Raw genomic sequence first — 48159 nt, 5'->3', positions numbered from 1 at the left:
CAAGTGACGAACTTTGCGTTGATATCGACCTTTGCTCAGAAGCCTTGAGCATTGGCAATAGGGACAGCGCTTAGGCTCAAGAGCAGGCTTCAGCTCGACATGAATATACAGGCCGTTATGGTAGGAATCCTGAAGGGGGTCGTAACCCTTCAGGCCTATCTTTAGGTGATTAAACATCGGGGACATAATGGCTTTATCGCCTCATGTCCCCAATCTTTGATGAAGAGCCGGTTGGGTGCCAAGGTTTAGGGGACTTGTGATCTTCTATTTTGAATCGGTGCCAGGGGTGAGGGGGACAACTGAGGCGGTGGGGGTGTTGTCATAGGCTTGGGTGACGGATTGCTGGCATCTTTCGCGAAGCTCGACGAGGGTGGTCGAGTGTTTCTCGTTGTCTACTAGGTTGATTGTTTCGTGGGGGTCGTTGGCGAGGTCGTAGAGTTCTTCGTAGACGGGTTGTTCTCCGTTGACGGAGGCGGCTCGCCAGTGGTTGTAGAGTTTGCGCTGTTTGGAGGAAACTTGGTAGAGGCGGACGCCTTTGGCTCCTTCGAGGTCCTTCCAGTTGTTGCGATCGTTCTTGAAGTAACGGATGTATTTCCAGCGTTCGGTGCGGACGGATTCGACGCGAGGATTGCCGAAGTAGGTGGACCAGAGATTTTCGGCGAAGGCGTGGGTGCGCCAGGCGGGGTCTTCCTCAGTGAGGAGGGGGAGGATGCTTTCGCCTTGCATGGAGGGCTCGGGATCGAGGTTGGCGAGGTCGAGGAGGGTGGGGGCGAGGTCGATGGATTGGACGAGTTCCGTGCGGCGCTGGCCGCGTTTCTCCTTGGGGAGGCGTGGGTCGTAGACGATGAAGGGGACGGCGAGGCAGACCTCGTAGTTGAGAGCTTTGCCGCCGAGGCCTTGTTCGCCGGCGAAGAGGCCGTGGTCGGATGAGAAGACGATGAGGGTGTTTTCAGTCAGATTGAGTTGCTCGAGTTGTTCGCGGATCTTGCCGACCATGCGGTCGATGCCAGTGATGGTTTGGTAATGCCGGACGCGGCGCTCGCGGGTGGTGGCGGGGGTGTCGGCCCAGTCGTAGCCATTCTGTCGGTAGTCGGTGTGAAGAATGTCGGCGGGGAGTTTGGGGGTCTCGATGTCGGCTTTAGCGAGGTAGTTGGGGGGGAGGGGGAGGGTTTCGATTTGGTCGCGGTAGGCGGTGCGGTAGAGCTCGGGGTCGGTGGGGAGAAGCTTCATGGATTCGGTGCTGGCGCCGTGGGGAACGTTGAGGCAGATGCTGAGGCAAAAGGGCTGGTCCTTGGGGCGGGCGGAGAGGAACTTTTGTGCTCCGCCGAGATAGGAGGGTTGCTCGGGTGTGAGGAACTCGGTGACGCCTTCTTGGATGAGTTCAACCTGGGTGTCGTTTTTGGCGTGTTGGAAAATTTGATGTACTTGTTTGGGGTAGAAGCGAATGTGGCCGTGGCCGGCGTAGAAGTAGTCGAAGGAGGCGTCCATGATGCCGGTCTCGTAACCGCGGGCGCCGATGGGGGCGTGATTTTTGCCGACATAACCGGTGAAGTAGCCATTTTCGCGGAGGATGACGGGGTAGCTTTTTGCCCAAGCGGATTGGGAGATGGCGGTGCCGGAGTTGAAGTTGACGCCGTGCTTGCGCTCGTATTGGCCAAGAAAGTAGCTGATGCGGCTGGGGGTGCAGATGGCGGAGGTGATGGAGGCATTTTCGAAGAGGACTCCTTCTTCGGCCATCTTGTCGATGTTCGGCGTTCGGACGATGTCGTTGCCATAGCAACCGAGGTCGGTCTGGCGGTGGTCGTCGGTGAGGATGAAGATGATGTTGGGGCGCTCGGCTTGGGAGGAGGTGAGGAGTCCGAATGGGGCTGCAATGGTAGCCAGGAAGGCGTAGAGAGAAGAGCGATGATTCATGGAGTATCGGGGGAGATGTGCGAATGGCCTTTTCGGATGCAAATTAAGGGGCGCTAAAGACCTGCTTCTTTTAGCAATGCCGTGATCTCCGTTGTTGAGAGAAGACGGGGCTAAGCCAAAATAGGATGCTTTATTGCAGAAAAATTAAATTTTAGTTCATTACAGCGCAATTTTCTGGGTTCCATGACGTATCGGTTGTGACCTGAGTGGGCTGAGTTTTAGGGGACTGTTGATTGGTTCCCCACGCGCTTGGCCGAATAACGAGAAATCTAGTAATTGTGATGAGAGAGAAGAATCGGAGTTTGATGGCGGTCCTCGCCATGATGGGTGGGGTTGGTCTATCTACGGCCTTGAGCTTGGAAGGCGGAGAGAAGCCCCAGTCCAATGTATTGTGGATTGTAACTGATGATCAGCGCTACGATTCCATTCGAGCTTTCAATCGTATAATCGATGGGCGGGAGATGAGTGAGCTCGGCTACGTTGAGTCACCGGAGGTCGATAAGCTGGTTGAGCAGGGAACCACCTTCATCAACACCTATTGCCATTCGGCAGTTTGCGCGCCCTCGCGCGCTGCGATGCACTTTGGGCGCTATCCATGGCACTCGGGCGTGTATCAGTTCGAGTATCACAACCGTAGTGCCGCGCATTGGCAATCGACCTTGCCAGAGCGGATGGCCGACCTGGGTTATCAAACCTTCCATGTAGGAAAGATGGGCTTTCGGCTGAAGGAAATTCAGGAAGGAGGCAAGTGGTCGAAAGGGTCGATTCCCTACGAGCAAAGTGTTGGCTTCAAGCAATTGCACCTCGACGGATTAACCGCTTGGGGAAAGAGCTGGTTCTATGAAATCGAAGGGAAAAAATTGGCGGAGCCACTCCAGAACGTGGAGTACTTTTACACCCCGGAAGATGGCTTTACCTATCTTTCCCTCAGATACGAAGAAATGTTTCCCGAGAACGCGGGCAAGACCAAGGCTGCGAACGAAAGGTATGATATCTTGCGGCACTATAATAAACGCAAGGGCACTCATCTCGACAAAGGCATGATTCTGGCTGGAGTCAGTCCCCGACCGGCAGGAGAAACTCAGGATGCCTACTACGAGCAAATTCTCGGAGACTTCTTGGCAAGCGAAGGCAAAGAATTCACCGCTGGCTCGCGTACTTTTCAGGGAGTGGATTCCTCCAAACCTATTTTTGCGCATCTCGGGTTCGACTTCCCGCATACCCCTGTCCTACCGCCACCGAGCTACCGCAAGCGCTTCCAGAAAAAGGAGTATAAAATTCCAGAAGTGATCGGCGACGAGCTGGAAACGATGCCTAGGCAAATGCGCAACGCGGTCGAGAATGGGTTTACTGATCACTTTCCGGATTCGGAGAAGTTGGCCATGATTCAGGACTACTATGCCTACTGCGCCTATGGAGATTCCTTGGTGGGAAGTGCGGTGAAGGCCTTCGTCGATTACAGTGAGAAGAAGGAGCAGGAATGGATGGTGGTTTACGTTTGTGGCGACCATGGGTGGAAGTTGAATGACCACGGTTCGGTCTCCAAGACCACCCCGTGGCGCATCGATACGCTAAACCCCGTGGTCGTCGTCTCCTCGGATAAGGAAGCTTTCCCGGCGGGGAAAGTGGTGAAGAGTTTCACCGAGTTCGTCGACCTGGCTCCCACCATGCTGGCGGCTGGGGGAGCGGATCTTGCGACCGAAACCTACTCCTATCTCGACGGGCGGAACTTGGAAGAAGTCGCTTCCGGTGAGTTGCCACCTCGCGAATATGTTGTTGGAGAAAGCCATGCTGCGACTGGTCCCCGCGCCTTTATTCGGACCAAGGACTATTGCTTCTCGATGAAAACCCGGCCCAACATCAAGCGCGGCGAAAAGATGCATTGGGCCGTGAAAGCTGATTACGCTGATTTGGATCCTGGCTTATATCATTTCCCAAGTGACCCGAAGGAGGTCAAGAACCTCGCCTTCGACGAAGAGCACCAAGAGGTGGCTATGAAGATGAAGAAGAAGCTAATCGACATTGTTATCGGCGACGGTCGCATCGAGGTCGATTGGGGGGATAACAAAGCGCTGGGCACCGAAGTCTTCCGTGCTGAAAAATTTGCCGAAGGGGCCAATGATGGAAAGTTGAGCCTTCCCTGAGTTGAGAGGTCTGAGAGGGGGAAATTCATGTCGCGCAACACCAATGGTTTTGGTTTTCTGTTGGTGGGGGCGGGGTGAAGTTGGTGCCCCGAGGTGTGGGCACTGAACCACGGTCAGTTATTGTAGAGCCTAGCCTAGAGCGTGTCTTTTCGACGGAGAAGTCGTCTGAAACAGGAGAAGAGAATCGGCAAAGACCTTTTCGCTGAAGCGATCGCGCGAATGGGGTGGACGTCTCGTCCACCCTTTAATCAAGATGAGTGGACGAGACGGCCACTCCACTCACCCCTTCTCGTTGATGGAGGAGTGCTGGGGCCGAATGGGCTTTTAGGATGCAAATCAAAGACCTCCAGAGACATACTTTTTTGTAATGAGACGACTTTTGATGTGCTTGGCGACTTCTGGTATGGTGGCCTTTGGAGAGAGGCTCAACGTGATTGTGTTTATGGCCGATGATATGGGCTATGGACCTGCCATGGAAGGGGCCATGCTTATATCATCTGCCGGATGATGTCGCGGAGACAGATGATTTGTTAGAAAAAAAGGCGGGAGAGGCGAAGCGTCTGCGCGGCCTGTGGGAGGCGTGGAATGAGCACAATGTCCCGTGCCGTTTGATGCCTTATAAAAAGTATCACAAAGCGAGGGACGGGTTCTTCAAGGAGGCGGTGCCGAAGAAAGCCTTGGATTCAGGGTATGAGCCGCCGCTGGTGCCGTCGATGCCGTGAGTTGAGTTTTGGAACCCCAAGGGAGCCTGTTTTGTGGACTCATGGGACTCTCTCTCAAGACTGGTTGAACTTGGTGTCGTCGATTTTGTAACCGAGGGGGGTAATGAGGTGGAGAGTAGGGGTGGGACCGGCTTCAGAAGGGAGTTGTTGGGTGTGGGCGGGGTCGCCGGGGTGGAGGGTGGGGAGTTTGAGTTCTCCGGCTAGTTCGCCGTTTTCCCAGAGGATTTTGTAGCCGCGCAACGGGTACGATGGGGTCTGGGTGGGTTGGCGGGTTTGGACGGTGAGGGTGCCGTTGTCGACCTTGAGGACTTGGAGGGGGCTGTAGAGTTTACGAATGGTGTAGTAGCAGGGCTTGAGGTTGCGTTTTTCATCAACGACGCCCCAGGTGCGGTAGCCGTGCTCGGGGGTGCCTTTATAGTCGCTGCGATAGTCGTTGAAGGTCCAGAGGGAGACGCCGACGAGGCGGGGTCGGTCGGTGGTGAGCTTGTGCCACATCTCTTCGAAGCCATCCATGAAGTGGCCGTTGGGCTTTTCCTGTTTGTGCCCGAATTCGGAGACAAAGATGGCTTTGTCCGGCCAGCGTTCGGAGACGATTTCGGTGAAGCCGGCCCAGTTGTTATAGAAGTTGATGAGGGCGATGTCGGTTTCGTTGATGGGCTCGTCGGCACCTTGTTTTTGGAAGGCGAGGTGGCTGACGTAGGAGACGAGGCGGTGAGGGTCGAGCTCCTTGCGAATGAAACTCATCATGCTGATGGCGTAGGGGTAGAAGTCATACATTTCATTGCCGACGCTCCAGCCGATGATGGAAGGGTGGTTGTAGTCGCGGTGGATCATCTCGGTGAGCCACTGCTTGGTGAGGGGGTTGTCGCGAATGATTTGTGGGTCGTGTTGCCAGACGGGAATTTCGCAGATGAGGAGGATGCCTTTTTCGTCGCAGAGACGGAGGAGGTCAGGGTGCTGGGGGTAGTGCATGATGCGGGTCATGTTGCAGCCCGCTTGTTTCATGAGGTCGATGTCCTTGCGGAGAAGTTCGATGGGTTCGGTGTTGCCCGAGGGGCCGTGGTCGTCGGAGACGCGGTTGAAGCCGACGAGGCGGACCGATTCGCCATTGAGAAGGAAGGACGTAGGGGTAACTTCGATTTTGCGGATACCGAAGCGGTCGCTGATGGCGTGTTGGAGTTTGCCTCCGAAAAGGAGTTCGGTGTTGAGGGTGTAGAGCTCGGGGAAGTCGAAGTGCCAGAGGCGGACTTCGTCTTTGGAAAGAGTGAATGAGACTTCGCGGTCCTTGGTGCTGTTGGGTGCGACTTTCACCCATGTCTTGAGGCGAGGAACAGAATCGCCGGGGAGAGTGGAGTTCAGAAGGGTGATGGTTTCGGCGTCGGTTTTGTTTTCGATGCGGTATTTGACGAAGACTTCGGCGGTGCCCGCTTCGAGATCGGGTTCGGTGCGGATGTGTTGCCAGACGAGGCGGAGAGGATTGTTGGCGATGAGGTTGACGCTTCGGCTAATGCCACCCCATGGCCACCAAGCACCGCGTTGGTAGGTGTTATCGGCGCGGACGGTGAGGATGTTGGGCTGGTTGAAGATGACTTTCTCGGTGACTTCGAATTCGAAGGGGGTGTAGCCGCCGATGTGGGAGCCGAGGCGCTCGCCGTTCAGGAAGACTTCGGCCTCGTGGTAGACGGCTTCGAAGCGGAGGCGGAGGGGTTTGTTTTGGAGGGATGAGTCGGGGGTAAACTCGCGCTGATACCAGCCGATGCCACGGTGGTCCTTGTGTTCCTCGGTGGAGTCCCAGTTGCCTGGGACGGTGATCGGGGACCAGTCGTCTTCGCTAGGGTTGAAGACTTTGGTGAAACGCCACTCGCCGTCGAGGGACTGGGTCCATTGACCTGTTTGGGAGGCGAAGAGGGAGAGGGTGGTGAGAAGCAGGAGTGCGAGTGTTTTCATGATTCTTGATTTGAGAGAAGAGTGATTTGCGAGGACACCTTGTTAGCGTCGGGTTGCTTTGACGGTCTCCGACCAGTGGCTTTCGCCAGACTCAACACCGCGCTTCATTTTGAAGAAAACCTCGTCTTGGCCTTGCAAGTCGATGGACATCATGCCTCTCACATTGGAGACAAACTCCTGATTCAGGTTATCTTGAGATGCGCCATATTTCACGGTGTAGTCGCCATCGTCAAAGTCACTGGAATAACCAATCACGAGCTTGTCGCCTGTGATGAAGGAGTCCCAGATGATGGGAGGAAGTTCGTTTTTTCCGACCGTTGCCTTGACCGCCGTCGAGGGCTCGCTGTTTCCCTTGTCGTTGAGGGCGAGCAAGCGGAAGGAGTAACTTTTCCCTTCTTCTAAACCTTCCACGTCGATGCGATTCTCGATGGTCTTGTAGGATTCGTGAACTTCGCCATCTGAGCCTTCGTAGGTCACAAAGTATTCGGTCGCATTGGGCACGGCATCGAAGAGAACTCTGACGGAATTTTTGCCAGGAAGGACCTCGGAAATCTCTGGAGTGAGTGCGTTTTGAAATGAGATCGTCTGGTCGAGTCGCGAGTATTGGGTGGGAGCGATGAGGCTCAGCGTGAGGTCCAAGGCGTCGGACTGGTCGCCCTCCCATTTGATGGAGCCATTCCACTCGCCGTCCGTCGGCTGGATGTCCGGAAGGGCAATGGCATCGCTAAAAGTCACCTTTCCTTTCGTGTCCGTAAACTGGTAGCGCAACTTGTAGCCACGCATGGCATGGCTTGGGTAATCCCGCTCGCCACGAATTGGCATGCTGACATCGGCAGTTCCTGTTTCGAGATTGAGATTGCTCACTTCAATTCCTTTAACCGAGGCGTGCTCCTTCTTGATGCGGTCGAACAAGCGTCGCTTCTGGCGCCAAGAATTGATGACGCCCCAGACGCGATTTTCCTCGGCGGTGGTTCCGGCATAGGCGCTGCGGTAGTCATTGAAGGTCCACATCGAAGTTCCGATCACGAACTCGTTTTTGTCGCGGAAGTTGTTCGTCCACTCGGAGAAAATCTCCTTATCGCCGTCGAGCGCAGTCGAAGGAAAGGGGTCGAATCCAAACTCGGAGATAAAGACGGGCTTGTCCGGCCACTTCGTCCGGAGTGTGTTCAAGATCTCCTGCGGTTCACCCTGCCAGCGATACATGTTGTGCATGATGAGATCGACGAAGGTGTTGGGGTCCGTCTCGGGGGTGTATTCCTCCTTTTGCCCGGAGTTGCTCACGCAGGTAACGAGGCGATAGGGGTCGAGCTCTTCCTTGACGTAGGCCATGGCTGCCTTCCCGTATTCGAAATGGTTGTTCAGCTCGTTGCCGACACTCCAGCCGATGATGCAGGGGTGGTTGAGATCGCGCTCGATCATTCCCTTGAGCCAATATTTCGAAAGGAAATAGTTCTTCTCGGTGACCTCAGCGCCATGCTCATCCCGAAGCTTCACGTAGGGTTCGTCGAGGATGAGGATCTCCTCTTCCTCCGGGTTGAGAGTGATTCCTTTCTCTTTCTCCAGCTGAGCAACGGGATAGTAGTTGGCTCGAAACTCGTCGTTGTCCAAGTCCCGCACATTCGCTTCCTCGAAGATCAGAATTCCTTTTCGGTCGCAGACGTCGAAGAGCTTTTTGTCTTGGGTCCCGTGCATGATTCGCATGAAGTTGGCGCCGGCTTCTTTCATGAGGTCGACGTCTTCTTCCAACACATGCAGCGGCTCGGATGAGCCCCAGTAGCGGTGCTCACTCACCCGGTTGTATCCAGCCAGACGCACCGGTTCGCCGTTCAGGAGCAGCTGGGAATCGGTGAGCTCGACTTTTCGAATACCGAAGTGATCGTCTTTGCGGTGCAGGAGTTTTTCGCTTTCGGAAATCGTGGTTTCGATTTGATACAGCTTGGGGTGATCAAAGTGCCAGAGTTTAACCAAGGAAGGATCGAGCACAGTCTCTAACACCACATCCTCCTGCGAGTTCGGTTCGATTTGGATGGAGCCTTTCAAAGCAGCAATTTCCTCGCCGTCCTTAATTCGGGAGTCGACCTTGATGGTCCTTGTTTCGGAAGAATTGTTCTCAATCCGCACCTTGAGCGTCAGTTTTGCGGCTCCAGTTGTGAGGTCGGGCTCGGCGTAAATGTATTGGTAGTCGATGCGGACGTCGTGATTCTTCGTGAGACTGACATCACGAATGATGCCGCCCCAGTTCCAGGTCGCACCTACGACCGCACTGTTATCAACTTGAACCGCGAGCACGTTTTTTCCGTCAAAGTCCAAGGCATCGGTGACATCAAACTCGAAGGGAGTGAAACCGCCTCGTTGCTTGCCGATAAGCTTTCCATTCAGATAAACGGTGGACAGGTGATAGACCCCGCCGAACTTCAAATAATATCTCTCGTCGGGTTGCTTCTTCCAATCATCAGGAAGCTCGATCGTCCTTCGATACCAGGCTTTTCCGGTGTAGTTTGAAAACTCATTGAGCATGCCCCAGTGCCCGGGGACTTCCAAATCGTGCCAGTCTGCATCATCAAAGTCGCGACGATAGACCTGATCCGGCTCCTGCTTGGCCTGGAGATATTTCTCTTCGGAAATCTCGCGGAACATCACCGCGTCTGCGGCCACCGCTCCGCTGACAATCGCGGTGAGCTCGACATAGTTTTCCTCATCCTTGTCGAAGCGGTAAATGCCCAGGCTGTTCCATTCGTTGCAGAAGACGCGTTGGCTCAGGTATTGGGTCGTGATTCCTCCGGCGTGCTTTACGTTGTATTGGGTAGTTAGGTGGGAGGCGAAAGGATAGAAGTTGAAGGCTTCGTAGTAGCCCGACTTTTCGAACTTGGGATAAAACCGGAAGTAGGAATCGTCTTCTTTGTTCCCTCCCTTCAGGCTTGTTAGCGTGAAGGAGTGCTGCTGGTAGTCCTCGCCATAGAATTTCGAATTTCGCTCTCCCTGTTGCAAGCTTCGCCAGGATCCCTTCGCTTCGACATTCGGATTCTTGTTGTCGATGACAAGGTCCGTCTCCGATTCCTGAATCTGCATGTAGTTCGAGCCTTCGCCGTAGATGGCGTAGAACTTCCAGTCGCCATTCAGAGGCAGTTTTTCCTCAGTTTGCTCAGTTCCCCAAGCAGTTGAGACGAGGGAGAGGGTGGCGAGGAGGATGAGGAGGATGAGGAGTGAGCGCATGAAATTTAGTGGCATGAGATTTTGAAGAGGGCGGCGGGGACGGTTGCGGAGGGGTGGTCGATTTCGAGGGTGAGCTTCGAAGTGGTGACGGGGGAGTCGAGAGCGATGCGGTTAATAGTCTGGTGGTTCGCTTCGCAGGAATGGAGGACGGTGCCGTGTTCATCGAGGATGCGGTAGCTGCGAACGCAGTGAGGCATGAGGTTCTCGGGGTGACCCCACTGGGAGGTTTCCATGGCGTGGTCGTAGTCGGTGTCGAAGTAGAGGGTGATTTTTGAAATGGTCTGCGGTGATTCCCAAGCGAGGTCGATTCGCGGTTTTTCGTCGGAAAGGTCGGCAGCCCAGGCGTTGGATGCGATCCAAGGTTTAGTGTAACCGTTTTTCAGGTGCTCCAAACTGTAGGCCGGGAGGGCAGGGTCGAGTCGGAGGGCGAGGTTTTGGCCGGCGGGGCGGCGGTTGGGGACCCAGAATTCGAAGCGGTCGATGCCGATGCCTTCGGGCGGAATTTGTTCGCCGTCGTTGGAGACCGCTTTGTTAAATTTCTTTTGGACGGAGACGAGCCCGGTGGCGAGGACGGCACTGGTTTGGATTTCGATGTCAGGGTCTCCGTAGTAGCAGAGGAAGGCGTATTTCGCTTCGCCGAGAGTTTGGGTGAACTCGGTGGTGATGGTCTGGGTTCCGGCGGTGACGGCGTGTTCGAATTCTTCGAGAGTCAGGTCGGGGGTGTAGTTGTAGGGCTTCTCAGCGGTGCGGAGGGCGACTTTGATGGTGGCGTTCTTTTTTGCACGGATGGTGGCGGTGACTTTGACCTTGGTGTCAGCCTGAAAGGGAAGGAGTTGAGCGACGGGATATTCGAGTGGGAGCCACTGGTCGTTGGCGGGGATTTCCGTGAGGGCGAGGGTGGACGAGGCGGAGAGCTGAGCCGTTAGGACCAAGTCGGAAGAGTCCTCGATGGGAATGCCGGGGATGCTTTGACCGGTGATGTTCAGGGTGTTTTGGAGAGTCTTGAGAGAAGACGGTTCGAGGAGGTCGGCGGGCTTTTTGTTTTCGTGGATGCACTGGGCGGCAGCGGCTCCGACGGCGACTCCTCCGTGTCCGCAGGTGAGGATCACTCTCGTAGAACCGAAGGCCACGTGGGACGAGCTGATGATGCGACCCGCGAGGAAGAGGTTGGAAACGTTGCGGCTGTAGTGACAGCGGTAGGGGAGGCCGTAGACACCCTTGGAGTGCCATTGGTTGCAGCCGGGTTGTTCGGAGTAGACGGCGTCGGCGGGGTGAAGGTCGAGGGACCATCCACCGGCGGAGATGGCGTCGTGGTGTTCGATTTGGTCGATGACGTCTTTCTGGCTGATCATGTAATCGCCTTCGAAGCGACGGCTTTCGCGTTTGCCGGGGATGGTGCCGACCCACTCGAGAGTCATGGTTTCGGCTTCGGGGAATTTGCCGGAGTTTTTGATGTAGTCCCAGACGCCGTAGACCACTTTCCAGAGCTCCCATTTGATTTCCTCGGTTTCGTGGACAGTGTCACGGCGGCCACCGTATTCGAGCCACCAGAATTTGCAGCCGTGGTCGTGGACGTCGATGTTTCGGAAGCGGGGAAGCTGGGTGATGTCCTTGAGAGCGAATTCGGGGGCGGTGTAGGAGACGGGTTTGCCGAGGTCCTTGCTGTAGAAGTAAATTGTGTGGCCGAGGAGCTCACCGTAGGAATCGTCGGGAGCGAAGCCTTCGTCGAACTCGCTGCCATCTTCGGCTCCCATGCGGAAGGCGGCACCGGCCTGGAAAGCGGCGATGCCATCACCGGAAGCGTCGCAGAAGAGGGGAGCTTCGAGGGTGTAGCGGGTGGAATTCTGGCTGCAGAAAGCGTGGACGCGTGAGATGGTGTTCGGGTCGGACTTCTCGACGGTGTGGGCGGCGGTGTTGAGGAGAAGGCGGATGTTGGGTTCGTTTTTAACCTTTTCTAACAGAATGGTGTCAAAGATGAGGACGTTGCCTTCTTTGTTGCGGAAAGTGTTTTCGACGAGGATTTCGTCGACGAGTCCGCCTTCGCGGGAGAAGCGGTTGTTGTTGCCCATGTGGGAAGTGGCTCCGAGGGACCAGAGGCGGACTTCGGAGGAGGCGTTGCCACCGAGGACGGGGCGGTCTTGCACGAGGGTGACTTGAATGCCTTGGCGGGCGGCAGAGATGGCAGCGCAAGTTCCGGCGAGGCCGCCGCCGATGACGACGAAGTCGCAGGAGATGGTTTCGAGTTTGGTTTCGCGAACTTCAGAAGAGGCGTCTTGGTGGATCATTCGGATGAGGTGGGTGTCGTTTTGCGAAGAATAAAAAAGAGAAAGGCGGCAAGTGCGGCGAGGGTGAGTCCGAAGCCAGCGAGCATGCCTTGGTTTTCAGAGTTGAAAGGAATGAGAATGAGGAAGGTTGCGGAGCAGACCGCGAGGCTGATGGCGACGATGCGAGCAGGGAGGGCGCTCGAGCTGGGAGCTTCGTCGGAATCCTCGGCTTGTTTGGAAAGGTCCTGGATTTTCTTCCAGCCGGGAGCTTCTTTTTTCTGAAGCAGAAGAAGGGCGGCGATGACGAGGAGGGGCAGAATAACTCCGGTGAAGGTGCCGTCGGCGATGATGGTTCCTTCTCCCACGCTGGTGAATTTGGTGAGGAGGCCGAGAGGGAAGCAAAGCCCGACGGTGATCCAGATGGCGGACATGCCGAGGTTGCGGAAGAAGAGAGCGAAAAGGGTGGGGGCGAGGAGAGGGGTGACCATGATTTGGGTCACCGAGATGATGAGCTTGGCCGCGCCGCCAAGGTAGGGCGTGGCGATGGCGATACCGGCAATTACGAGACCGAGGATGAGGGTAAAGATGCGGCCCATGCGGACGAGTTGTTTCTCGGTGGGATTGCCGGCGAGGGGTTCGTAGATGTTTTTGGTGAGGACGCCGGAGAAGACGTTGAGCTGCGAGCTGATCATGCTGGCGGTGGCGGAAAAAAGGGCGGCGATCATGAGACCGAGCATGCCGACGGGGAGGACGGCCTTGCAGGACATGATGTAGGCGGTCTCGGACATTTGGGTAATGGCTTCGGGGGAAGCGCCTTCGGGGATGGGTTGCTGGATGCGCCAGAGGAGGGGCGGAAGGAGCCAGAGGAAGGGGCTGAAGAGGTAGAGGAGTCCGAAGAGGACGTTGCTTTTGCGGGCATCCTTGGGAGTTGGGACGGAGAGATTGCGTTGCACGAAGGCCCACTCGGCGCCGATCATGAAGTAGTGAATGGCGACCCAGCCGATGAGGAAGAGGAGGGTGTATTTCTCCGAGGTCACGTTCATGAAGCCTTCCGGAGTCTGGGTGACGAGGGCGTTGATGCCGCCGACTTCCGCAAGGGAGAGCGGGATCACGAAGATGATGGCGAGATTGAGAATGATGAACTGGAGGGTATCGGTCATCAGGACGGCCCAGAGACCGCCAATCATGGTGTAGCCCACGACGACGAGGGCGAAGATGAGGATGGCGAAGTTGAGCTGGGGACTGGAGAGAGCGGCGTTGGCGGCACTGTCTTCTCCTGCGACCACGGCGAGGATGAGGCGGGCGATGGCGTAGAGCGCGCCGCCGGTTCCGACGATGCGGAAGATCATCATGAACCAGGTGTAGAAGTGGAGCGCGGAGCGGCCGAAGCGCTTGTCGACGTATTCGGCGGGGGTCGCGATGCCCATTTCTCGCCACTTGCCGGCCACGGTGTAGCCCGCGAGAAGAGCCGCGATGCCGTAACAAAGGTTGATGATGACTGCGACCGCGCCTTGCTCGTAGGCAATGCCCCCCCAGACCACGAAGGTATTGGCGGAGAACATGGTCATGAAGGCACTGAGCCCGCTCATCCACCACGGGGACTGCCCGCCAGCGGCGAACATGTCGGAGGAGTTTTTGACGAGACGTCCGAGGAAGACGCCAACAAAGACGGTTCCGACAAGGTAAGCGACAAGGACAATCCAATCGATAGTATGCATGTGGTGGCTGTTTAAGTTCCTAGGGAATCGTTGAGTTGGGCTCCTTTGATAGAGAAAAAATGCCGAGGATCAAAGTAATGGTGAAAGAATTTTTAATGAATGCGCAGGCGAATGGAAGGATCTTTCAGAAAAATGTGAATTTGGGAAAATGAACAGTCGATTGATTGTGCTGGTCTTGTTGTCGCTGGTGGATGGAGCTGGATTATGGCCGTGAGGTGGAATTGGGAGCGAGCCAGATTGTGAATGGTTGGAATGTTAGAGAGACGTGGAAGAAGCTCATCGCCTGGTATCGCTTGGAGAACTATCAGAACGGGAAGTGGTTTCAGGTCGCGTCTTTCGACTCCGTTTAAGGATCTGACTTTTCGGAGGAATGGCACCGATGGGGTGATGTGGAGCGAGGACCGCAACGACTTCTACTGCGAAGAAGATCTGATTCGCAGCGTGTAGAACGAGCTCAATCACAGCGGAACAACTTCATTTTCAGCCTCGCGATTCTGAAAGGTGGATTTCGCGTCTTCGATGGATTGCCTTAAATAACCAATTCGTCCACACGGCTCAGGGTTCGAAGGATCGGATCTTCTTGTCGTGATCTGAAGAGGCTGTGAAAGACTCGTCAATGGGAAGCTTGGGTGTGCAACTTATCAATACCCGACGTTTGGTCGCGGGATGTGGTCGGGGGTGGAGGATGCTGACAAAAAAGCGACCCTGTGTTGACAGGGTCGCTTTGGTCTTTGGGGGGATGTGGGGATGGGGGAAAGTGATTATGAGCCGCTGACGTCGAGGTAGCTGCGGAGCATCCATGAGGTTTGCTCGTGCTTCTGGAGGAGGGCGGTGAGGAAATCGGCAGAGCCAACGTCGCCGAGATCCTCCTCAAGCTTCTCGATGTCTTTTCGCAGAGACTGCGCGACGGATTCGTGGTCGGAGAGAAGGGACTCGATTGCTGCGTCTCCATCAATGATAGCGCCTTTCTCTTCTTTCAAAGTGGCGTTCGCCAAAAACTCTTTCATGGATCCGGGGGAAACTCCGCCCAGCATCCGAATTCGTTCGGCGGTCTCGTCAATGGCTACTGCCAGTTCGTTATACATTTCCTCGAAATGCTCATGCAGGGTGTGGAAGCGGCCTCCGATGAGGTTCCAGTGGAAGTTGCGCGTCTTGATGTAGAGCACGTGCTGGTCGGAAAGGATGCCGTTGAGAATCGAGCAAGCCTTTTTCCGCGTGTCGGCCGAGAGACCAATAGAGGGTGAAGTGGATTTCTTTTTTTGGGTTGTTTTCTTTTTAGCCATACAGCTCCGAGCTTTTGCAGGCGACAGGCCAGTTGAGCCAACTCTGGCCTGGTTCCTTATTTGACGGTGATTTTTGGCTTTCGGAGTTGGAGGGAGTCTGGATTTTCCTGCTGGAAATCATGCGGTTTGCACGAAGTGAGAAAGAGGTCTCATGCAAAAAGTTGAGAGCGAGGCAGATGCGGAACATTGGGTCATGATGCTAGGAATTTTCCCTTGCTCTCCGATTGAACGAGCTTACTTCCTTGGCATGACGACCAAGCTCATTTTACTCGGATTGACGGCGGCAAGCTCTGTTTACGCAGGGGAAATCCTGATGGTTCTGACCAATCATGAGGAGTTGGGAGACACGGGGAAAAAGACGGGCTTCTTTCTCTCTGAAGCAGCGCATCCCTATGCGGTTTTCGTTGAAGCGGGGCATGAAGTTGTTCTGGCGAGTCCCAAGGGTGGAGTGGCTCCTGTGGACCCGAAGAGCCTGAAACTCGAGGATGAGGAGAACAAGGTCTTCTGGGAGAAGTTTGGTAACGCGGACAAGGATTCTCCGGCGGTGTCGGACACCGTTCCCTTGGAAAAGATCGAGGTGGGGGAGTTCGACGGAGTATTCTTCGCAGGTGGCCATGGCACGATGTGGGACCTTCCTGATTCCAAGCAAGTGCAGAACGTGATTCGCGAGACCTATGAGTCGGACAAGCCTGTTGGCGCAGTATGCCATGGGCCGGCGGCGCTGGTGAACGTGACCCTAAGCAATGGGAAAAAATTGGTGGATGGAAAGACCGTGGCGGTCTTCACCGATGCAGAAGAAGAAGCGGTCGGTCTCACCGAGGTCGTTCCCTTCCTTTTGCAAAGCACGTTGGAAGAAGCAGGTGCCAAGGCCAAGGTTGGGGAGAATTTTTCTGAAAATGCGGTGCGGGATGGCTTGCTGGTGACGGGACAGAATCCGGCGTCGGCGAAGAAGACCGGCGAGCTTTTCATCGAGGCCTTGCAAAAATAGGCCGACGCGAGAAGGGGCGCTACGAGATTTCTAGTAGTTCCCGGCGCGGCGGGGAGGCGAGTGTGGATTTCTGATTGGATTGACTTTCGGATGAGATTCGACAGGGTTCAGGAGGAATGAACAAAGCTCTCCTATACCCGCTGGCGGCGGGACTGGCTCTCACCTCCTGCGTCGTCGAACCAATGCCGGGAAGAAGCAGTCCGCTTCCGCCGCCAAGTGACAATTCACTTCCGCCTGTTCCGAACATTGCCCCGACCGTCGAGTGGGCTCCGGTCAACCTGGCGGGCGGGGGGCAGCAGATCAATATTGCGGTCAATGGTCGGGATTATTTCCTGAAGCAAGGGGAGAGCTTTGAACCCCAGGCCAAGACCGAGTTTGCCGGACTCGGGGTGCCTGCCGATGCGGTTCTTGCTGCTCTTTACTGGGACGAGAACGCGGAAGAAGAGAGTGGCAGCAAGGCCTACGCCATCGTGGAAGGGCAGAATGTGGTGGTTTACACTGGCTACATCGCGCCTGGCGAAATGAACAATGTGGATTGGAAGCGCTTCAAGAGCATTCCGTTCTAATGGCTATTCGGAGGTGGCAGTTGCTTCCCCGGACTCCTCCTCTTTCTTTTCGGCGGGAGCGTTTGCATTGAGCTTGCTAAGGACGATTTCGGTAAGGTCCGTGCCGTCGCGCAGATAGATAATGGGGGAGACTTGGCTGGAGGTCTTGCCGCCGCGCTCGAGAATCAGGTCGTAGCCTTCAGACTTGCCGATGGCGCTAATTTCGGCGCGGACTTCGGCTTGGATATCCTCGATGGTTTCGACCAGTTCGGTGGTCGCTTTTCTTTTCTCTTCGGTGAGAAACTGTTCCATTTCTTCCATCAGGGCAGGGTATTCGATGGAGATGGAATTGAATTCTTCAGCGGCCGTTTCGCGGGTGGCCTCCTTTTGGGTTTTGTCTCGAACGGTGTCGGCCAGCTCCTTCAGTTTGGCGTCCATCTCTTGCACTGCGAGGACTCTTGGAGATGACTTCAGCGCTTCGATTCGGTCTTGCACATCTTTCTCCACCATCGCCTTGCGGTAGTAGTTGGTGAGGATGACGTCCATGTTGACATAGGCGATCTTGGGCTTGGCCGTAGCTGCCAAAGTGCCTAGGAAAAGAAGGAGGATGGCGAGAGCTTTCACAAGGGTGCTAGGCTGTGGTGGCCGTTGGCCAGTGTCCAGCATGTGCTTTGTCAAAGAGGGCACCCGAAGTGCCCTCCTCCTGATTTCTTTCCCTTAGTAACTCCGTCCCCAGAGTGCTCGTCTGGTGGTGGGATTGCCTGTCAGGATACAGGGAGCTTCGGAGGCTACTTCCTCGCTGATGGGGATGCAACGGATGGCAATTTTGTGCTTCTTGGACAGCTCCTCCTCCTGTTCGCGGGATCCATCCCAAGGGGTGAGCAGCCAACCGGGAAAATCGGAGCTGGACCAGTGGCTTTCGAAACTCGCCAAATCGGTGCACTCGCTGGTGCCTTCCTCGCGGAGAGTCCTGGCTCGCTGGAGCAGGCTCTGGTGGACGGCGTCGAGGTGGCTCTGGACTTCGCGAAGAAACTCTTCCCGGTCGAGGAAAGACTTGTCGCGAATTCCCTGGTCGCGGCGCTGGAGACAGACTTTGTGGGACTCGAGGTCGCGGGGGCCGATCTCGATGCGAAGGGGGACGCCCTTCTTGACCCATTCCCATTTTTTCTGGCCGCCTCCGATTTCGCGATCGTCGACGTGGACGCGCAAATTTTGACCGTGGAAGGTCTGGGAGGTGAGGGTTTGGGCCAAAGCGTGGCAGGCATCGATGATGGCCTGACGTGATTCTTCTTTGGGAGTGACTGGGATGATGACGATTTGCTTGGGGGCAACCTGAGGAGGCAGGACGAGCCCGTCATCGTCGGAGTGAGCCATGATCAAGGTGCCGATCAGACGGGTGGAAACTCCCCAGGAGGTGGTGTGCGCGAACTGCTTTTTGTTCTCGCGATCAACGAAGCTGATGTCTTGCGCAGAAGAGAAGTTCTGGCCCATGTAGTGGGAGGTGCCGGCTTGGATTGCTTTCTTGTCCTGGACCATGGCCTCGACAGTCAGCGTCATCTCCGCACCAGGGAAGCGTTCTGCCTCGGTCTTTTCTCCCATCACCACGGGGATGGCGAGAACGTCGCGCAGGAAGTCGGAATAGAGTTGGTGGATGGTGGTGGTCTCCGCAACGGCCTCGGTGGCGGTTTCGTGGGCGGTGTGGCCTTCCTGCCAGAGGAATTCAGCAGTGCGTAGGAAGAGGCGTGGGCGCATTTCCCAACGCATCACGTTGGCCCACTGGTTGATGAGGAGAGGGAGATCGCGGTAGCTTTCGACCCAACGGGCAAAGGCGGCTCCGATGATGGTCTCCGAGGTGGGGCGGATGACGTAGGGTTCCGCCAATTTTCCAGAGGGAATCATCTTGGTTTTGCCAGTCTCGGGATCCTTTTGGGCCTCCAGACGATGGTGGGTGACCACGGCGCATTCGGTCGCAAAGCCCTCGGCGTGCTCCGCTTCCTTTTCGAGGTAGGCGAGAGGGATGAGAAGGGGGAAATAGGCGTTCTCGTGGCCGGTGGCCTTGAAGCGGGCATCGAGGTCCTTTTGGATGAGCTCCCAGATTCCGTAGCCCCATGGCTTGATGACCATGCAACCACGGGTTTCAGAGTTCTCGGCCATGTCGGCGGCCTTGATTACTTGTTGATACCATTCGGGAAAATCTTCGCTTCGGGTGGGCGTGATTGCAGTTTTGTCAGCCATGTTGTTGAGGGTGCGTTAGGGTGTTTTGAGGGAAAAGGCAATAGATTGCGAGGGCCATTAGCGGACCCAAGAGCCGTTGACCTTGGGCAGCTTACCCTCGGTGAGGGAGGTGTAGTCGGTCTTGCCCTTGGCTCCGATCAGGGTCACGCCAGTGGCGTTCTTCCAATAGGCGGACATCGACTCGCCCGTGTGGCAGCCATAGGATTGGCAGAGGGCGTTGCGGCTAAAAATGGTCGCTCGCAGGCGGCCCAACTCCGTTTCGTGGATCCACGACTTGCAGGAGGCCATGATCTCGTTGCTGTAGTCCAGGAGGAAGCAGTGTTTGTTCGAGTGGCCAAAGAAATCGAAATTGGTCACCGAGCCCTTGGGGAAGGAATTCATGGTGCGGAAAAAATCGTTGCTGTTCTGGAGCCAAACCAATTTGGCTTTTCGCTTGGAGGCTTGTTCGGCAATCCAGGTTGTATAGGGGTCGCCATCTTCCCGTCCCCGGGTGACGTAGCCTGGCTTGTATACCATCCAGACAATCTGGGTCGTGGTGCCATAGGCCTTTTGCAACTCGTCCATGCGCATGGTCGATGCCCGCACAAAGTTGGCCCACCAACGGTCATGCTGGTCGGGAGGGACGCGGAGGTCCTCCCAACTGCGGAGGGCCGGCCCGCCACAGAGAATGACGTGGACCTGTTGGGCGGTCACACTCAGCTGCGTGAGGAGAGAAAGTAGGAAAATCGAGAGGAGAGTCTTCATGAGGAGATCTTAGCCAAGTCTAGTCTTCTAACCAAGCGGCAAGTGTGACTCTGGCTGGAGAGTTTATGCTGGTTGAAAATGGATGATGCCGCCCCGAACCAAGGTCCGAACGACTGGTGGCATGAGCTGCCGTTGAAACTGGCGATCTGAATCAGTCTGGTTGCCAATAAGACCGGGAGGCCTTGAGGCTAAGCTGGCTTTTGCGCGCCATAGGCGAAACCGATGGTGGCGGTCTCCAGGGGCTCGGTGGAATGATCGGAGAGCGACTCGAGAACGGCCTGGACCCGGGTGCGGCCCTTGGGCGGATTTTGCATGGCTTCCAGTGCAGCCATGAATGCCGGGTGGCGGAAGTCGGGGTCGCCCTCCATCCGGTCCAGTCGATCCAGGAAGGAAGCGATGTCGATGAGCTTCGCGCGGGAGTCCATAAAGTAGAGATCCTGTATTTCCGTCTTGGTCATGCCATAACAGTTGAAGAGATTCTGGCGAGAATCAAGGAGAAGGTTCCGGGCTGCCAGAAAGGGCGCTCAGCGAGCCTGGAGCTTATCGATTGCAGCCTTTAGAACGGGATCGGTCCACTTTTCGAGCTCTTCCAGGGTTTCCGGTGTAGCTGACTTGCGGGTCTTGAAGCGTTCGAAGTTGCTCAGGTCTTCATCGGAGATCTCCACCGCAATATCGGGTTCGACCCCCACCTCGTGAGGAGTGCGGCCGGAGGGAGTGTGATAGGTCGCGAAGGTCAGGCGAAGAGCTGTTCCTCCCTCGCGGGCCTCGATATTCTGGACCGAGCCCTTTCCGAAGGAGGTCTCGCCGATGAGGGTGGCTCGCTGGAGATCTTGCAGGGCTCCGCCTACCAGCTCGGAAGCGCTGGCAGAATTCCGGTCCAGCAATACGACGAGGGGATACTCACGCTTTACCCTTTGCCGTTCGGCGGTTTTGAGCGGTGGGATTTGGGCCTTGGGCGAACGACCTTGCGTGGTGACGACCTCGGTATTGGGGGGGAGAAAAAGTCCCAGCAGATCGACCGCGACGTTGAGAAGACCGCCTCCGTTTCCGCGTAAATCCAGAATGAGAGCGGTCATTCCCTTGTCCTCCAGGTCGTCCAAGGCCGCTTCCAGCTCGCGGGCGGCAGTAGCACTGAATTCAGTCAGCCGGGCATAACCAACTTTAGGGGCTCCGTATTGTTCGAGTAGGAAGGCGTCTGGCAGAGCCGCCTGCTTGACTACGGCGTGCAGGAGTTCGGCGGTAATCTCGCGGCGAGCCGTCTTGCGGTAGACGGTGAGAGTGAGGCTGGCTCCGGGTTGGCCCGCGAGTGCGGCTTTGGCTGCAGGCAGATCGAGGGCGCTCAGGTCTTTCGCTTGGCTTTTCAGCAAGACATCGCCTTCCCGCAGTCCGGCTCGCTGGGCAGTGGAATGTTCGCGAACATTGGCGAGGTAGACTTGTCCGTCGCGTTGGGCCAAGGTGAGTCCCAGGCTGGGGATAGCGAACTGTTCTTCAATCGCGGGGCCTTCGAAATCCATGTGTTGAACGGTCTCGGGATGGTAGAAGGCGGAGAAGGTGTCGAGCGATCCCACCATGCCCTCCAAGGCGCGATTGATGAGGCGCTCATACGTCACCTTGTCGGCATCGGGGTGATTGGCTCGGACTTCCTCCAGAATCTTGATGAATCGTTCCACGTGCTGATAGCCGTCATCCTGGTCGGGGAGAGGAGAGACTTCATCTTGTCCGAAGAGCGATAGGCTCAGCAGAAGAGAGGCGACGAGAGAGTGGAAACGCATGGAAGAAATCTTTGCGAGAAGAGCTTCCGAGTCCAGAATTCTCGGCGGGATTGGCTGGACTGATGAAGCGGGGTTTTCGGGCGGAAAAAGGGGACGCTGACCCTGTTTTGGAGGTTTTGATTGTCAAAAAAGGCTCTTGATTTCGAGGTAAGTGTCTATTTTTAAGTGGGTTTTGAGGAATGTGATTTGCGGTGAAAATCGAAGCGAGAAGTTGGCAGAGCCGAGCTGGCGGTGTAGCCTTGGAGCTGTCGAAAGGCTTCTTTGGATGGCTTTTGGCGAAACAGGAACGATTTTGGAATTCTTCGATAAAATCAAAAGAGAGCGTCTCGCTCGTCGCGGTTTGTCCTCGGGCAAGAAGCGGCGCACGCAAGAAGACCGCCATGTGACCGAGTCGCTCGAGAGTAGTCTGGGAGTGCGTTTGGGTCTCTATGCATTGTTGGCCATTTTTGCCGGCTGGCTGGTGACTACTGTGCCCGGTGGTTCGTTCGAGGGTCACATCGTCGCGGGATGGACGGTGACGCTAGTGATTCTGGCCGCTGCGATTCTCATCTTTCACTTCAACTATCCCCAGACCTCCAGCCGGGCGAGTAAGACCTTTCTCGTGATCGGAGGGCTCTTGGGTGAGCTGTTTCTCCTCCGTGGAGTGATGGCGATGAGCCCTGAGAATGGCATTCTGATCATGCCCGTGGCGCTCATCCCGATTTTTCATTCGGTCCTGGTGGGGCAGCGGGTGGGAACCTTCTCCGCGATCTTCACGGCCATTCTGGGTGCGCTTTTGATGGAGCCCGGGGAGGCAATGCGCTTTCTGGCCTATGCCTTGGTAGCGAGTTACACTGGGGTGCTGGTGACGCGGCGCGTAAAGAAGCGTGGTCGTCTCCTGCGAGCGGGTTTCTATGTGGGTATCGTCAGCATGTTGCTGGGCATTCTCTTCGGCGAAATCAATGCCTCCGGTTTGTGGGGGGGACCCGAGCAATGCCGGGCTTGTCTCGTTCAGTTGGGGGTCGCTTTCGGCACTGGATTGCTCACCGGGATGGCGGTCAGTGCGGTGCTTCCGATTCTGGAAGGCGTCTTTCTGCTCACTACTGAGATCAGTTGGCTGGAGATGAGCGACCTGAATCACAAGTTGCTCAAGCGAATGCAGCTCGAGGCTCCCGGGACTTTCCATCACAGTCTGATGGTGGCCCAGTTGGCGGAAGCTGCGGCTGATGCAGTGGGGGCGAACTCCTCCATGTGTCGGGTCTGCGCCTACTTCCACGACATCGGTAAGCTCAAAAAGCCCCAATACTTTGTCGAAAACCAGGTGGAGGGAAATCCTCATGATGACCTCACACCCACCATGAGCGCGCTGGTCATTATTGCCCACGTGAAGGACGGCGTCGACATGGCCATCAAAGAAAAGCTCGCTCCCGAGATCATCGATGTGATTCAGGAGCATCATGGTGATTCGCTAGTCTATTACTTCTATCGCAAGGCGCAGGAGCAGGCGAGTGAGCAGCAGAACAAGAACAAGGAGGGCCACCCCAGCGACGAGGATGTTGTGGAGGTGGACCGCAAGAATTTCAGTTATCCCGGCCCAGTTCCCCAGACCCGTGAAAGCGCGATCATCTCGTTGGCTGATGCGGTGGAAAGTGCTTCCCGAAGCTTGGAAAAACCCAATCCGACTAAGATTCGGACTTTGGTGGATGAGATTGTCTTGAGCCGAATCAAGGATGGTCAGTTGGATGACTGCGGCCTGACTCTCAACGACGTGAAGGTCATTCGGGAGGTCTTCTCCAAGACCCTGCGCAGCATGCTCCACACTCGCATTGCCTATCCCGAGGAAAAGAAGAAGGCCAAGAAATCAGCCCAAAAGAGCAAGGACGAGGCGAAGAACGTCGTTCCGGTGGAGGAGCTGGAACGTCAGCGCAAAGCGGGAGGAAAGTAATGGCGAGGCCTACGGTAGAACTCTTCGTCCACTGTCAGGGCGGACTGAGCGGAGAAGATCTGGAGTGGCTTGAACACCAGGTTGAGCCCGCGCTGTTAGAGGTGCTCGCCAGCTATCCCGGCAGCGAGTTGGAGCAGCTTGACGAGCTGGAGTTGTCGCTGGTGGACGATGCCACCTTGGCCGAAATCCATGGCGACTTTCTCGACGACCCTACTGTCACCGATGTGATTACTTTTCCGCATGGGGAGATTCTCGTCAGTGTCGAGATTGCGGCTCGCCGGGCTGAGGAATTCGGCAAAGGCGAGCGCGGGGAGACCTTTCTCTATCTCATCCACGGCATGCTTCATCTCGCCGGTCTGGATGACCGGACCGAGGAAGATGCGGCGGTGATGGCGAAAGAGCAGGAGCGAATTTGGGCGAAGTTGACCGCATAGAGCTTCCGGGTCTCAGGGATGGACCGCGGGGCCTTGCGCGCGCTCCTATTTTGTGGTGGGAAGCCATTGCTTGATGACCGCTCCATCAGAGGTCTGCAGGCTGAGTTTGCGAAGGGTTACCTGACCTTTGCGGCTGCCTGGATCAATCCGCAAAGAGGTGAGGGGGTTGTCGCTGGAGAAGGGAATTTCGAAGGGGATGAAAACTTCTCCTTGGGGAAAGGCATACTCCACCTTGTGCTCGGGACCGAAGCGAGGATTTTTGGCGGTGGCCCAGTGGATGCTACCGGGGCCCGCGTTGGAGCGTATTTCACCTTTCAGGATTAGGTCGCCCTTCAGTCCTTTCGGGAGGCGGTTGGTCGAAAGGAAAGGATCCTTTCCGGTGGAAGTGATTTCAATGGAATCCTTCCCATGGACCATTCGGGTGTCTTTGGACAGTTGCCAATGCGAGTCACCGCGGTAGTTCGGATTTGGAATCGGGACGAGAGCTTCGGTCTCAGCAAGATGTTCGGTGATGAGCTGATTGAGTTCTCGTGCCAATTCCGGTTTTTGCTCCGCCAGGTTGTTCGTCTCGCCAATGTCGTCGCGAAGGTTGTAGAGCTCGAAGCGATCGCTCTGGTCTTCATTGTCGGCATAGAAGCGGAAGAGTTTCCAGTCGCCCCGGCGCACCCAAGTGTTGGGAAGGTTGAATGTGGCCTTCACGTAGTGAGGGAAGTGACAAAAGAGGGTTTCGCGTTCGAGTGCTTCTCCTTGGAGGACTGGGAGAATGCTGACGCCATCGATCGCCTGTTCGGCCGGTGCCGGGATGTCTAACAAGTCGAGAAGGGTGGGGTACCAGTCGATGGTGGAGACCAGGGACTGCTCATCGATCGCGGGCTTGAATTTGCCCGGCCAAGAGACGATCAAAGGCACCCGGCAACCCCCTTCGTAGGCATTCCCCTTGCCGCTCCGCAGGGGGGCATTGTTGGTCGGAGGCGTGCCTTCGACGCTGTTGTACATGTTGCCACCATTGTCGGAGGTGAAGATGATTAGAGTGTTTTCCCGGAGGTCGAGTTCTTCCAGCTTGGCAACCAGGCGAGCGATGTTGGTGTCCATGATCTCGATCATTCCGCCCATCGTGGGGCAGTCCTGTTTCTCGCGGGGATCGACCTTCGCCTTGTATTTGTCGAGAAAGGTCTGGGTGGTTTGGAAGGGGGCGTGGACATCGTAGTACCACATGTTCAGGAGGAAAGGGCCGTCCTTGTGGTTATCGATAAAGTCTAGCGCGCTATCGGTAATGGCGGTGGCGATAGGGGTTCCTTTGGGGTGCGCGGGAATGGTGTCGATATTCCACGGTGCGAAGAATCCCCCCGGAGGCGGAGGGCCGGGATGATGACGGCCGCCCACGACCAGGTCGAAGCCTTGTTCCTCCGGCAGGTAGGGCTTGTGTCCAAGATGCCATTTGCCCATGAAGGCGGTGGCGTATCCTGCTTGGTCCCGAAGAATTTCCGCGTAGGTGAGATAGTCATTGGGGAAGCGTGTTCGGGTTGCGGGGGTAGCGGCCTTTTGGTGAGGGGCGGCGCTCTTCGGAACCTGAGGATCGAGCACGACCTTGGGGAGGTGGCAGGCGGGAGTGGTGAGCCGAATTCGGCCAGGATACTGACCCGTCAGTAACGAGGCGCGCGTGGGAGAGCAGAGGGGGCTGGCCGAGTAAGCCTCGGTAAACCGAATCCCTTTTTGTGCCAAAGCGTCAATGGCCGGGGTCTCGTAATACTTCGAGCCATAAACTGCTGTGTCCATCCAGCCCAAGTCATCTGCGACGATAAAGACGATGTTTGGACGAGGTGCACCCGATGCGAGACTGATGCCGGCCAGGCTGACCAACAGGGATTTTAAAAGATTCGGAGCGTTCATTCAGCAACATATTCTGTCGAGAAGAAACGTTTCTTTCAGAAAGTTTGAAAAGGCCCGGGGTTGTTTGCTCGAGCATCGTACTAGCGGACCTTCAGGACCCCTTGCATGACCTGCCAGTGACCGGGGTAGGTGCAGATGTAGGGATAGTCGCCGGGTTCCTTGGGTGCGCGGAAGTGCAGCACGTGCTGCTTGCCGGGGTCTACGATGGGGACGTAGGCCACCACCTCGGGGAGGTCGGGGACGTAGTGTTTTTCGCCGGCTTTGGGATCGTTCAGCATTTTGAAGGATGCTTCGCCAACCAGCTTGGTGGCCCCGGGTTTCACGATCACAAGGTTGTGTTCCATCACGTCGGTATTGCGCAGGTGCAGCGCCAGGGGTTCGCCAGCTTTGGCTTCCAGCACAGTTCGCTCATAGACCAAGCCTCCGATTGCATTCACGACCAATTTGCGCTCGCCCTCGACCAATTTGCCGCTTTGGTTGCCCTGTTTCTTGGCGCGTGCGATGCGGAGCACCGCGGGGGTCGCAGGGCTTTCGACCTTGGCCAAACCGCTGGCCTCGAAGGGCTCCGAGGGAAAGAGGGGGGAGGGAAAGAGGTCGGTCCGAAAGCTCTTACCTGCAGCGGTAGCGAGGTGCATGCGAATGTGAAGCTGCATCACGGGGAGAAGCTCCGGCATTTCGATGAAGAGGGACTTGCCACCGTCGAGTAGTTTGACACTTCGAATCGCGACTGGGTCATGGCCGAGCGAGTCGGGAACCTTTGCCGAGAACTCCGGAGAGCCATAGCGCTTGGCGTATTCGTAGTTCCAACCTTGGGCAAAGAAGTTCTCGGGTTGGGAGGCAGTGGCAGGGTCCAGTGCGATGGGGAAGTCGACTCGGATTCCGTTGCGATGAACGCGAAAGCCATTGGGCTTGTGGGATTCTCCTCCTGTGTAGCGGACCCGGTGGAAGCAGCCATCCTGGGTGGAGTAGTCGCCCCATCCATCGAGACCGACGAGGTAAAGTTGTCCGTCCTGGGGATGAAATTGGCCACGCATGGAGCCTGCGAGAAACTCGCCTTCCAGAGGAACGACTGCGCCTTGTGGACGGCTACCCGTCGGGTCGCGGAGGATGAGGTAGTGTAGGCCTGAGCCGTAGCTCAGCCCGAGGTGTGCACCTTGGTAGGGGCCCCACTTGTCACTGGTGATTTCCACCATTCCGCCGGTCGAGTTTTCGATTCCACGTGGGATGTAGCAGAGCGGGGGAGAGATTTTGGAGGTCGCGTCTGTCCTGGAGGGGAGGCCGTAGAACTCCTTGTCACGCACTTCGATGATGGAGGATGCCGGGGTCCACGTTCCTTCCTGAGGAGCGACCCAGAAGTAGTCGTCGGAACCACCGATGCCCATGCAATTGCGGACCCCGCTGCCTTGCACCACCGTCTTGCGATCGGGGCCGGTGCGCAAGATGCTTTCCCGTTGGGTAAAGTGGAAGCTGCCATCCGCGGTGCGATGCAGTCCGAAGGTGTGCGAGTGACTGTTCTGATAGCCACCGAAGTCGTTGGCATAGTTCTCATAGAAGTCGACCTCGCCGTCTTGGTTCTCGTCATGGAGGCGATAGATCTGTCCGCGATCGAGCACGAAGATTCCATCGTCATCGATGTGGATACCGATGGGTTGGTTGAAGCCGGTGGCGAAGCGGGACCAGGTGACTTTTTCCAAGTTCTTGTCCAGTCCCGAGACCTTCCAAATATCGCCTGGCAAAGTCGCGATGAGGGCTTCGCCATTGGGTAAAAAGCCGATGCTGGTGAGCTGCATCACTGTTCGGTAGGGATTGTCGAAAGGGATGCCGATGGTGTCGACTGCATAGGGAGAGGTCGCGGGTGCCTCGCCCTTCGTGCCCGAGGTGGTGAGGATTTCGGTCCAGCGCTTTGTTTGCTCCCGCTCTTGGGCAAAGTGCTCCAGGGCGGCCTCGTCGCTGGGTTCGCTTTTCCCGAAGGTGGTGCCCACGATGACGCTGGCCTGCGCATGGGCGGTGACCAGCTCGAGTTTGCCGCCATCCTGCAGCGTCGCCGAGAGCCCTTGCTGGCTCACGATGCGATTGGTGAGGTTTTCTCCCTTGGGCAAACCGATCGAAACGGTGGCATCGGCCTCCGTGATCTCGATTCGACGGTAGAACGTGTTGCCAACGGCCCAGGGCTCGTCGCCGACTGTGGTTCCGTTTTTTTCGTAGAGAAAGACCACCCGCTTACCGTAGCGACGGAAGCCAAGATAACGCGAATCGGCGGGGGAAGGAGCTTTCTCTTCGAGAAAGAGCGAGGTCCCTTGCAGCGCGGCATTGCGCGAGGTGCCCCAGCGGAAACCGTCGAAGTGGACGAAACCGTCTTTCCAAATCGCGCGATAGCGGAGGGTAAGTGGATCGAAGGCTGCCGAGAGCTCGCGCTGCTCTCCGAGTTGCAGCAAAACGGGCTTGAGGAGCGAAAAGTCCCCCGCGCGAAAGACGTGGGTGAAGGTTTCCCCCAACTCGCCTTCATTCCAACGCAGGTCGCGATACTGGTTCTGGTTGAACTTTCCCCAGTGACCAAAGTTTCCTCCATCGAGACCGGGATAGGCGGGCAGCACCTCCGGCATTTCATCGGGGTGGGCCATGTAGTAGTCGGCCTGCCTTTGGTAGAAGTCATAGAGTCGAAATTTGTTCACCGGCTGCGAAGCCAAAGCGTAGCCTTCCCGACCTCCGGAGGTGGCCGCGTAGGGGTGTAGGTCGGGGTTCGCCAAATTGGGCTCGGCGGATAGCGGGGCAATGGCGCAAAGAACGCTGAGCGAGAGGGTGGTTGAAAGCGGCTTCGAGGTAAACATGGTGCGACAAGTAGTTCACTAACTCGTCGCGGAGTAGCACTATTTCACAAAGCTGCCCGAAATAGACTGAAATATGGTCTTTGGCCTCAAATGCCCATCCGCCCGAGGGCGTAGGCGATTCGGCGGAGGAGGCCTTCTGCCTTGGGATGTTGCACCGCGAAGTTGGTGGCGGTTTCCTCGATTTGGGAAATTACCTTTTCGGGAACAGTCTCCTCCTCATTTCCTTCATCGAGCAGATCCTCGATCCGCTTTTCCAAGAGGCTGAGCTCCTCCCGGGTGGCGTCATCGATTTCGCCGAGGTTCTGGAGGTCGGTACGGAGTTGGGTGATTTCCTGCTGGAGGTTGTCGCTGCTCATTGTTTGCCGATTATCCGCGAGAGAGTTGGCAATGCCAAGAACTGAAAGCGCAGTTTGAGCACTTGATTCTGTCGTCATCTGGAAAGCGGTCGATTCGGGAAAGACCTTGCATCTGGCGGCATCCCTTGGCATGGCGGACTTTCCGCAGGGGGCGGATAGATGCTGTTGTGAACAAAAAGTCGATTAAAGAAGAGTGGTTCTCCAATGTGCGGGCCGATATCCTGGCAGGTCTGGTCGTCGCTCTCGCGCTGATTCCCGAGGCGATTGCGTTTTCCATTTTGGCAGGAGTCGATCCCAAGGTTGGTCTCTACGCATCCTTCATCATTGCGGTCATCATTTCCTTTGTCGGTGGCCGGCCAGCCATGATTTCCGCTGCCACTGGAGCGATGGCTTTGCTGATGAAGCATTTGGTTGAGGACCATGGGGTGCAGTATCTCTTCGCGGCTACGATTCTGACCGGGGTGATTCAATTCGCGCTGAGTTACTTCAAGATTGGAGGCCTGATGCGCTTCGTCTCCAAGGCGGTAATGACGGGGTTCGTCAACGCGCTGGCCATTGTGATTTTCCTCGCGCAGCTGCCCGAGCTCGGGATTGGAGGAGGTTTCAGTGTGACGGGAGTGACCTGGGTGCTTCTGTTTGTCGGGCTGGCGATTATCTATCTCCTGCCTCTCCTGACCAAGGCGGTGCCATCACCCCTGATCTGCATCATTGTGGTGACCATCATTGCCCAGCTGATGAAGCTTGATGTCCGCACCGTGGGTGACCTCGGCAAGCTTCCCGATGCGCTCCCAATCTTTGCGTTGCCGGAAGTTCCCTTTGCCTTGGCGACTCTGAAGATCATTTTGCCGGTAGCGCTGAGTCTGGTGGCGGTCGGTTTGCTCGAGTCCTTCATGACCGCGCAGATCGTCGATGACCTGACCGACACGCCTTCCGACAAGGACCGTGAGGCCCGGGGGCAGGGCATCGCCAACTTCGTGACTGGCTTCTTTGGAGGGATGGCCGGTTGTGCGATGATTGGACAATCGGTGATCAACGTGAAATCCGGCGGGCGAACCCGTCTCTCGACTTTCCTGGCAGGGTTCGTCTTGATTATTTTGTGTATTGTTCTCGGAAAATGGGTGGCGCTGATTCCCATGCCAGCTCTGGTGGCAGTGATGATTATGGTCTCTATTGGAACTTTCAACTGGGGGTCCTTCAAGAACCTCCTGGTGCACCCGCCGACTACGAGCATCGTGATGTTGGCGACGGTTGCGGTTGTAATTTGGAAGCACAACCTCGCCCTTGGAGTGGGAGTCGGGGTCTTGCTCAGTGCGATTTTCTTTGCGCGCAAAGTCGCCCAGCTCATCGCGGTCAGCAGTGAGCTGGATGAGAGTGGAGAGTGTCGGACCTATCGGGTCTCGGGGCAGCTCTTCTTTGCCTCGGCAGATAGTTTTGTGGAGTTTTTCGACTTCAAGGAGGTTCTTTCCAAGGTTGTGATCGACGTGTCTGACTCCCACTTCTGGGACCTCACTTCGGTGGGCGCGCTGGACAAAGTGGTCTTCAAGTTCCGTCGCGAAGGAGCCGAGGTGGAGGTGCTGGGGCTCAATGAGGCCAGTGCAACCATCGTAGGCAAGCTCGGCACCCACGATAAAGAAGGAGCTACCGGCGAACCCGGAGGTCATTGATTCCCTTTTCCCAAAAAACACGTTAAGCTTTCCGATTATGAAACCGATCCTCGCCTGCACCGACGGCTCTCTCTACGCCCCCAGTCTCTATCAGCACGCCGCGTGGGCTGCGAAACGCGATGATTCCCTGGTCCGTGTCCTGCACGTTCTCGAGCGCGATGAGTCGACCCGAGGGCGCGACTTGACCGGGAGCTTGGGCTTTGATGCCGGGGCGGAACTGATGGAGGAATTGGTGCAGCTCGATGAGGCCCATGCGCGGGTTGCCCGTCTGCGGGGGAAAGCGGTGTTGGAGGACGCTCGCAAGCAGTTGACCGAGCTGGGAGTCAGTTCGGTGGAAGCTCTCCAGCGCCACGGATCACTCGTGGACACGGTGGAAGAGTTCGAAGACGATGCTGAGTTGGTCATCCTCGGGAAGCGCGGAGAACATGCTGATTTTGCCAAGGGTCATCTCGGGAGCAATCTGGAGCGGGTGGTGCGATCGGCGAAGGTTCCCGTTCTGGTAGCTGCTCGTGCCTTTCAACCCATCGAGTCCTTTCTCATCGCCTTCGACGGGGGAGCGAGCGCGCTGAAGGCGGTGCACTACGCCGCCTCCAATCCGCTACTGAAAGGGCTGAAGTGTCACCTCGTCGCGGTCGGAAAGCCTGACAGCGATTTGGCCCGCGAATTGGATGGCGCTGCCACTGGTTTGGCTGGCGCGGGTTACGATGTCTCCGCTGAGCTTCTGCAAGGCGACCCCGAAGAGGTGATCACCCGCGAGGTCGAAGCACGTGGGGTGGATCTGCTGGTGATGGGGTCCTACGGGCACTCCAAGATTCGTCGTCTTTTCATTGGTAGCACCACGACTGCCCTCGTGCGTGACTGTCATATTCCGGTTTTACTCTTCCGCTAGACAGAGTTCCCGGGCAGGGCTCGGCAACTGACGGAAAGAGCTCAGACTGACCAATTTGGAAGACTCTCTTGCTAGATGGGCTTCCATCTGTTCGTTTTGTCAGACCATGAAGTTTAATTTCTGCGCGATCGTGGCGCTGTCGACCTGTTCTCTTTCGGGGGAAGCACTTTGGAATGGCAAGGATCTGGCGGGGTGGACCTGCCAGCCCAAGGAGCTTTCTCAAAGCCACTGGTCAGTGAGTGATGAGGGAATAGTCGGCGACAATCAGGATAAAAAGGGTTCCATCCTGTGGACCGACCGTGAGTTCGGCAACTTTGAGCTCAACCTCGACTATCGAACCTCTTCTCCTGACTACGATTCGGGAATCTTTGTGCGTGGCGAGTCCCATCAAGTTCAGATTGGAATCTCCCGCTCACTCAAAGTCGACCTGACCGGCTGTATCTACGCGCCCAAGGATGGCAAAGGAAGCTATCCGGCCAAGTCCGACAAGGTTGCCAAGGTGCACAAACTGGGGGAGTGGAACCACCTTCGCATCGTGGTGGAGGGAAAACGTATCCAGACCTTCCTCAACGGTGAGTCCTTCGTCGACTATGTCGGCGAGACCATTCCAGAAAAAGGTCCCATCGGACTGCAAGTCCACGCGGGCGTGCATCAGAAGATGGTCTTTCGCAATCTGGAGATCACCGAGTTGGTCGCGGCCAAACCGGCGGAAGCGAGTAAGCCGAACGTGGTCATCATCTACGGGGACGACGTGGGCTACGCGGACCTGGGATGTTATGGCGCCGAAAAGATCCCGACACCCAATCTGGACAAGCTGGCTGCGGAAGGCGTTCGTTTCACCGACGCGCACTGTGCGGCCGCGACCTGCACCCCGTCTCGGTATTCTCTCCTGACTGGTGAGATGGCCTTTCGCAAAGAAGGAACCGGTATTCTCGCAGGAAATGCCAAGATGGCGATCGCTCCCGAGCAGTTCACTCTGGCGGACACCTTTCAAGCCGGTGGATATCACACGGGAGTGATTGGAAAGTGGCACCTCGGCCTGGGCGATGGAAAGACTCCGATTGATTTCAATGGAGAGGTGAAGCCTGGTCCATTGGAGATCGGTTTCGACTACTGCTTCATGTTGCCCTCGACCAATGATCGTGTTCCGTGTGTCTATTTGGAGAATCATCACATCGTCAATCTGGACCCCGAGGACCCCATCACGGTGTCATATGGAAAGAGGATTCCCGATGATGTGCCTGGGACAAAGTATCCTGACGGACGCGACAATCCCGAGGCGATGACCTACTACATGAACAGTCACGGTCACAACCAGACTGTGATCAACGGCATTGGACGGATCGGGATGATGAAGGGTGGAAAGTCCGCGCTCTGGGATGATGAAACGATGGCGGATGTCTTGGTGGAAAAGACTGGCGAGTTCATTGCCCGCAATAAGGAGAAGCCCTTCTTCCTCTTCTTCTGCTCGCAGGATATCCACGTGCCCCGCACTCCCCACCCGCGCTTCCGTGGCAAAAGCGATCTGAGCTATCGGGGTGATGCCATGGTGCAGTTGGACTGGACGACCGGAGCGATCATGGAGGCTTTGGAAGAGAACGGAATCGCCGACAATACCATCGTGATTTTCAGTAGCGACAATGGTCCCGTTTATGACGACGGCTATCAGGACGGCACCACGGTGAAGACTTCTTCCGAAGAAGTGGATCGCGGTCACGATGGTTCAGGGCCCTATCGAGGGGGCAAGTATCAGATCTACGAGGGCGGCACCCGGGTTCCTCTCATCATTCGCTGGCCGCAGGGAATTGAGCCGGGGGTTTCCGATGCGCTCGTGACCCAGGTTGATTTCCTCAAGTCCTTTGCCAACCATCTGGAGGTGGAGGTTCCCGCTGATGCAGCGCGCGATAGCCGTGATTATCTGGACGCTTTCCTCGGCAAGGATGAGCAGGGGGCGGAGGTGATCCTGGAGCAAGCCAAGTCGGTTGCGATTCGCCAGGGGCCCTGGAAATTTTTCACCGGAGAAGCCGTTCAGTTTCGTCCCAAGGGCCAAAAGGCCAACCCGAAGGAAAAGACCGATGAAGGTCAGCTCTTCAACGTTGAGAAAGACCTGATGGAGCAAAATGATCTGACCGAAGCCGAATCGGAAAAAGCAGCCGAGCTTCGGGCGCTGCTGAAGAAATATCGACAGAGCGGCTTGGCCGAATAGTGGCGGATTCTCCCTGGAATCAACGAGCTCTTACCGTAATTACCTGACTCGACTTGGATGCTGGCTTGGAAAGGAATTCCGAGTCGGGAATCTGGGTTGGTCAGGTGATTTTTTTTTGCCAAAGGCCTGAGACCAATCAGCGCGAAGAAGCCTGCTCGGTCGGATTCCCTGAACGGAAAAGGTCGAGGTCAGGCCGACCTTAGAGAGGCTTTGCCTGCAACGGGTCGCGGCCCAATTCGGAGGCGAGCTGATTGAAGCCGTCGACTTCGTCCTGGGTGAAAAGCAGGGCGTCTGCCTCGTCGGAACGATGGCGGAATTCGGCCTCCATCTGACCGGGAATGTTGGCATCCGGATTTCCCCGGAGGATGTCGGCGAGCACGTGCTTGAGGTTGTCCAGCTGGTTGCGACCCATCCCGAAGTTGTCTGAGGAGAGGGCTTCGGGATGAATCACTTGGAAGTAGAACGTCGCGGTGTTTTTCTCGCGGGCGTTCTCAGTCAAGCGCCCCCGCAGGCTGGGCAGTGAGCCTCCGATGAAGGCCGCCAGAATCTCATTGATGAGAGAAAGCCCGTAGCCCTTGTGCGTGCCGAATGGGAGAAGGGCGTGAACCCGGTGAGGGTCGGTGGTGACTTCGCCGCTCGCATCGATGGCGGAATCGGCGGGAAGTTCTTTGCCCGAGCTGCGGCAGGCCTCCACCCGATACATATCGATGTTCGAGGTGATCCAATCGACTAGCAGAGGAAAGCCCAAGGCTGGAGAAGTGGGGAAAGCCCAAGAATGCGGGTTGGTGCCCAAGGTGGGCCGATTGCCTCCCAGGGGAGCGACCTCGGCCAGGGGAGAGGTCGCATGGGTGTAGGCGATGAAGCCACGTTCGGCAGCAGCCATCACGTAGCCGGCGCCCCAGAGATAGGGGGAGGCGTTGTCGACCGCGATTTGGGCGATGCCATACTCGTTGGCCAATTCAATCGCCCGGTCGATTGCGCGATAGGCAACCGCAGGGCCGAACTTCTTGTTCGCGTTCCATGTCTCGGAGGCGGGAAAGCGGGAAGGGACGACGGTGACTTCCGCCCCCGGGACGCAGCCGCCGGTCTTCGAGCCAAAGTAGTGATCGTTGTAGAGCGCCCGCAAGGCGATATGGGGTCGCACCCCATGGCGAGCGGCTTCGGCGCACAGGTAAACACCGGGGGCGACTTCATCAGCCTTGAAGCCGCGCTTCAAAAAGGCGGTGGCGACCAGCGCGTCGTGGTCTTTGCGGGGGACTGCTAGAAAGTCAGACATGGTTACTTACCACTAGGTAAAGCCCTGAGAGCTCGAAACGGAAGTGCGATCTCTGGCAGAGTGTCAGCAAACCGTGTCACGGTTTTAGCGAGCTTTCAGGTGATTTCGGCGTTTAGGCCTCGGAAGTTGCATCGGGAGGGGAGGCAAATAGGGAGTAAAGAGGGGCATCCAGCCAGCCGCGCTCAGGGTGGTGGAAAAACTTGTTCAGGTAGCCTTCCCGGGTGAATCCCGTCTTCTCCAGAACGGTCCGGCAGGCCTTGTTTTTGGCATCGGTCATTGCCGAGATTTTTTCCACTCCGATTCGCTGGAATAGGAACTGACAGATGCCCGCAACGGATTCAGTCCCAAGACCTTGGTTTTGGCAGTCCGTTCGCAGCATAAAGCCTAGATCGGCAGCATAGTAGGGCAGTTTGAAGGTGACCGAGATGGCGCCCAAAATCTCGTTCTCCTCTCTCTTGCAGAGAGTAAAAAGGAGGATGTTCGACTTGGCGAATTTGGATGGAAAGAGTGAGCGTCGAATCTTGTCGCGGGTGCCCCGTTCGGTGTCTGGTTGAGACAATTCGTAGGCGAAGTTCTGCGGAGCATTGTAGACCTGGTGCAGAGCTCTCCAATCCTTTCGCCTGGCGAGACGGAGGGCCAGGCGGGAAGTTTCGAACTCAAATTGGGGGTAAGAGGCCACCCCATCACGTTCGGAGGGCAAAATCACAAATTTGCGGCACGAGGGGCATTGCAGCATTTTTCGTGAAAAGAACTCATCTACTGCCAGGCGTGAACCGCAGAGGCAATTGTAGACAAAAGATGAGGATCCCATTCCAAGTGACAGTTTCAGCTCATCCTTCGCGCAAAGCAACCAGGTTTCCAGTCCACGCGAAATGCATTTTGAGCGATTTTCCCGCCATGGAAACCGAACGCGGGGTTGACGGAAAGGGGTGATGGGGTATGGAAACGGGCGTGAACGAAGAATTGGAAGAAGTTGTAACCGAGGAGGAAGCCGCTGCGGCGGAAGAAACCAACGTAGAACCGACCGGCGAGGCTGAGGCTGCGCCCGAAGCTGCGGTGGAGGAAGTCGACCCCGTTGTGGCTTTGGAGCAGGAAGTTCAGAAGTATAAGGATGAGTCCCTCCGTCGTGCCGCCGAGATGGACAACTACCGCAAGCGCATGGCGAAAGAGCTGGAGGAGAGCCGGAAGTTCTCCAATCAGCGCCTCTTGATGGAGTTGCTTCCCGTGCTGGATAATTTCGGAATGGGAATGCAAATGGCCGAGAAGGAACAGGGCTCGATGCTTTATCAAGGCATGGCGATGGTTCAGGGCCAGTTGGACGAATTTTTCTCCAGTCAGGGAGTCAAGCCCGTGGAATTGGAAGCGGGGGGAGACTTCGACCCGAACTTCCATGAAGCGGTGAGCCAGGAGGCGTCCGACGAGGTGGAGGCTGGCAAGGTCTTGCGCGTGGTACGCCGTGGCTATTTCCTGGGGGACCGTCTCTTGCGTCCTGCAAATGTCATCGTGGCGAAGGCTGCGGAGGCTGGAGAGGAGGGTGGCAACTAAATGGCTGACCGCGACTTTTACGAGGTGTTGGGCGTTTCCAAGGGCGCAACCGCATCCGAGATCAAGAAGGCCTATCGCAAGATGGCGATGAAGTTTCATCCGGACCAGAATCCGGATGATCCCAAGGCCGAGGAAAAGTTCAAGGAGTTGGGCGAGGCCTATCAGGTGCTCAGCGACGAGGACAAGCGCGCGGCCTATGACCGCTACGGACATGCAGCCTTCAAGCAAGGCGGCATGGGTGGTGGTGGCGGAGGATTCGGCGGTGGCTTCGGCGACCCGATGGATATCTTTTCGCAGGTCTTCGGCGGTGCCTTTGGAGGTGGTGGCGGAGGCTTCGAAGACCTCTTCGGAGGCGGAGGACGTCGTCGCGATCCCTCTGGCAAACAGCGCGGTAGCGACCTGCGCTATGACCTCGAGATCACCCTCGAGGAAGCGGCAACCGGAGCGGACAAGGAGCTGGAACTGGAACGTGCAATGCCGTGTTCGACCTGCAAGTCAACGGGGTCCAAGGGAGGCGGCTCCCGTCCCTGCACGACTTGTGGCGGTCGGGGGGCGGTGACGCGTCAGGCCGGTATCTTCGTCCAGCAAACGACCTGTCCCGAGTGTCGCGGAGCCGGCCAAGTGATTGCTGATCCCTGCAACGATTGTCACGGCGACGGCCGGGTCGAGAAGTCGGACCGAATCAAGATCAAGATTCCAGCCGGAGTGGACGATGGCATCCGTCTGCGCTCTTCAGGGAATGGCGATGCGGGAATGCGTGGAGGGCCTTCGGGCGACCTCTATGTCTTCCTTCATGTGCGTGCTCACAATGTTTTCCAGCGCGAGGACAATGACCTCTTCTGCGAGGTTCCGGTTCCTTTTGCTACGGCGGCCCTCGGTGGCGAAATCGATGTGCCGACCTTGGAGGGGAAAGCTTCCATCAAGGTTCCAGCCGGGACCCAGGGAGGCACTACTTTCCGCCTGCGAGGACGTGGTATGCCGGAAGTGGGAGGCGGCCGAAAGGGCGATCTCCACATTCAGGCCAGCGTGGAAGTTCCCACCAACCTGGACTCCGGCCAGAAAGAGAAGCTGCGTGAATTCGCCGAGTCCATCGGCCAGAAGAATTCACCCATGCAGGAAGGCTTCCTCGAGCGCGCCAAGAAGTTCTTTGGCAAGTAGACCCCAACGATGGACCGCTTCTATATTTCCCCCGATTGCTGGTCGCCGGACGACCTGCGATTGACGGGGGAAGAGGGGCACCATGCCGTGCGGGTGATGCGCAAGAAGCCGGGCGACCGCATCGAGGTCTTCGATGGAAAGGGACGCTGGGCGCGCGGGGTGGTTTCCGCTTGCGAGCGCTCCGAGCTGAGCCTGACCTGCGAGGAAGAAGGTTCTTCCGCAGCGGTTTCCCCCCAAGTCAACTTGGCGGTGGCTATCCCGAAAGGCAAGACGATGGACTTAATTGTGCAGAAGGCGGTTGAGCTCGGGGTCAACGGGATCCAACCACTTGCTACTAGAAATACCGTAGTTAAGATTTCGCCCAAAGAAGGGGCTGAAAAGTCGCAGAAGTGGCAGCGGGTGGCCTTGGAGGCCTGCAAGCAATGCGGGCAGAATGATTTGCCCTCGGTTGCTCCGGTGGCCTCGCTGGAAACCTTTCTACAGAACTCCGGGGATGGAGCCAGAGTCATTGCCTCGCTAGCTCCCGGTGCCGTTCCCGTGCGGGATCATCTGGAGTCCCTCCCTGTGACCTGTTCGCAGGTCAGCTTTCTCGTTGGCCCGGAGGGAGACTTCACCAGCGACGAGATCGCAGCCGCCACCGATCGGGGATTTCGTCCGGTGACGCTGGGGGACATTGTTCTCCGCGTTGAGACCGCTTGCATGTTCCTCGTCTCTGCCGCGCGCTATCGCTTTTCCTAACAGGTTCATGCCTCTTCCCAGCCGCTTTCGGAGTGGCTCAATCGAGGTCGAGGCGCTAGCTCGCCACGCGGATTCGCATTTTATCAGTAAGCTGAAAGTCTTCAATGAGGCAGACTTCCACCGTTCGCTCACCAGCCCGATAGGCCAGATAGGCGGTTTGACCATCCTCTAGCAGGCCTGCGGCAAAGTCTTTGGAGATTTGTTCCTCGCCATCTTCGCTCAATGGACAGTCATGAATTCGAAACGGGTCCTCGTCCCCGACAAGATAGAGTGAGGGGTGAAAGCCCGCGTAGCCTTGCCGGGCCACAACCGCTTGCATCAATTCCTGGTAGTCCTCGAATGTCATCGACCTCCCTTATTCGTCCGAAGTCGATTCCGTCGTTGGGCTGGCATTGCTCGAGGTTGAGGTCGAAGCTCGCTCGAGTTTGAGGTCCTTGGACACGATCACAAAGAAGGCCCCTGAGCCGACGAAAGCAATCAGGAGCAAAATCGCGATGGTGAAGTTCAGGAACGTTCTCATGCCGCTATCTTAATTCGGCCCTTCCGTGGAGTGCAAGGCTAGTCTCCGCAAGGCCCGATACGCAGTTATCCAGAGCTCCGAACTCGCGCGAGGTCTTCTACGGATGAGATCGCCTTTCGAATCAGACATCGGCTCCCTCACGATACTTGAGCAAGGCGGCAAAGGCGCCATCCTGCTTGTCGCGATGGGGGAGGGACTGTCGGGTTTCGACTACCTGGAGATTATGGCCCTTGGCAAAGGGAACCACCAGGTCCTCGTTCTCCTCCCGTTCGATAGAGCAGGTGGAGTAGACGATGCGTCCGTCGGCTTTCAGGCACTTCTTGGCGTTGGAGAGAATGGTCTTTTGGATCTCACTCAGTTCCGTAATTTGCTCTGGTGAGAGTCGCCAACGGGCATCGACACGGCGGCGCAGGACTCCGGTATTGGAGCAGGGGACATCCAGTAGGATGGCGTCGAAACGCTTGTGCCAGTCCTCGGGCGGGGCCTGGGTCCAGTCAAAGACCTGGCTCTCGGCGATGGTGACTCCGAGATTGGACAGGTTCTCCTCCAAACGGGGAATCCGCAGTTCGTTGGAGTCGGTGCACACGAGCGAACCTTCGTTTTTCATGCTCGCCGCGATGAGAGCAGCCTTTCCGCCCGGAGCGGCACAGGCATCGAGAACCGTTTCACCCGGCTTGGGATCTAACAGTTCTACGGAGAGTCTAGTAGCAGGGTCGGTCATGTAGACCAGGCCGGCCTCGGTCCATTCCGAGGGAACGGGGCCGTCGAGATAGTAAAAACCTTCCAAGTCTGGCATCGCCTCCAAGCGGGGATCTCCCTTTAACGCTTCCGATTCACTGCGGAGGGGATTGAGGCGCAGGGTGGTGTCGGCCGGCTCATTGTTCCACTGCATTAGCGCGGTGGCGGCATTTTTGCCATATTGGGTGCGCCAGCGTTTGGTGAGCCAGTCGGGGTGGGAATAGAGTTCGGCGGGGGGGAGTTCGGCCGCGCGTTGCATCAAGCTCTTGCGCTTCTCAATTCCCCGACGCAAAACGGCGTTGATGAGACCGCGCACGGGCGCTCGCCCACAATTGACGGTCTCGTTCACGGCGGCGTGTTCGGGGATGCCCAGAATGAGAATTTGAGCGAGCCCCACTCGCAGAATATCCCTTGTTTCGTGATCCAGTTTGCCATGGCGACAACGGGCGATGTAGAAGTCCAGCAGGCGACGGTTGCGGAGCACGGCGAGGATGATGGCATTCAGGAGCCCCCGATCAGCGCTGGAGAGGTGGTTTCTGCGGGCGTGCTTGTCGATGAGGTTCTCGGCGTAAACATGACCTTTGGACCACGCGCGAAGGATGGAAACGGCGGCGCGACGAATATTTTTATCCTGCTTGGGCATTGCTGGCGAACATTGTGCAATTTTTTGTCAGGAGTCGAGACTGATGGAGAAAAGGCTCCGTATTCTTGCCAAACAGACTCTCCTTGAATTCCTTCCGTAAGGTCCGCGGTGAGGGGATGGTGAAGCCCAGTATTTTAGGGAAAAGACTGGGTTTGTCGTTCCTCCGCAAGTTCTGTGCATTTTCTAACAGTTAGTTGACTGGCGGCCTCAACTAGCTGTTAGTTCACCCCTTGACGAAAAAAAATCCGCATTATTTCGCGTCGGAGAAAAACCCAAAACTCGATGGTTTGCGAGCAAGTTGCATGCCAGTGGAGTATCTTAGACGCCGGAATTTTGAAATTTTGTGAGTTTTCGTCATTCAAGCGCAAACCATATGAAATTTAAATACCCCATGTTGTTGTCAGCAGTTACCCGGCCTCTCTTGGTCGTGGCGACTTTTGCTGGATCTCTATCTGCCGCATCGATCTCGTGGGACGGTGACACGAGCACGGACTTTGCATCCGATGCCAACTGGGTCGGAAACTTGGCCCCCAGTGATGACCTTCTCACCGATACTGCTGTGTTTTCTGGTCCGGTGACCGCGAATCAACCCGAATTGTCTTTGGGCGACCGGAGTGTGTTTGGTCTCGACTTTCAGTCCGGGGGATGGACCTTGGGCGGAAGTTCGACTCTCTTCTTGGGAGGAGATATCACCAGTGCCGGCGACAATGAAATTGCGGTGCGATTGAATGTTGCCAATGCAGAGCTGAAGACCATTTCCGCTGCAGCAGGGACATCTCTGGTTCTCAATGATATCTCTGCGGACAATGCGAATCGTGGCAATCTCACCATCGGAGGAGAAGGCACGATCTATATGGAGGGGGTGAACGACAACCCGTATCTAACGGCAACCATTGCCTCGGGAACCACCGTGGTGAACAAAGGAACGCCCGGTGGAACCGCTGATAATGGCAGCGCCTTCTTCAACGTTACGGTGAACGCGGAAGCGGCGCTTGAGTTTGGTGAGAACCGCACCAACCGTGGTTTAATCGGGCAGATCGCGGGAACTGCAACGGTGAATGGAACTCTGGATTTGAAAGGGGACGGGACCGTCGGCTCCAACTGGAATTTTGGAGGTTTGTCCGGCAGCGGGATTGTGACCAACACGGGAACCGGTGACGTCCGGATTGGAACAAGGACCGGTGTCTTTGCCGGTGAGTTGAACAATGGTTCGCATGTTACCTCGCTCTTGGTTCAGAATAGTGGGAGTGGTCGCTTCGAAATGTGGGGCTCTGGAGACTTCTCCGGCGGAATCGTGGTTAATAACGACGGTGTCGTCTGGTTGAGAAGCAATGCCGCCTTGGGCGCCGAATCCAATACCATTACTTTGGACAGCGGCAAGTTACAGAACCGCGATTCGAATACTGTGGTGGCACCTAGCCACGAGATTATCTTGGGGGACGGAAATGGAACTTTCCAAGCAGGTTGGGGAAAATGGATTGCAATTCAGGGCCTTGTTAGCGGTCCCGGCCAACTGACAATCGCGGCTGATTCTGGCATCGTTTACATGGATGGAACCGCCAACACCTACGAGGGAGGAACCGTCATCAACGGGTTTCTGCAGGCGAAGGCCGGAGGAACCTTTGGGCTCGAAACCAGTCCGATCACCTTCAATGGAGGAACCTTGAAGAACAACAATGCCTCAATTGAACTTGGTGCTCGTGATATCAATATCGGGGCCGATGGGGCGACCATCATCGTTGGCTGGGGAAATGGCAATAGACGGATTGTTTCCAGCGGGGTGATTCAGGGGGAAGGCCAACTGACCGTCGGAAATGATACCGGTGCTCTCTGGCTGCAAGGTGTTGCCAATACTTATGCAGGAGGAACTGTCATTGAGGGCGCTGGTAAGATTCAAGCTGTGGGTGATGGCTCCCTGGGTTCAGATATCTTGGGAGTCACCCTTGATGGAGGGACTCTGACTAATTTGGACTCCGAGCTCAACCTAGCGGCAACCCGGGTGATTACTCTAACCGAAAACGGTGGAACTCTGACTGCTGGCTGGGCGAAGCTGTTAGCGGCTGCCGGGTTGATTACAGGGCCCGGACAACTCACTATCGGTGCTGACAGCGGTTTCGTTTACCTCGATCATACCGCCAATGACTTCACCGGTGGACTTTTGGTGAACGGCATTGTTCGTCCTCTGGAGAACGGTTCGCTGGGAGATTTGAGTGGGGTGGTGACGATGGATGGTGGAACCTTTTATCCGAGTCTGAGCGATGTGACTTTCCCTGACACCCGCAGCTTCACTCTCGCGGAAGGCGGCGGAACCTTCACATCCAATGGGACGACTACTCTCGAAGGCGGTATCGGAGGAGCGGGTGATTTGATCGTAAATGGCGACGGAGTTCTGGCTCTGACTGGAACCAATACCTACACCGGCGATACCTACGTTAACAGCGGAGTCCTGTCGGTGGGCGACGGTTCCGACGAGAGTGGAATCGCCGACGATAGCACGGTCTACGTTCAGTTCCCGGGAGTCATCGATCTCAATTTCTCAGGAACGGACACCATTGGTCGTTTGGTCGTTGATGGAGTGCAGGTCGATGCGGGAGTTTATACGGAAGCCGACCTGGATGGTGCCATTACTGGAAGCGGAAGTCTGACCGTGACAAACGGGCCTGCCTTGACCGTTCCCAACATCATTGATGTGGCCTTCGATGAGAGTGGCAATGTGGTCCTGACCCTCGACGGTTCGGAATTCGGTCTCACGGTTCAACAGTCCAACGACTTGAGCGAAGACTCCTTCGCCGATATTCCTTCGACTCCGGGAACCAATACCCTCACGATCGATGCGGGTCTGGTAGACCCCGATGAAGACAACGCCGACTTCTATCGCGTGCGAAATTAATTCCTGTTTTCCACCCGCTTCTTGTTAGGAGTGGGTGGAAGACCTTGTTTCGAACTTTTCTTCCAATTGCCCGCTGGTCGGGCAATTTTTTTTGCCTGGATCATTCTGTTTGAATTCTCGCCAGATCACCGATGTCAGTTTGGCGCTACTCGTTGGGTAGATAGGGCTCGAAGGTGGTGGCCTTTCGCCTCGCGTGATTGCGCGCAGCCTTGGCCGCTTGCTTGTAGAGATGTTCCTGCAGCCGATAGGGGCGTTCGCCTTTCTCCGGCACCACAGGTCTGCCTTTGCCATCGGACTCGATGATGAAGGCGTTGGTATTGTCCTTGAAGCAGGCTTCCAGAATCCGGATGAGTTGGCGCTTGCAGGACCGATCTTCGATCGGGGTCATGAGTTCAACCCTGGAGTCGAGGTTGCGCACCATCCAGTCAGCCGAGGAAATGTAGACCTCCGGGTCACCGCCGCGATGAAAGTAAAAAATGCGGGAGTGTTCAAGGAAGCGGTCGATGATGGAGACCACGGTGATGTTCTTGGCGTCCTTTCGGGTTCCGGTTTTGAGGCAGCAAATGCCACGCACATTGAGTTTGATCTCTACCCCGGCCCGTGAAGCCCGGTAGAGTGCGGAGATGATCTCCGGGTGTTGCAGCGAGTTCATCTTCGCCATGATGAGAGCCTTGTCGCCTTGTTGGGCGCGGGTGATTTCGCCCTCGATGAGCTCCAAGACCCGCTGTTTGAGCATGGTGGGAGCTGGAGCGAGCTTTTGCAGGCGAACCAACTTGGAGCGTCCTGTCACCGCATTGAAAAAGAGGGAGGCATCCGCGCCGTATTCAGGACGGCAGGTTAGATAGGAAATATCGGTGTAAAGTCGGGCGGTGGACTCATTGTAGTTGCCGGTGCCGAGGTGGACGTAGCGGCGGAGTCGTCCGCCCTCGTTGCGCGAGACCAAGGTGATTTTGGCGTGGGTTTTCAGGCCTTTGACCCCATAGACCACTTGCACGCCGGCTCGTTGCAGCTCCTCCGCGCGATGCAAGTTATTGGCTTCATCGAAGCGCGCTTTCAATTCGATGAGGACGGTGACTTGCTTCCCGTTTTGCGCCGCTCGGATCAAGGCGTCGATGATGGCCGAGTCTTCGGCGGTGCGATAGAGCACTTGCTTGATGGAGAGGACCCCGGGGTCGCTCGCTGATTCCTTCAACAATCTCACAATGGGTTCGAAGGATTCGAAGGGGTGGGAAAGAAGGATGTCGCGGGTGGCGATGGCCTCGAAGATCGAGGTAGACGGGTCAGGGGCCGGGGCGGGTTGCGGCGGCCACTGCGTTTCCCGCAAATGGTCGTAGCCGGGGCGGAAGGCGAGTTGCATGAACTCGGCCAGTGCCAGCGGACCAGGCACGCGATAAAGTTGGGCTGGACCCGTCCCGGTGAGTTTCTGAATCAGCTTCGTAATATCCCGTGGTGCCCCGGTTCGCAGTTGCAGACGCACCGTGGCCGAGAACCGGCGGGCGGAAAGCACTTCCTCCATCTCGTCAATCAAGTCGGAGGCGTCTTCCTCATCCACCGCAATGTCCGTATTGCGCGTCAGGCGAAAGAGAGCGGTGCCAGTCACGGTCTCGCGGGGGAAAAGGTCGCCCATATGGAAGCGAACCAGATCTTCCAACATCACGAATCCTTCCCCTTCCTCACGCGGAACGGAGATGAAACGCGGGATGTTGACCGGGATGGGAACGAAGGCGTAGCGGGTCTCTTCGGAGGACTCTAGCCGCGCTGCGATGACAATCTGCAGGGAGGGCAGCGCAATGGCGTGTTGGGAGGATTCCAGCGCCAAGGGGGTGAGCATGGGAAAAATGAAGGACGAGAAGTAGTCGTCCACCCCAACCCGTTCTTCCGGGGTGAGGTCCTGTGGTTGCAGATGGGTGAGGCCTTTCTTGGAAAGTTCCGGTCCAATTTCATCGACCAGGATACGGTACTGCTCGCTCGACATTTCCTGACAGCGCTTGCGAATCTGCGTCAATTGCTGCGAAGGAGTCATCCCGGTGAGATCCCGGATCGTCGAGCCCGAGCGCCGCATCATGGTCAGTCCTCCGACGCGAACTTGGAAGAATTCATCCAAGTTGGAAGCGGTGATCGCCAGGAATTTGACCCTTTCTAGAATCGGGACATCGGAGCGGGTTGCCTGTTGCAGAACACGCTGGTTGAACTCCAGCCAAGAGAGTTCGCGGTTGATGAATTGGTCGGGCATGATTTTGAAAATGGTGGAAAGGTGAGGGCCTATTCGGCGATGATGACTTCCAGGCCGAAGATGTCGCGGAACAGATCCGCCTTGCTCTCGAGAGCCAACCGCTCGGTAGTGGCATCCGGGATGTCCTTGAGCTCTAACAGGAGTTTGTCCTTGATGACGCGAACCGTCAAATCCCGCACCCTGTTAGAGTGTGTTCTCTCGAGAGCATCCGCTACGCGGAGAAGAGAGGCCAGCTTGCTGACCCGGATTCGTTCGGGGTGGGGAAGGGAACGATAGAGATCGTGCGTCAGCTTGGGTGGCGACATGCGGTGATAGCGCGCCACAAGAGCTACCAAGGTGCGTTCGCGTGCAGAGAGACCGAAAATCTCCGAGTTGAGAATGATATACTCGGAATGTTTGTGGTGGGCATGGGGACTCACAAAGCCCCCCACCTCGTGAACGATTGCAGCGACATGCAGCAAGAGCGCATCCTGATCCGAGAGGTTGTGCAGTTCCTGAGTTTCTTCGAAGAGCCTTTTGCAAAGAAAGGCCACCTGCTCACCGTGATTGCTGTGGGTCTCGTATTTCTCGGCCAGATTCTTTGCCGAGCGAATCACCTCGGTCTCGAACTCCCGCGTGAGTCCGGCTGAGAAGGGAAGATCGTGCAGCAATCCGCGCTCATAATCAGAAGTCGGGATATGCACTTGCTTGACACCGAAGGCCTCCGCAATGGCGAGGTTGATTTGCAAAGCTGGCAACAGGGCATCCGCGGTATGGTAGTCCAACTGATAAGCCGCCGCGCGCTGGTCCTCCGGCAGGCGGGCCGCTTCCAAAGTCAAGGTCCGCAAGGCCTTTACCGAGCAGCGGGTCGAATTGGAGCTCTTGAGAAGATAGGGAGCCAGAAGCTGGATCTCATAACCAATCAAGACCAATTCCTGAACCTCTTGGTCCCGCAGGTCGAAGAGAATGCGCGAAATCGGGCCCGAGGCGTTGTCGCGAATCAGGCGCAGCTGCGATTCGCCCTCGGCAAAGGAAGCCTCAATAATCTCCGCCGTCCGGTGGGTTCCCATCCGATAGGACTCGTATTCTTCAATATGCCCCTTGGAGAAAAGAAGTGCGCGGGTATTCCCGGGCCCTACGTGCACCACCAGCGTCACCCGCTTGCGCATGGACTCGATCTCGTGCAGTCGGCGAAGGGTCTTCAGATAGACCAATCGGGTCATCTCGCCGTCATCCAGAATCTCGATCGGCAATCCGGTGGCCACCGCCAAACGATTGGCAATCAACTCCCGGTTGGTTGCTTCGGAAAGAATATTGGAGGCGACCACTCGCGAGACTTCCGCCAGCCCAGCGCCTAGCTCACGCAATGAGACCATGTAACCCGCCAGAATCTCGACCACCCGCTCTGCAGTGGAGCGGGTGACCAAGCCCTTGGAAAATATATCACGCGCGAGGGGAAGAGGTTGCTCCAAGAACTCCAAGGGCACCGGGTTTTCCGAATCGGCACAGTCCAAGATCAACATCGAAACCGCCGAGGCCCCCACGTGAATGGAGGCGCGGATTGCCGGTGCTTCACTGCGATTTTCGGATTCTCGGGCATATGATTCCATGCGGAAAAAATCTTAACCTGAACACGCGGAAAGAACACACGATTTTCTGTGACGGAATGCGGGGATTTCCCGCGGGTAGGGAAGGGGGGCCTCCATGTCTTTTGGGGCTTCGTCGCTGGAGAGGATCCTAGTGGGCTAAAAACTTGGAAAAACCGGAGAGAAAGCCGCTCCGAGCGCAAAAGCCACCGTTCGCGAGCAGTTGCAAGTGGCGTGAACCTTGGGGTCGGCCCCTTAAAGACAGATTCACGCAACAGGAGCATTGACAGCCCATCTGAAACAGCCTAAGCATTCCGCCCCGCAAGGGAAAAGGCGGCGTGGCCAAGTGGTCTAAGGCGCGGGTTTGCAAAACCTGTATTCGGCGGTTCGAATCCGCCCGCCGCCTCCATTTTTTCCAAGCTCATCTATCTGCTTGAAGAAATTCTAGGAGTATCTTCGACCAATCGTGCCTCAGGAACAAAAGGGGGCAGACAAAAGGGGTCAGTCCAGGGGAAAACAAAAGGGGTTAGACCGTTTTCCAGATGAAGTTGCCGAAAAAGACGCAAAACAAACTGTACTTTTAGGGTGTCTTTCTGAGAATCGCAGATCGGCCGTCAACGTCAGTTTCCAAATCATCAGAACGCTTCACTGGAGGAAATCCAAGTTGCGATGAGTTGTTGTCGGGACAAGCGTTCAGAGCGAAGACTTTCCGCCATTCATCTCTTACTTGTTGGAGTGACTTTTGAGCATACCATTGCTCATTTTCATATGAGCGAAAGGACGCTTCGCCTTTGGATTAGTCGGTTTAACGAGGCCGGGATTGATGGGCTCACTTACCGACCAGGCGGAAGACCTCCACGTAAGCTAACAAGCACTGAAATCGACTCCCAAATTACTCCTTACGTGAATGAGCCTTCCAAAGCTGGGCAAACTCACTGGACTGCGACGAAGCTCTGTGGCTGGTTGCGGAGAGAAAAGAAATTAGACCTCAGTTATTCAACCTTGGTGCGCTACCTTCATGAGAAAGGTTTCGTTCGACGGTTACCCCGCCCCGTTCCTGAACCTTCCGACCCGCAGCGCTGGGAAGAGCAGCGTGAGGCCTTTGCCGAGGAACTTATCACGTTGATGGAAGACCCTCAAACGGTCGTGTTTTTCGGAGATGAAGTTGGCTTT

At 56.5% G+C, this 48159-nt stretch carries 36 protein-coding genes and 1 tRNA gene; 16 read left to right on the top strand and 21 right to left on the bottom strand.

Annotated elements, in window-relative coordinates; genetic code table 11:
• Positions 1–264 precede the first annotated feature (264 nt).
• Positions 265–1914: a sulfatase-like hydrolase/transferase gene (locus IE099_RS20055; RefSeq protein ID WP_189574432.1), complete on the bottom strand. Its 1650-nt coding sequence runs from the start codon at positions 1912–1914 to the stop codon at positions 265–267.
• A 281-nt stretch (positions 1915–2195) separates the two neighbouring features.
• On the opposite strand from IE099_RS20055, the gene IE099_RS20050 reads away from it, so the two are divergent.
• Entirely contained in the window at positions 2196–4058 is a 1863-nt protein-coding gene (locus IE099_RS20050) for a sulfatase-like hydrolase/transferase (protein WP_189574429.1), read from the top strand.
• A gap of 461 nt (positions 4059–4519) precedes the next feature.
• Positions 4520–4780: a hypothetical protein gene (locus IE099_RS20045; RefSeq protein WP_189574428.1), complete on the top strand. Its 261-nt coding sequence runs from the start codon at positions 4520–4522 to the stop codon at positions 4778–4780.
• A gap of 54 nt (positions 4781–4834) precedes the next feature.
• Here IE099_RS20045 and IE099_RS20040 read toward each other — a convergent pair whose 3' ends face one another.
• From IE099_RS20040 to IE099_RS20025, 4 genes are read right to left on the bottom strand one after another with little or no spacing between them, the layout of a single operon-like run.
• Entirely contained in the window at positions 4835–6727 is a 1893-nt protein-coding gene (locus tag IE099_RS20040; RefSeq protein ID WP_189574425.1) for a glycoside hydrolase family 2 protein, read from the bottom strand.
• A 42-nt stretch (positions 6728–6769) separates the two neighbouring features.
• Entirely contained in the window at positions 6770–9940 is a 3171-nt protein-coding gene (locus IE099_RS20035; protein ID WP_189574422.1) for a glycoside hydrolase family 2 TIM barrel-domain containing protein, read from the bottom strand.
• Positions 9941–9945: 5 nt separating this feature from the next.
• Positions 9946–12225, bottom strand: coding sequence for an FAD-dependent oxidoreductase (locus tag IE099_RS20030; protein WP_189574419.1), 2280 nt, complete (start codon positions 12223–12225; stop codon positions 9946–9948).
• Positions 12222–13922 carry a sodium:solute symporter family transporter gene (locus tag IE099_RS20025; protein WP_189574416.1) on the bottom strand — a complete coding sequence of 567 codons (1701 nt, stop codon included), beginning with the start codon at positions 13920–13922 and terminating at the stop codon, positions 12222–12224. The genes IE099_RS20030 and IE099_RS20025 overlap by 4 nt, the downstream gene beginning before the upstream one ends.
• Before the next feature lie 191 nt (positions 13923–14113).
• On the opposite strand from IE099_RS20025, the gene IE099_RS20020 reads away from it, so the two are divergent.
• Positions 14114–14272 carry a hypothetical protein gene (locus IE099_RS20020; protein ID WP_189574414.1) on the top strand — a complete coding sequence of 53 codons (159 nt, stop codon included), beginning with the start codon at positions 14114–14116 and terminating at the stop codon, positions 14270–14272.
• 411 nt (positions 14273–14683) lie between these two features.
• Here the strand turns inward: IE099_RS20020 and IE099_RS20015 are convergent, their stop codons facing one another.
• Complete coding sequence (locus IE099_RS20015; protein ID WP_189574412.1) at positions 14684–15205, bottom strand: Dps family protein; 522 nt, start codon at positions 15203–15205, stop codon at positions 14684–14686.
• Positions 15206–15452: 247 nt separating this feature from the next.
• Between IE099_RS20015 and IE099_RS20010 the strand changes: the two genes are divergently transcribed.
• Both IE099_RS20010 and IE099_RS20005 read left to right on the top strand, forming a co-directional pair.
• Positions 15453–16193, top strand: coding sequence for a type 1 glutamine amidotransferase domain-containing protein (locus IE099_RS20010; RefSeq protein WP_189574410.1), 741 nt, complete (start codon positions 15453–15455; stop codon positions 16191–16193).
• Between the two features lie 116 nt (positions 16194–16309).
• On the top strand, positions 16310–16759 hold the full coding sequence (locus tag IE099_RS20005; RefSeq protein WP_189574407.1) for a hypothetical protein: 450 nt from the start codon (positions 16310–16312) through the stop codon (positions 16757–16759).
• A 3-nt stretch (positions 16760–16762) separates the two neighbouring features.
• Here IE099_RS20005 and IE099_RS20000 read toward each other — a convergent pair whose 3' ends face one another.
• From IE099_RS20000 to IE099_RS19980, 5 genes are all read right to left on the bottom strand, one after another.
• Positions 16763–17362 (bottom strand): OmpH/Skp family outer membrane protein, encoded by a 600-nt coding sequence (locus IE099_RS20000; RefSeq protein WP_189574406.1) that lies wholly within the window; start codon positions 17360–17362, stop codon positions 16763–16765.
• Positions 17363–17455: 93 nt separating this feature from the next.
• Positions 17456–18973 (bottom strand): proline--tRNA ligase, encoded by a 1518-nt coding sequence (proS, locus tag IE099_RS19995; protein ID WP_189574404.1) that lies wholly within the window; start codon positions 18971–18973, stop codon positions 17456–17458.
• Between the two features lie 57 nt (positions 18974–19030).
• Positions 19031–19717: a hypothetical protein gene (locus tag IE099_RS19990; protein ID WP_189574401.1), complete on the bottom strand. Its 687-nt coding sequence runs from the start codon at positions 19715–19717 to the stop codon at positions 19031–19033.
• A gap of 188 nt (positions 19718–19905) precedes the next feature.
• Positions 19906–20175, bottom strand: coding sequence for a hypothetical protein (locus IE099_RS19985; RefSeq protein WP_189574399.1), 270 nt, complete (start codon positions 20173–20175; stop codon positions 19906–19908).
• 66 nt (positions 20176–20241) lie between these two features.
• Positions 20242–21489: a S41 family peptidase gene (locus IE099_RS19980; protein WP_189574396.1), complete on the bottom strand. Its 1248-nt coding sequence runs from the start codon at positions 21487–21489 to the stop codon at positions 20242–20244.
• A 265-nt stretch (positions 21490–21754) separates the two neighbouring features.
• Here IE099_RS19980 and IE099_RS19975 point away from each other — a divergent pair, with 265 nt between their 5' ends.
• Positions 21755–23413, top strand: a complete 1659-nt coding sequence (locus tag IE099_RS19975) for an HDIG domain-containing metalloprotein (protein WP_189574393.1) — start codon at positions 21755–21757, stop codon at positions 23411–23413.
• Positions 23413–23847, top strand: a complete 435-nt coding sequence (ybeY, locus tag IE099_RS19970) for an rRNA maturation RNase YbeY (protein ID WP_189574390.1) — start codon at positions 23413–23415, stop codon at positions 23845–23847. The genes IE099_RS19975 and ybeY overlap by 1 nt, the downstream gene beginning before the upstream one ends.
• A gap of 45 nt (positions 23848–23892) precedes the next feature.
• Here ybeY and IE099_RS19965 read toward each other — a convergent pair whose 3' ends face one another.
• The 3 genes from IE099_RS19965 to IE099_RS19955 all read right to left on the bottom strand — a co-directional run bounded on the left by IE099_RS19965 (position 23893) and on the right by IE099_RS19955 (position 28921).
• The gene (locus IE099_RS19965; protein ID WP_189574374.1) at positions 23893–25737 is read right to left on the bottom strand and encodes a sulfatase; all 1845 of its coding nucleotides are present in this window, start codon (positions 25735–25737) and stop codon (positions 23893–23895) included.
• A gap of 80 nt (positions 25738–25817) precedes the next feature.
• The gene (locus tag IE099_RS19960; protein WP_189574372.1) at positions 25818–28565 is read right to left on the bottom strand and encodes a plastocyanin/azurin family copper-binding protein; all 2748 of its coding nucleotides are present in this window, start codon (positions 28563–28565) and stop codon (positions 25818–25820) included.
• An 86-nt stretch (positions 28566–28651) separates the two neighbouring features.
• Positions 28652–28921, bottom strand: a complete 270-nt coding sequence (locus tag IE099_RS19955; protein WP_189574370.1) for a DUF4404 family protein — start codon at positions 28919–28921, stop codon at positions 28652–28654.
• Between the two features lie 167 nt (positions 28922–29088).
• Here IE099_RS19955 and IE099_RS19950 point away from each other — a divergent pair, with 167 nt between their 5' ends.
• The 3 genes from IE099_RS19950 (at position 29089) to IE099_RS19940 (ending at position 33680) form a co-directional block, all read left to right on the top strand.
• Positions 29089–30585 (top strand): SulP family inorganic anion transporter, encoded by a 1497-nt coding sequence (locus tag IE099_RS19950; RefSeq protein ID WP_189574368.1) that lies wholly within the window; start codon positions 29089–29091, stop codon positions 30583–30585.
• Positions 30586–30622: 37 nt separating this feature from the next.
• On the top strand, positions 30623–31474 hold the full coding sequence (locus IE099_RS19945) for a universal stress protein (protein ID WP_189574366.1): 852 nt from the start codon (positions 30623–30625) through the stop codon (positions 31472–31474).
• Between the two features lie 106 nt (positions 31475–31580).
• Entirely contained in the window at positions 31581–33680 is a 2100-nt protein-coding gene (locus IE099_RS19940) for a sulfatase-like hydrolase/transferase (protein ID WP_189574364.1), read from the top strand.
• Between the two features lie 199 nt (positions 33681–33879).
• On the opposite strand, the gene IE099_RS19935 is transcribed toward IE099_RS19940, so the two are convergent.
• Both IE099_RS19935 and IE099_RS19930 read right to left on the bottom strand, forming a co-directional pair.
• The gene (locus tag IE099_RS19935; RefSeq protein WP_189574361.1) at positions 33880–34956 is read right to left on the bottom strand and encodes an Ldh family oxidoreductase; all 1077 of its coding nucleotides are present in this window, start codon (positions 34954–34956) and stop codon (positions 33880–33882) included.
• Positions 34957–35068: 112 nt separating this feature from the next.
• On the bottom strand, positions 35069–35767 hold the full coding sequence (locus IE099_RS19930; protein WP_189574358.1) for a GNAT family N-acetyltransferase: 699 nt from the start codon (positions 35765–35767) through the stop codon (positions 35069–35071).
• A 140-nt stretch (positions 35768–35907) separates the two neighbouring features.
• Between IE099_RS19930 and grpE the strand changes: the two genes are divergently transcribed.
• The 3 genes from grpE to IE099_RS19915 are packed head-to-tail and all read left to right on the top strand — an operon-like array spanning position 35908 to position 38397.
• A complete protein-coding gene (gene grpE / locus IE099_RS19925) occupies positions 35908–36501 on the top strand; it encodes a nucleotide exchange factor GrpE (RefSeq protein ID WP_189574355.1) in 594 nt (197 codons plus the stop codon).
• Complete coding sequence (dnaJ, locus tag IE099_RS19920) at positions 36502–37659, top strand: molecular chaperone DnaJ (RefSeq protein ID WP_189574352.1); 1158 nt, start codon at positions 36502–36504, stop codon at positions 37657–37659.
• A gap of 9 nt (positions 37660–37668) precedes the next feature.
• A complete protein-coding gene (locus tag IE099_RS19915; RefSeq protein WP_189574351.1) occupies positions 37669–38397 on the top strand; it encodes a 16S rRNA (uracil(1498)-N(3))-methyltransferase in 729 nt (242 codons plus the stop codon).
• Positions 38398–38452: 55 nt separating this feature from the next.
• Here IE099_RS19915 and IE099_RS19910 read toward each other — a convergent pair whose 3' ends face one another.
• The 3 genes from IE099_RS19910 to IE099_RS19900 form a co-directional block, all read right to left on the bottom strand.
• Positions 38453–38743: a hypothetical protein gene (locus tag IE099_RS19910; RefSeq protein ID WP_189574348.1), complete on the bottom strand. Its 291-nt coding sequence runs from the start codon at positions 38741–38743 to the stop codon at positions 38453–38455.
• Positions 38744–38752: 9 nt separating this feature from the next.
• Complete coding sequence (locus IE099_RS19905; protein ID WP_189574345.1) at positions 38753–38917, bottom strand: hypothetical protein; 165 nt, start codon at positions 38915–38917, stop codon at positions 38753–38755.
• 121 nt (positions 38918–39038) lie between these two features.
• A complete protein-coding gene (locus tag IE099_RS19900; RefSeq protein ID WP_189574342.1) occupies positions 39039–40298 on the bottom strand; it encodes a transcription antitermination factor NusB in 1260 nt (419 codons plus the stop codon).
• 373 nt (positions 40299–40671) lie between these two features.
• On the opposite strand from IE099_RS19900, the gene IE099_RS19895 reads away from it, so the two are divergent.
• Positions 40672–43188, top strand: coding sequence for a beta strand repeat-containing protein (locus IE099_RS19895; protein ID WP_189574339.1), 2517 nt, complete (start codon positions 40672–40674; stop codon positions 43186–43188).
• Between the two features lie 145 nt (positions 43189–43333).
• Here the strand turns inward: IE099_RS19895 and ppk1 are convergent, their stop codons facing one another.
• Both ppk1 and IE099_RS19885 read right to left on the bottom strand, forming a co-directional pair.
• On the bottom strand, positions 43334–45421 hold the full coding sequence (ppk1, locus tag IE099_RS19890; RefSeq protein ID WP_189574335.1) for a polyphosphate kinase 1: 2088 nt from the start codon (positions 45419–45421) through the stop codon (positions 43334–43336).
• Positions 45422–45450: 29 nt separating this feature from the next.
• Positions 45451–47010: a Ppx/GppA phosphatase family protein gene (locus IE099_RS19885; RefSeq protein WP_189574332.1), complete on the bottom strand. Its 1560-nt coding sequence runs from the start codon at positions 47008–47010 to the stop codon at positions 45451–45453.
• A gap of 308 nt (positions 47011–47318) precedes the next feature.
• On the opposite strand from IE099_RS19885, the gene IE099_RS19880 reads away from it, so the two are divergent.
• Together IE099_RS19880 and IE099_RS19875 are read left to right on the top strand one after the other, a co-directional pair.
• Positions 47319–47395: transfer RNA gene (locus IE099_RS19880), tRNA-Cys, on the top strand.
• Between the two features lie 260 nt (positions 47396–47655).
• Positions 47656–48159, top strand: a 504-nt coding sequence (locus IE099_RS19875; RefSeq protein WP_229809613.1) for a helix-turn-helix domain-containing protein, incomplete at its 3' end; no start/stop codon positions are given.

It is taken from the genome of Roseibacillus persicicus (assembly GCF_014651675.1).
In the GTDB taxonomy this organism is placed as follows: domain Bacteria; phylum Verrucomicrobiota; class Verrucomicrobiia; order Verrucomicrobiales; family Akkermansiaceae; genus Roseibacillus; species Roseibacillus persicicus.
This window is presented reverse-complemented; position numbering and strand designations above follow the sequence as displayed.

What these genes read in the sequence shown, in the direction of transcription:
- IE099_RS20045 (WP_189574428.1), top strand. Translation starts at nt 4,520, where the DNA reads ATGGACCTGCCATGGAAGGGGCCATGCTTATATCATCTGCCGGATGAT.
- ybeY (WP_189574390.1), top strand. Translation starts at nt 23,413, where the DNA reads ATGGCGAGGCCTACGGTAGAACTCTTCGTCCACTGTCAGGGCGGACTG.
- IE099_RS19900 (WP_189574342.1), bottom strand. Translation starts at nt 40,298, where the DNA reads ATGCCCAAGCAGGATAAAAATATTCGTCGCGCCGCCGTTTCCATCCTT.
- IE099_RS20005 (WP_189574407.1), top strand. Translation starts at nt 16,310, where the DNA reads ATGAACAAAGCTCTCCTATACCCGCTGGCGGCGGGACTGGCTCTCACC.
- IE099_RS19905 (WP_189574345.1), bottom strand. Translation starts at nt 38,917, where the DNA reads ATGAGAACGTTCCTGAACTTCACCATCGCGATTTTGCTCCTGATTGCT.
- IE099_RS19930 (WP_189574358.1), bottom strand. Translation starts at nt 35,767, where the DNA reads ATGGGATCCTCATCTTTTGTCTACAATTGCCTCTGCGGTTCACGCCTG.
- IE099_RS19985 (WP_189574399.1), bottom strand. Translation starts at nt 20,175, where the DNA reads ATGACCAAGACGGAAATACAGGATCTCTACTTTATGGACTCCCGCGCG.
- IE099_RS19980 (WP_189574396.1), bottom strand. Translation starts at nt 21,489, where the DNA reads ATGCGTTTCCACTCTCTCGTCGCCTCTCTTCTGCTGAGCCTATCGCTC.
- IE099_RS20020 (WP_189574414.1), top strand. Translation starts at nt 14,114, where the DNA reads ATGGAGCTGGATTATGGCCGTGAGGTGGAATTGGGAGCGAGCCAGATT.
- IE099_RS19895 (WP_189574339.1), top strand. Translation starts at nt 40,672, where the DNA reads ATGAAATTTAAATACCCCATGTTGTTGTCAGCAGTTACCCGGCCTCTC.
- dnaJ (WP_189574352.1), top strand. Translation starts at nt 36,502, where the DNA reads ATGGCTGACCGCGACTTTTACGAGGTGTTGGGCGTTTCCAAGGGCGCA.
- ppk1 (WP_189574335.1), bottom strand. Translation starts at nt 45,421, where the DNA reads ATGCCCGACCAATTCATCAACCGCGAACTCTCTTGGCTGGAGTTCAAC.
- IE099_RS20025 (WP_189574416.1), bottom strand. Translation starts at nt 13,922, where the DNA reads ATGCATACTATCGATTGGATTGTCCTTGTCGCTTACCTTGTCGGAACC.
- IE099_RS20050 (WP_189574429.1), top strand. Translation starts at nt 2,196, where the DNA reads ATGAGAGAGAAGAATCGGAGTTTGATGGCGGTCCTCGCCATGATGGGT.
- IE099_RS19975 (WP_189574393.1), top strand. Translation starts at nt 21,755, where the DNA reads ATGGCTTTTGGCGAAACAGGAACGATTTTGGAATTCTTCGATAAAATC.
- IE099_RS19935 (WP_189574361.1), bottom strand. Translation starts at nt 34,956, where the DNA reads ATGTCTGACTTTCTAGCAGTCCCCCGCAAAGACCACGACGCGCTGGTC.
- IE099_RS20030 (WP_189574419.1), bottom strand. Translation starts at nt 12,225, where the DNA reads ATGATCCACCAAGACGCCTCTTCTGAAGTTCGCGAAACCAAACTCGAA.
- IE099_RS19955 (WP_189574370.1), bottom strand. Translation starts at nt 28,921, where the DNA reads ATGAGCAGCGACAACCTCCAGCAGGAAATCACCCAACTCCGTACCGAC.
- IE099_RS19945 (WP_189574366.1), top strand. Translation starts at nt 30,623, where the DNA reads ATGAAACCGATCCTCGCCTGCACCGACGGCTCTCTCTACGCCCCCAGT.
- IE099_RS19915 (WP_189574351.1), top strand. Translation starts at nt 37,669, where the DNA reads ATGGACCGCTTCTATATTTCCCCCGATTGCTGGTCGCCGGACGACCTG.
- IE099_RS20055 (WP_189574432.1), bottom strand. Translation starts at nt 1,914, where the DNA reads ATGAATCATCGCTCTTCTCTCTACGCCTTCCTGGCTACCATTGCAGCC.
- IE099_RS19965 (WP_189574374.1), bottom strand. Translation starts at nt 25,737, where the DNA reads ATGAACGCTCCGAATCTTTTAAAATCCCTGTTGGTCAGCCTGGCCGGC.
- IE099_RS19990 (WP_189574401.1), bottom strand. Translation starts at nt 19,717, where the DNA reads ATGAAGACTCTCCTCTCGATTTTCCTACTTTCTCTCCTCACGCAGCTG.
- IE099_RS20010 (WP_189574410.1), top strand. Translation starts at nt 15,453, where the DNA reads ATGACGACCAAGCTCATTTTACTCGGATTGACGGCGGCAAGCTCTGTT.
- IE099_RS20040 (WP_189574425.1), bottom strand. Translation starts at nt 6,727, where the DNA reads ATGAAAACACTCGCACTCCTGCTTCTCACCACCCTCTCCCTCTTCGCC.
- IE099_RS19940 (WP_189574364.1), top strand. Translation starts at nt 31,581, where the DNA reads ATGAAGTTTAATTTCTGCGCGATCGTGGCGCTGTCGACCTGTTCTCTT.
- proS (WP_189574404.1), bottom strand. Translation starts at nt 18,973, where the DNA reads ATGGCTGACAAAACTGCAATCACGCCCACCCGAAGCGAAGATTTTCCC.
- IE099_RS19960 (WP_189574372.1), bottom strand. Translation starts at nt 28,565, where the DNA reads ATGTTTACCTCGAAGCCGCTTTCAACCACCCTCTCGCTCAGCGTTCTT.
- IE099_RS20035 (WP_189574422.1), bottom strand. Translation starts at nt 9,940, where the DNA reads ATGCGCTCACTCCTCATCCTCCTCATCCTCCTCGCCACCCTCTCCCTC.
- IE099_RS19910 (WP_189574348.1), bottom strand. Translation starts at nt 38,743, where the DNA reads ATGACATTCGAGGACTACCAGGAATTGATGCAAGCGGTTGTGGCCCGG.
- IE099_RS20015 (WP_189574412.1), bottom strand. Translation starts at nt 15,205, where the DNA reads ATGGCTAAAAAGAAAACAACCCAAAAAAAGAAATCCACTTCACCCTCT.
- IE099_RS19885 (WP_189574332.1), bottom strand. Translation starts at nt 47,010, where the DNA reads ATGGAATCATATGCCCGAGAATCCGAAAATCGCAGTGAAGCACCGGCA.